Annotated in this window: 51 protein-coding genes (1 of these 51 running past the window's edge); 28 read left to right on the forward strand and 23 right to left on the reverse strand. The window is 72.4% G+C overall.

Features of this window, described 5'->3' with window-relative positions; translation table 11 throughout:
* Positions 1–50: 50 nt before the first annotated feature.
* Positions 51–1,220 (reverse strand): methyltransferase domain-containing protein, encoded by a 1,170-nt coding sequence (locus ACIBQ8_RS45585; RefSeq protein WP_397195233.1) that lies wholly within the window; start codon positions 1,218–1,220, stop codon positions 51–53.
* 129 nt (positions 1,221–1,349) lie between these two features.
* A complete protein-coding gene (locus tag ACIBQ8_RS45590) occupies positions 1,350–1,847 on the reverse strand; it encodes a MarR family winged helix-turn-helix transcriptional regulator (RefSeq protein WP_397170656.1) in 498 nt (165 codons plus the stop codon).
* A gap of 104 nt (positions 1,848–1,951) precedes the next feature.
* Between ACIBQ8_RS45590 and ACIBQ8_RS45595 the strand changes: the two genes are divergently transcribed.
* The 3 genes from ACIBQ8_RS45595 (at position 1,952) to groL (ending at position 4,981) form a co-directional block, all read left to right on the forward strand.
* Entirely contained in the window at positions 1,952–2,806 is an 855-nt protein-coding gene (locus tag ACIBQ8_RS45595; RefSeq protein WP_397195234.1) for an NAD-dependent epimerase/dehydratase family protein, read from the forward strand.
* Between the two features lie 171 nt (positions 2,807–2,977).
* Positions 2,978–3,292: a co-chaperone GroES gene (groES, locus tag ACIBQ8_RS45600; RefSeq protein ID WP_226899011.1), complete on the forward strand. Its 315-nt coding sequence runs from the start codon at positions 2,978–2,980 to the stop codon at positions 3,290–3,292.
* 69 nt (positions 3,293–3,361) lie between these two features.
* Positions 3,362–4,981, forward strand: a complete 1,620-nt coding sequence (gene groL / locus ACIBQ8_RS45605; RefSeq protein WP_352318685.1) for a chaperonin GroEL — start codon at positions 3,362–3,364, stop codon at positions 4,979–4,981.
* A gap of 228 nt (positions 4,982–5,209) precedes the next feature.
* On the opposite strand, the gene ACIBQ8_RS45610 is transcribed toward groL, so the two are convergent.
* A complete protein-coding gene (locus ACIBQ8_RS45610) occupies positions 5,210–5,689 on the reverse strand; it encodes an AAA family ATPase (RefSeq protein WP_397195235.1) in 480 nt (159 codons plus the stop codon).
* Positions 5,690–6,296: 607 nt separating this feature from the next.
* Here ACIBQ8_RS45610 and ACIBQ8_RS45615 point away from each other — a divergent pair.
* Positions 6,297–6,932, forward strand: coding sequence for a sigma-70 family RNA polymerase sigma factor (locus ACIBQ8_RS45615; RefSeq protein WP_090930520.1), 636 nt, complete (start codon positions 6,297–6,299; stop codon positions 6,930–6,932).
* Positions 6,929–7,129 carry a hypothetical protein gene (locus ACIBQ8_RS45620; RefSeq protein WP_357982688.1) on the forward strand — a complete coding sequence of 67 codons (201 nt, stop codon included), beginning with the start codon at positions 6,929–6,931 and terminating at the stop codon, positions 7,127–7,129. The genes ACIBQ8_RS45615 and ACIBQ8_RS45620 overlap by 4 nt, the downstream gene beginning before the upstream one ends.
* Here ACIBQ8_RS45620 and ACIBQ8_RS45625 read toward each other — a convergent pair.
* Both ACIBQ8_RS45625 and ACIBQ8_RS45630 read right to left on the reverse strand, forming a co-directional pair.
* Entirely contained in the window at positions 7,090–7,467 is a 378-nt protein-coding gene (locus tag ACIBQ8_RS45625; RefSeq protein WP_090930411.1) for a DUF5319 domain-containing protein, read from the reverse strand. The two genes, ACIBQ8_RS45620 and ACIBQ8_RS45625, sit on opposite strands and share 40 nt — an antisense overlap.
* Positions 7,468–7,506: 39 nt before the next feature.
* Positions 7,507–8,517: a LuxR C-terminal-related transcriptional regulator gene (locus ACIBQ8_RS45630; protein WP_352318691.1), complete on the reverse strand. Its 1,011-nt coding sequence runs from the start codon at positions 8,515–8,517 to the stop codon at positions 7,507–7,509.
* A 435-nt stretch (positions 8,518–8,952) separates the two neighbouring features.
* On the opposite strand from ACIBQ8_RS45630, the gene guaB reads away from it, so the two are divergent.
* From guaB to ACIBQ8_RS45660, 6 genes are all read left to right on the forward strand, one after another.
* Positions 8,953–10,434, forward strand: a complete 1,482-nt coding sequence (gene guaB / locus ACIBQ8_RS45635; protein ID WP_397170651.1) for an IMP dehydrogenase — start codon at positions 8,953–8,955, stop codon at positions 10,432–10,434.
* A gap of 4 nt (positions 10,435–10,438) precedes the next feature.
* Positions 10,439–11,560, forward strand: coding sequence for a GuaB3 family IMP dehydrogenase-related protein (locus ACIBQ8_RS45640; RefSeq protein WP_352362831.1), 1,122 nt, complete (start codon positions 10,439–10,441; stop codon positions 11,558–11,560).
* Positions 11,561–11,766: 206 nt separating this feature from the next.
* Positions 11,767–12,978: an RNA polymerase sigma factor gene (locus tag ACIBQ8_RS45645; protein ID WP_397195236.1), complete on the forward strand. Its 1,212-nt coding sequence runs from the start codon at positions 11,767–11,769 to the stop codon at positions 12,976–12,978.
* Position 12,979: 1 nt separating this feature from the next.
* Complete coding sequence (locus ACIBQ8_RS45650) at positions 12,980–13,666, forward strand: SDR family NAD(P)-dependent oxidoreductase (protein WP_397195237.1); 687 nt, start codon at positions 12,980–12,982, stop codon at positions 13,664–13,666.
* A 37-nt stretch (positions 13,667–13,703) separates the two neighbouring features.
* Positions 13,704–14,480, forward strand: a complete 777-nt coding sequence (locus ACIBQ8_RS45655; protein WP_397195238.1) for a phosphotransferase family protein — start codon at positions 13,704–13,706, stop codon at positions 14,478–14,480.
* Positions 14,477–14,911 (forward strand): GNAT family N-acetyltransferase, encoded by a 435-nt coding sequence (locus ACIBQ8_RS45660; RefSeq protein ID WP_397170644.1) that lies wholly within the window; start codon positions 14,477–14,479, stop codon positions 14,909–14,911. The genes ACIBQ8_RS45655 and ACIBQ8_RS45660 overlap by 4 nt, the downstream gene beginning before the upstream one ends.
* On the opposite strand, the gene ACIBQ8_RS45665 is transcribed toward ACIBQ8_RS45660, so the two are convergent.
* Genes ACIBQ8_RS45665 through ACIBQ8_RS45680 form a run of 4 tightly spaced genes read right to left on the reverse strand, consistent with a single transcriptional unit; the run spans position 14,901 to position 18,640 of the window.
* Positions 14,901–15,725 carry a class II fructose-bisphosphate aldolase gene (locus ACIBQ8_RS45665; protein ID WP_352318705.1) on the reverse strand — a complete coding sequence of 275 codons (825 nt, stop codon included), beginning with the start codon at positions 15,723–15,725 and terminating at the stop codon, positions 14,901–14,903. The genes ACIBQ8_RS45660 and ACIBQ8_RS45665 overlap by 11 nt on opposite strands.
* Positions 15,726–15,735: 10 nt before the next feature.
* Positions 15,736–16,638: a 1-phosphofructokinase family hexose kinase gene (locus ACIBQ8_RS45670; protein ID WP_397170642.1), complete on the reverse strand. Its 903-nt coding sequence runs from the start codon at positions 16,636–16,638 to the stop codon at positions 15,736–15,738.
* On the reverse strand, positions 16,638–17,771 hold the full coding sequence (gene nagA / locus ACIBQ8_RS45675; RefSeq protein ID WP_397195239.1) for an N-acetylglucosamine-6-phosphate deacetylase: 1,134 nt from the start codon (positions 17,769–17,771) through the stop codon (positions 16,638–16,640). Before nagA ends, ACIBQ8_RS45670 begins: the two co-directional genes overlap by 1 nt.
* Positions 17,768–18,640 (reverse strand): SIS domain-containing protein, encoded by an 873-nt coding sequence (locus tag ACIBQ8_RS45680; RefSeq protein ID WP_397195240.1) that lies wholly within the window; start codon positions 18,638–18,640, stop codon positions 17,768–17,770. The genes nagA and ACIBQ8_RS45680 overlap by 4 nt, the downstream gene beginning before the upstream one ends.
* A 128-nt stretch (positions 18,641–18,768) precedes the next feature.
* Here ACIBQ8_RS45680 and ACIBQ8_RS45685 point away from each other — a divergent pair, with 128 nt between their 5' ends.
* Both ACIBQ8_RS45685 and ACIBQ8_RS45690 read left to right on the forward strand, forming a co-directional pair.
* On the forward strand, positions 18,769–19,539 hold the full coding sequence (locus tag ACIBQ8_RS45685; protein ID WP_352318712.1) for a DeoR/GlpR family DNA-binding transcription regulator: 771 nt from the start codon (positions 18,769–18,771) through the stop codon (positions 19,537–19,539).
* A 69-nt stretch (positions 19,540–19,608) separates the two neighbouring features.
* On the forward strand, positions 19,609–21,345 hold the full coding sequence (locus ACIBQ8_RS45690; RefSeq protein ID WP_397170733.1) for a glycerol-3-phosphate dehydrogenase/oxidase: 1,737 nt from the start codon (positions 19,609–19,611) through the stop codon (positions 21,343–21,345).
* Between the two features lie 37 nt (positions 21,346–21,382).
* Here ACIBQ8_RS45690 and ACIBQ8_RS45695 read toward each other — a convergent pair whose 3' ends face one another.
* Together ACIBQ8_RS45695 and ACIBQ8_RS45700 are read right to left on the reverse strand one after the other, a co-directional pair.
* Positions 21,383–23,461 (reverse strand): beta-propeller domain-containing protein, encoded by a 2,079-nt coding sequence (locus ACIBQ8_RS45695; protein ID WP_397195241.1) that lies wholly within the window; start codon positions 23,459–23,461, stop codon positions 21,383–21,385.
* 32 nt (positions 23,462–23,493) lie between these two features.
* The gene (locus tag ACIBQ8_RS45700; protein WP_397195242.1) at positions 23,494–25,728 is read right to left on the reverse strand and encodes a protein kinase; all 2,235 of its coding nucleotides are present in this window, start codon (positions 25,726–25,728) and stop codon (positions 23,494–23,496) included.
* Positions 25,729–25,852: 124 nt separating this feature from the next.
* On the opposite strand from ACIBQ8_RS45700, the gene ACIBQ8_RS45705 reads away from it, so the two are divergent.
* Genes ACIBQ8_RS45705 through ACIBQ8_RS45725 form a run of 5 tightly spaced genes read left to right on the forward strand, consistent with a single transcriptional unit; the run spans position 25,853 to position 31,368 of the window.
* Positions 25,853–27,358, forward strand: coding sequence for a succinic semialdehyde dehydrogenase (locus tag ACIBQ8_RS45705; RefSeq protein ID WP_397170636.1), 1,506 nt, complete (start codon positions 25,853–25,855; stop codon positions 27,356–27,358).
* Positions 27,355–29,013, forward strand: a complete 1,659-nt coding sequence (locus ACIBQ8_RS45710; RefSeq protein ID WP_397170634.1) for an FAD-dependent oxidoreductase — start codon at positions 27,355–27,357, stop codon at positions 29,011–29,013. Before ACIBQ8_RS45705 ends, ACIBQ8_RS45710 begins: the two co-directional genes overlap by 4 nt.
* A gap of 2 nt (positions 29,014–29,015) precedes the next feature.
* Positions 29,016–29,621 carry a TetR/AcrR family transcriptional regulator gene (locus ACIBQ8_RS45715; RefSeq protein ID WP_397170632.1) on the forward strand — a complete coding sequence of 202 codons (606 nt, stop codon included), beginning with the start codon at positions 29,016–29,018 and terminating at the stop codon, positions 29,619–29,621.
* 5 nt (positions 29,622–29,626) lie between these two features.
* The gene (locus tag ACIBQ8_RS45720; protein ID WP_397195243.1) at positions 29,627–30,367 is read left to right on the forward strand and encodes an MBL fold metallo-hydrolase; all 741 of its coding nucleotides are present in this window, start codon (positions 29,627–29,629) and stop codon (positions 30,365–30,367) included.
* A gap of 23 nt (positions 30,368–30,390) precedes the next feature.
* Positions 30,391–31,368 carry a PLP-dependent cysteine synthase family protein gene (locus ACIBQ8_RS45725; RefSeq protein WP_397195244.1) on the forward strand — a complete coding sequence of 326 codons (978 nt, stop codon included), beginning with the start codon at positions 30,391–30,393 and terminating at the stop codon, positions 31,366–31,368.
* Here the strand turns inward: ACIBQ8_RS45725 and ACIBQ8_RS45730 are convergent.
* On the reverse strand, positions 31,343–32,056 hold the full coding sequence (locus ACIBQ8_RS45730; RefSeq protein WP_397170628.1) for an alpha/beta fold hydrolase: 714 nt from the start codon (positions 32,054–32,056) through the stop codon (positions 31,343–31,345). The genes ACIBQ8_RS45725 and ACIBQ8_RS45730 overlap by 26 nt on opposite strands.
* Before the next feature lie 50 nt (positions 32,057–32,106).
* On the opposite strand from ACIBQ8_RS45730, the gene ACIBQ8_RS45735 reads away from it, so the two are divergent.
* The 4 genes from ACIBQ8_RS45735 (at position 32,107) to ACIBQ8_RS45750 (ending at position 36,890) form a co-directional block, all read left to right on the forward strand.
* The gene (locus tag ACIBQ8_RS45735) at positions 32,107–33,105 is read left to right on the forward strand and encodes a LacI family DNA-binding transcriptional regulator (RefSeq protein ID WP_397170627.1); all 999 of its coding nucleotides are present in this window, start codon (positions 32,107–32,109) and stop codon (positions 33,103–33,105) included.
* 118 nt (positions 33,106–33,223) lie between these two features.
* Entirely contained in the window at positions 33,224–34,465 is a 1,242-nt protein-coding gene (locus ACIBQ8_RS45740) for an MFS transporter (RefSeq protein ID WP_397195245.1), read from the forward strand.
* A gap of 10 nt (positions 34,466–34,475) precedes the next feature.
* Positions 34,476–35,966 (forward strand): DUF885 family protein, encoded by a 1,491-nt coding sequence (locus ACIBQ8_RS45745; protein ID WP_397195246.1) that lies wholly within the window; start codon positions 34,476–34,478, stop codon positions 35,964–35,966.
* A 39-nt stretch (positions 35,967–36,005) separates the two neighbouring features.
* Positions 36,006–36,890 carry an SDR family NAD(P)-dependent oxidoreductase gene (locus ACIBQ8_RS45750; RefSeq protein ID WP_397195247.1) on the forward strand — a complete coding sequence of 295 codons (885 nt, stop codon included), beginning with the start codon at positions 36,006–36,008 and terminating at the stop codon, positions 36,888–36,890.
* Here ACIBQ8_RS45750 and ACIBQ8_RS45755 read toward each other — a convergent pair.
* On the reverse strand, positions 36,835–37,788 hold the full coding sequence (locus ACIBQ8_RS45755) for a hypothetical protein (RefSeq protein WP_397195248.1): 954 nt from the start codon (positions 37,786–37,788) through the stop codon (positions 36,835–36,837). The two genes, ACIBQ8_RS45750 and ACIBQ8_RS45755, sit on opposite strands and share 56 nt — an antisense overlap.
* A gap of 97 nt (positions 37,789–37,885) precedes the next feature.
* On the opposite strand from ACIBQ8_RS45755, the gene guaA reads away from it, so the two are divergent.
* The 4 genes from guaA (at position 37,886) to ACIBQ8_RS45775 (ending at position 42,981) form a co-directional block, all read left to right on the forward strand.
* The gene (guaA, locus tag ACIBQ8_RS45760) at positions 37,886–39,433 is read left to right on the forward strand and encodes a glutamine-hydrolyzing GMP synthase (RefSeq protein ID WP_397195249.1); all 1,548 of its coding nucleotides are present in this window, start codon (positions 37,886–37,888) and stop codon (positions 39,431–39,433) included.
* Positions 39,434–39,722: 289 nt separating this feature from the next.
* Entirely contained in the window at positions 39,723–40,901 is a 1,179-nt protein-coding gene (locus tag ACIBQ8_RS45765; RefSeq protein WP_397195250.1) for a PP2C family protein-serine/threonine phosphatase, read from the forward strand.
* The gene (locus ACIBQ8_RS45770) at positions 40,898–42,520 is read left to right on the forward strand and encodes a CHASE3 domain-containing protein (protein WP_397170616.1); all 1,623 of its coding nucleotides are present in this window, start codon (positions 40,898–40,900) and stop codon (positions 42,518–42,520) included. The genes ACIBQ8_RS45765 and ACIBQ8_RS45770 overlap by 4 nt, the downstream gene beginning before the upstream one ends.
* Entirely contained in the window at positions 42,517–42,981 is a 465-nt protein-coding gene (locus ACIBQ8_RS45775) for a response regulator (protein ID WP_397170615.1), read from the forward strand. Before ACIBQ8_RS45770 ends, ACIBQ8_RS45775 begins: the two co-directional genes overlap by 4 nt.
* Before the next feature lie 22 nt (positions 42,982–43,003).
* On the opposite strand, the gene ACIBQ8_RS45780 is transcribed toward ACIBQ8_RS45775, so the two are convergent.
* The 10 genes from ACIBQ8_RS45780 to ACIBQ8_RS45825 form a co-directional block, all read right to left on the reverse strand.
* On the reverse strand, positions 43,004–44,476 hold the full coding sequence (locus ACIBQ8_RS45780; RefSeq protein WP_397195251.1) for a hypothetical protein: 1,473 nt from the start codon (positions 44,474–44,476) through the stop codon (positions 43,004–43,006).
* A 28-nt stretch (positions 44,477–44,504) separates the two neighbouring features.
* Positions 44,505–45,179, reverse strand: a complete 675-nt coding sequence (locus ACIBQ8_RS45785) for a polysaccharide deacetylase family protein (RefSeq protein ID WP_397170612.1) — start codon at positions 45,177–45,179, stop codon at positions 44,505–44,507.
* 94 nt (positions 45,180–45,273) lie between these two features.
* Positions 45,274–45,972 (reverse strand): class I SAM-dependent methyltransferase, encoded by a 699-nt coding sequence (locus ACIBQ8_RS45790; RefSeq protein WP_397170610.1) that lies wholly within the window; start codon positions 45,970–45,972, stop codon positions 45,274–45,276.
* Positions 45,959–47,209 (reverse strand): glycosyltransferase, encoded by a 1,251-nt coding sequence (locus tag ACIBQ8_RS45795; protein ID WP_397170609.1) that lies wholly within the window; start codon positions 47,207–47,209, stop codon positions 45,959–45,961. The genes ACIBQ8_RS45790 and ACIBQ8_RS45795 overlap by 14 nt, the downstream gene beginning before the upstream one ends.
* Before the next feature lie 106 nt (positions 47,210–47,315).
* Positions 47,316–49,490: a hypothetical protein gene (locus ACIBQ8_RS45800; protein WP_397195252.1), complete on the reverse strand. Its 2,175-nt coding sequence runs from the start codon at positions 49,488–49,490 to the stop codon at positions 47,316–47,318.
* A 241-nt stretch (positions 49,491–49,731) separates the two neighbouring features.
* Entirely contained in the window at positions 49,732–51,000 is a 1,269-nt protein-coding gene (locus ACIBQ8_RS45805) for an acyl-CoA reductase (RefSeq protein ID WP_397195253.1), read from the reverse strand.
* Positions 51,000–52,028: an acyl-protein synthetase gene (locus ACIBQ8_RS45810; protein ID WP_397195254.1), complete on the reverse strand. Its 1,029-nt coding sequence runs from the start codon at positions 52,026–52,028 to the stop codon at positions 51,000–51,002. The genes ACIBQ8_RS45805 and ACIBQ8_RS45810 overlap by 1 nt, the downstream gene beginning before the upstream one ends.
* The gene (locus ACIBQ8_RS45815) at positions 52,025–53,344 is read right to left on the reverse strand and encodes an AMP-binding protein (protein ID WP_397170602.1); all 1,320 of its coding nucleotides are present in this window, start codon (positions 53,342–53,344) and stop codon (positions 52,025–52,027) included. Before ACIBQ8_RS45815 ends, ACIBQ8_RS45810 begins: the two co-directional genes overlap by 4 nt.
* A complete protein-coding gene (locus ACIBQ8_RS45820; RefSeq protein WP_397170600.1) occupies positions 53,344–54,102 on the reverse strand; it encodes an SDR family NAD(P)-dependent oxidoreductase in 759 nt (252 codons plus the stop codon). Before ACIBQ8_RS45820 ends, ACIBQ8_RS45815 begins: the two co-directional genes overlap by 1 nt.
* Complete coding sequence (locus ACIBQ8_RS45825) at positions 54,077–54,325, reverse strand: acyl carrier protein (protein WP_397170598.1); 249 nt, start codon at positions 54,323–54,325, stop codon at positions 54,077–54,079. The genes ACIBQ8_RS45820 and ACIBQ8_RS45825 overlap by 26 nt, the downstream gene beginning before the upstream one ends.
* A 162-nt stretch (positions 54,326–54,487) precedes the next feature.
* Here ACIBQ8_RS45825 and ACIBQ8_RS45830 point away from each other — a divergent pair, with 162 nt between their 5' ends.
* Complete coding sequence (locus ACIBQ8_RS45830; protein WP_397195255.1) at positions 54,488–55,423, forward strand: hypothetical protein; 936 nt, start codon at positions 54,488–54,490, stop codon at positions 55,421–55,423.
* Positions 55,420–56,464: the 5' portion of a hypothetical protein gene (locus ACIBQ8_RS45835; protein WP_397195256.1), read on the forward strand. The gene runs 632 nt beyond the window's last position; 1,045 of the gene's 1,677 nt are visible here — the first part of the coding sequence; it begins with the start codon at positions 55,420–55,422; its stop codon lies beyond the right edge, outside the window. The genes ACIBQ8_RS45830 and ACIBQ8_RS45835 overlap by 4 nt, the downstream gene beginning before the upstream one ends.

Below are 56,464 nucleotides of genomic sequence, written 5' to 3' on the forward strand. Positions count from 1 at the left end.
CGTCGAAGTGAAAGATCGTATTTAGCGGAAGAATGACCGCTTTGGAGTGTTCAGGCAGGTGGGAGGGGGTTGCAGATGATAACTGAAGGCTTATCGAGAATGCGGGTCAGGATAATGACGACCGAGTTCTCGCCGGAAAGCCGGAGATCTGCGCGCAGGCGTTCGATGTCGATCGCGGACGCGCGTTTCTTGATGGTGACATTTCCGATCCGCCGTTCGCGGAGAGCCGCGCGGAGCTTTTTCAGCGAGAACGGCATGACCTCGTCCACTTCGTACCCGGAGGCCCAGGGGGTGTGGCTGGGCTCGTCGGCGGTGATGTAGGCGATCATGGGGTCGGGCAGGCGTCCGCCGATCAGCTCGGCCACCTCGCCCACGAGGTGGGCCCGGATCGCGGCGCCGTCGGGCTCGTAGACGTAGCGGCCCATCGGGCCGACGGGGGCCTGGACCCCGGTGGCGGTCAGGGTGTGCCCGCCGGGCAGCAGGGTGGCGCGCCGGGCGGGGCCGGCGCCTTCGCGGGGGCCGGTCCAGAGGGTGGCCTCCTTGACCTCGCCCTTGTAGGAGACCCATTCGGCCTCCGCGCCCTCGGGGATGAACTCGTACGGGATGCCGGGCGCGACCTTGAGGCAGGCCCGTCGCGCCCGCGCGACCAGGTCGAGCACGACCGGCCAGGGCGGCGAGTAGGCCATGGGGTCGAACGTGCGGCCCTTGCCGCTGCGCCGGGCCGGGTCGGCGAACAGCGCGTCGTACTCCTCGGGCCGGACCAGCGCCGCGTCGCCCACGCGCACCCGCACCCGTGCGGACAGCCCGAGCGCGTCGGCGTTGGCGCTCGCCACGGCGACGGTCAGCGGGTCGAGGTCGACGGCGTCGACCTCGCAGCCGGCGCGGGCGAGCGCCAGCAGGTCGCCGCCGACTCCGCAGCAGGCGTCGATCACCCGTCCGGCGCCCATGCGCCGGGCGCGGTGGTCGGCGACCTCCCGGCGGGTGGACTGCTCCAGACCATGCGGGGTGAAGTACATGACCGCGGCCTCCGCGCCGAACTTCGCCGCGGCGCGCTCGCGCAGCGCCGCCTGCGTCAGCGCGGCGGAGGTGAGCGCCGCGTCGTAGGTGCGGCGCAGCCTGGTCGCCGCCGCGACCGGATCGGTCCCGGCCAGCTCCGCGGCCTCGGCGAGCGCCCGCTGCCCGCGCGGGGTCAGCAGCTCGCCGAAGGCGTCGAGATCCATGTACGCACTCCGCTCACAACTCGGGATCACTTGCGGCTCGGGGCCATTCGTGGCTCGGAACGCCCGGAATCGGGGCCGCTCGCGACTCGGACCGCTCGTGACTGGGCGCCGCTCCTGGTCCGGGGTCGCTCACAGGGAGGTGTCGCCCAGGGAGACCAGCAGGCTGCGCAGCAGCCCGGCCAGGGCGTCCCGCTCGTCCTCGGACAGGCCGGCGAGCAGCCGCTCCTCGTTGGCGGCGTGCAGGACGAGCATCTCGTCGGCGACCCTCCTGCCCTCGTCGGTGAGGGCGACCAGCGTCATGCGCCGGTTGTGCGGCGCCGGCCAGCGGTGGACCAGGCCGCGCCGGACCAGGTGGTCCATCCGGTTGGTCAGCGCGCCGGGGCTGACCATGGCCGAGGTGGACAGGTCCTTCATGCACATGGTCGCCTCGGCGCCGCTGCGCAGCAGCGTGGCCAGCATGTCGAACTCCCACGCCTCCAGCCCGTGCTCGGCGAAGAAGTCCTTCACGCCGCGCTCAAGCAGGCGCGAGGCGCGCGAGACCCGGCCGATCACGCCCATCGGGGACACGTCGACGTCGGGCCGTGTCCGCGCCCACTGTCCGAGAATCACGTCCACCGCGTCATCCACGTGGCTCACCCTACCAAAGCTTCGATGTTGAAATGTTCGGCATCGTGCGGTACTGTCCACGACGTCGAAATGTTCAACGTAGAAATTTTCGAGGTAGGATCATCATGAAGGTGCTGGTGCTGGGCGCGACGGGGTACATCGGCGGCGCGGTGGTCGAGCGGCTGGCCGAGCAGGGGCACGAGGTGGCCGTCCTGGTGCGGCCCACCGCCGACGGGTCCCGGCGCGTGCCGGGCGTGGCGGACGAGCGTCACGGAGACCTGGCCGACGTCGCGGGGCTGGCCGCCGCGATCACCCCGGACATCGACGCGATCGTGGTCGCCGCGCAGCTCGGCGGCGACAAGGAGGCCGACCTCGCCGCGATCGGCGTGCTCGCCGCGTCGGGCCGGAAGGTGGTCTTCACCAGCGGCGTGTGGGTGCTGGGCGCCACCGCCGACGGGCACGAGGGCAGCCCGGCCGACCCGATTCCGCTCGTGGCGTACCGGCACGAGATCGAGCAGCTGGTCATCGACGGCGGCGGCTCGGTGATCCGGCCCGGCGTCGTCCACGGGCGCGGCGGCGGCATCCCCGCCATGATGCGCGCGCAGGCCGCCGAGCGCGGCGCCGGGGTCTACGTCACCAACGGCGGCGAGCCGCACACCTGGACGTTCGTGCACGTCGACGACCTGGCCGAGCTTGTCGTGGCCGTCCTGGAGAGGGGCGGCGCCCGCGTCTACCACGGCATCAGCGAGGAGGCCGTGCCGGTCGCCGAGGTGGCCGAGGCGGCGGCCCGGTCCGCGGGCGTCAAGCCGCAGGCCGAGCCCTGGCCGCTGGCCGAGGCGGCCCAGGTGCTGGGGGCGGGCTTCGCCGAGGCCCTGGCGCTCGGCCAGCGCATCAGCGCGACACGCACGCGCGCCGAACTCGGCTGGAACCCCTCCCGGCCCGGCGTCGTCGCCGATCTGACCGAGGGTTCCTACGTCTGATCGCTCTGAGCAGACGCGTTCGTGTTGACTGTCAAGGCCCTCTTGCATATGTTTCCTGTTGGCACTCTCACCTTGAGAGTGCCAACGTGCGACGAGGCAGGTCTGACACCCGCGACGGCAGGCCCCGCTGGTCGCCTCTTCTAGATCATTCAAATCTGAAGGGGAGGTCCGATCGTGACGACCGCCACCAAGGTTCCCGTTAAGCCGCTCGGCGACCGCATCGTGGTTCAGCCGCTTGAGGCAGAGCAGACCACCGCTTCCGGTCTGGTCATCCCGGACACCGCCAAGGAGAAGCCGCAGGAGGGCAAGGTCCTCGCGGTGGGCCCCGGCAACTGGGATGAGGACGGCGACAAGCGTATTCCGCTCGACGTCTCCGAGGGCGACGTCGTCCTCTACAGCAAGTACGGCGGCACCGAGGTCAAGTACGGCGGCGAGGAGTACCTCGTGCTCTCCGCCCGCGACGTTCTCGCGATCATCGAGAAGTAAGCCGGTTGTGTCGAGCCCCGGGCGCTCTTGAGGGCCCGGGGCTTTCGACGCCAGGAGAGGACTTTCAGCATGGCGAAGATCCTGCAGTTCGACGAGGACGCCCGTCGCGCGCTTGAGCGCGGTGTCAACGCCCTCGCGGACGCCGTGAAGGTAACCCTCGGCCCGCGTGGCCGCAACGTCGTCATCGACAAGAAGTTCGGTGCGCCGACGATCACGAACGACGGTGTCACCATCGCTCGTGAGATCGAGCTGGAGGAGCGCTACGAGAACCTCGGCGCCCAGCTCGCCAAGGAAGTTGCCACCAAGACCAACGACATCGCGGGCGACGGCACCACCACCGCCACCGTGCTGGCCCAGGCCATGGTCCGCGAGGGCCTGCGCAACGTGGCCGCCGGCGCCTCGCCGCTGTCGCTCAAGCGTGGCATCGACAAGGCCGCCAAGGAGATCAGCGACCGGCTGCTGGCCAGCGCGCGCGAGGTGGGCGACAAGAAGGAGATCGCCAACGTCGCCACCATCTCCGCCCAGGACGCCAAGATCGGCGAGCTGATCGCCGAGGCGTTCGACAAGGTGGGCAAGGACGGTGTCCTCACCGTCGAAGAGTCCAACGCCATGGGCATGGAGCTCGAGTTCACCGAGGGCATGCAGTTCGACAAGGGCTACCTGTCGGCCTACATGGTGACCGACCCCGAGCGCATGGAGTCCGTCCTGGAGGACGCGTACATCCTGCTCACCCAGGGCAAGATCTCCTCCATCGCCGACTTCCTGCCGCTGCTGGAGAAGGTCGCCCAGACCAAGAAGCCGCTGCTCGTGGTCGCCGAGGACGTCGAGGGCGAGGCCCTGGCCGTCCTGGTCACCAACAAGATCCGCGGCACCTTCACCTCCGTGGCCGTCAAGGCCCCGGGCTTCGGTGACCGCCGCAAGGCGATGCTCCAGGACATGGCCATCCTCACCGGCGGCCAGGTCGTCAGCGAAGAGGTCGGCCTCAAGCTGGAGCACGTCGGCCTCGAGGTGCTCGGCACGGCCCGCCGCGTCGTCGTCACCAAGGACGCCACGACCATCGTCGACGGCGCCGGCGACCAGCAGGCGATCGAGGACCGCGTCAAGGAGATCAAGATTGCCATCGAGCAGTCCGACTCCGACTGGGACCGCGAGAAGCTGCAGGAGCGCCTGGCCAAGCTCGCCGGCGGTGTGTGCGTGCTGCGCGTCGGCGCCGCCACCGAGGTGGAGCTGAAGGAGAAGAAGCACCGCCTTGAGGACGCGATCTCCGCGACCCGCGCCGCGATCGAGGAGGGCATCGTCTCCGGCGGTGGCTCGGCCCTCATCCACGTGGGCAAGGAGCTCGACGACCTCGGCCTGACCGGCGACGAGGCCACCGGTGTCGGCGTCGTGCGCCGCGCGCTGGTCGAGCCGGCCCGCTGGATCGCCGAGAACGCCGGCCTGGAGGGCTACGTGGTGACCCACAAGGTCGCCGAGCTGCCCGCCGGCCAGGGCCTCAACGCCGCCACCGGCGAGTACGTCGACCTGATCGCCCAGGGTGTCATCGACCCCGTCAAGGTGACCCGGTCCGCGGTGCAGAACGCGGCTTCGATCGCGGGCATGCTCCTGACGACCGAGGCGCTCGTGGTGGACAAGCCCGAGGAGGAGGCTCCGGCCGCCGGCCAGGGCCACGGCCACGGTCACGGCCACTGACCGGCTGTTTCCCCCGCGCCCGTACGGCCCGCCCGGTTCCACCGGCGCGGGCCGTCGGTTTTCCACGGCCCGTCCCGGTTCCCTGGGGGCGGGCCGTTGGCTTTCAAGACCCGTTCCTGGCTTCGCGGGCGTGGGCCGTCGGCCTTCCACGGCCGTCCACGGCCCGCCCGGGTTCTCTCCGGTGGGGGCCGTCGGCTTCTTGCGGTCCGTCCCGGCTGCGAGCCTCGGTTACGGCGTTGTTCGTGCGAGGTTCTCAAGCTGCTGGACGACGTGGTCGATCGGGGCGGACGCGTCGATCTCGAGTGTTGAGGTGGCTCTGAGAAGCGGTTCCACGTCGGCCAGGTCGCGCAGGACGGCTTCGCGTTCCTCGGGGCGCTTGCCGAAGGGGTTGTTGGTGCGTGTCGCGATGCGAGCCAGCATGATCTCAGCGGGCGCGCTGAGCAGGACGACGTGGTCGAATCGCGGGTAGAACCGGCCCTGATTGGACTTGCAGCCGGCCACGAAGAGGGCGCCCTCGCCATGGTCGGCGAGCAGGTCGCTGACGGCCGGCTTGCGCCACACCCAGTCGGTGGATCCGTCGGGCAAGGTCACCCAGTGGCTCCACTGGTCGGTATCGGTGTCGACGGCGCGATGGCCCCGGGCCGCCAGCATCTCCAACGCCGTGGACTTACCGGTTCCCGACATCCCCGTGACCAGGATCTTCGCCATCGGACGAGGCTACCGGACCGTCCCGGCCTCGGCCGGTTTCGTGTCACCCACGTTGGCGATCCGGTGGCGCCGACTCGGACCACGGAAACCCGCTCGGCTCGCTGTGCCGACCGCCGCCGGTAAGTGATCACTGTGTTGTGACGCCCCCTCGACCACGTTCCTTCGGGGGGCTTCCCACGGCCTTTCTTCCGGGGGCGGGGCTTCCCACGGTCCGTTCGGGGCCGACCGGTGCGGGTCCTCGGCTGTCGTGGTCTACTCCCAGCCCTTGCCGGTGTCGGCGGTTGGCTCTCCAGGGGCGGGCCCCCGACGGAGGCGGGCGGGGGGCTGGGGGGTTACGGGTGGCCTGGAAATGTGCCTGGGGCTGGCGGGGCGCAAGGGGGCGCGGGCGGGGAAAAATGGGGGAAGAGGTCGATTATTGGAGTAAACCGGCAGTGGCGGTTAAGCGTCGGGGTCTGGCAATTGTCGTGCATTTTGGCTTATGGAGTGAAATATTATGTCAGCTCATCCGGCTTAGTGTGGTCATCTGATTACTGCTAGTTATCGTCGCTTCAATGTGACCAATCCGTAGCCGTTCGCCAGGGGGACAGGCCCGATCAGTGCGGGCATCATGCCTATCGTGAGCGAGGGAAGCGTCGCCGACGCCAAAATTGGGGTAAGGCTCGCGTCGAGACTTCCGGCACGGACGGATGACTCCGACCTTAGGGAACTGACGAGCCTCGCCGTGCAGGGAGATCGCAGTGCGATCGAATCCCTGCTCGGGGAGTTGCGTCCCATGGTGGTGCGGTATTGCCGCGCCAGGCTGGGCAGGGTTTCAGGGCAATATCACATTGCCGATGACGTAGCCCAGGAGGTGTGCATCGCGGTGTTGTCCGCGCTGCCGCGATACCGGGACATGGGGCGGCCTTTCGCGTCCTTCGTGTTCGGGATCGCCTCGCACAAGGTGGCCGACGCGCTGCGCAGTTCGGTGCGCTCGGCCGTGCCCACCCAGGATCTGCCCGACGGGCCCGACGACGGTCCCGGGCCCGAGGAGACGGTGGTCCGCTACATCGAGGTCGAGCACGCGCGCAGGCTGCTGGCCAGGCTGCCCGACAACCAGCGGGAGTTGCTGCTGTTGCGGGTGGTGTCGGGGCTGTCCGCCGAGGAGACCGGTAATGTACTCGGTATGTCACCAGGTGCGGTCCGCGTAGCCCAGCATCGGGCGCTGGCCAGGTTGCGGCAGATGGCCGAGCTGGAGTCGGCTTGACGCCGGAGGACGAGCTCCATGCGCTTCTCGAGGCCGACGACCTGCTCCAGACCGACGAGCTGCTCGACGCGGTCGCGCGGGGCCGGGCGCGGGACTCGTCCGACCCTGCGGTGCGGTTGCTGGGCGCGCTACTGGACGATGTCTCGGAGGAAGTCGATCAGCGGCGCTCCTCCGTGTCGATGACGCCGTCGACATAGCCTCGGGCGTACTCCCAGCTGACGTAGTCGGCCGGGTCGGGGTGGAAGGCCGGCTCGTGCACCTGGGGCTGGCCTTTCTCGATCATCTGGCGAAGGTTGCCGCGCAGCAGCTCCCAGTCGAAGAAGTGCTGCTCGCCGCACTCGGGGCAGTCGAGCACGAGGCCCAGCACCCCCTGCGGTTCGAGCAGGGAGCGAAAGACCTCGACGTCTGCCAGGTCGGTGATGGCCTCGTCGCGCTCGGCCGCGGTGAGTGGCTCGGCGTCGTCGAGAGCGCCCATCGCCGAGGACGGGTCGTTCGGGTCGTCCGCGAACGGGTCGCGGGGGACGTCTTCCAGCACCTTCCCACCATATGACCGAAGCGGCCCCGGCGGAGAGTATTAGCTGAGCCATCCCCGTCTGGCGGCCTCAACGCCGGCGTGGAACCGCGACTGCGCGCCCAGCTCGGCCATGGCGTCGGCGAACCTCGCGCGCACCGTACGGACCGAGACGCCGAGCTGGCGGGCGATGGAGTCGTCGCACACGCCCTGCGCGGCCAGGCGGAGCACCTGGACCATCCCGTCGCCCCTGCGCCCCCAGGGCAGCGGCACGGCCCGGCCCCAGAGCTCCTGGAACAGCGAGCGCAGCATGCCGACGACGATCGGCGTGCGCACCAGGTAGAAGTTGTAGGCGTGGTCGGGCAGGTTGCCGCCCCACAGGGCGGGCAGGCCGGCGACCTCGGGCCCGGCCGTCATGAACCAGCTCGGCACCCGGTCGAGCGTGCGCACCTTGCCGCCGGTGTCGAGGAGCCGGGTGAGCTGCTCGCGTACGCCCGGCAGGCTCAGCGTGGAGACCGGAATGATCGCCTGAACGGTAAGAAGTTGCCGTTTTTGCGCATCAATCCATGGGTCCGCAAATTTACGAACAAAATCTGCCATTGTGCGCTCGTCCGGGATTGCGGTCAACAACTCCATGGGCGGGGATTGCACGGCTATGCCGACGACGCTCTCGTAGAGGACGTCCGCGCCGTTCACCATCTCCACCGGGAATGTCCCGCTCTGATAATCGCGGCCGGCGTCGTAGTCGTGGATCAGGCCGCGGATGGAGCCGAGCGCGGAGTCGATCCTGCGGCTCTCCTCGGCCAGCCGGTCGAGGCGCTCGGCGATCACCCGGCCGAGCGCCGCCGCCGGGTGCCTGGCCAGGTACTCGCCGGACTGCTCGTCGACCACCCCCAGCCTGACCAGGTCGTCGAGCTGGCGGCCGACCTTCTCGACGGGGCCGTCCATGGCCTGGGCGAGGTCGGTGCGCGTGGCCCTGTGCAGGCGTAGCAGCGCCGTGTAAAGGGCGGTCTGCGCCGGGTCGAGGCCCAGCGTCTCGAAGGGCTCTGCAACGCGCCTGGGCTGGTTACGCATTATGGGCGGCTCCGTCGGGGGGACACGGGCGTGCCGCGAGGATAACCCCGTACCGCCTGCGTGTCCGGGGCTTGCCGCGGAATCGTCGGCGGAACGTGCAACTTCGTGCAATTGCACGTTTTCACATTGCGTCGTGCCGTTGAGTGACGCAGGCTTTACCTAGCGTCGGCACCCTGAAGCGGGGCCTTGCGGCAGCCGCCATCAGGACGCGGAGGGGGGTTCGGTGGCGTGAACGCGCCGCCAGGCCTGGGTGCCGGTGGCCGGGGGATGGGACGGATCACCGACCGTCCCATCCCCCTGCACTTTGCGCGTTCCGGACGGCGAGGCCGGGCGCACGACGGGGCGTGGGGCCGTCGTGCTCCCGGCTTCGTTGCGTTTTGGAGGCAGGCCCTAGACTTAGGTCAATCAGCGCAGAGGTCAGGAGGGGGCCGAGGCATGTCCAAGTTCACCGAGATGGGTTTGACCTTCGACGACGTGCTGCTGGTGCCCGGCTACTCCGATCTCCAACCAGGTGAGGCCGACACCAGATCCCGTCTGTCACGGGACATCACGCTGTCCATCCCGCTCATCTCCGCGGCCATGGACACCGTCACCGAGGCCCGCATGGCGGTCGCCATGGCGCGCCAGGGAGGCATCGGCATCCTGCACCGCAACCTGTCGGTCGAGGAGCAGGCCCAGCAGGTCGACCTGGTCAAGCGGTCCGAGGCCGGCATGGTGACCAACCCGGTGACCTGCAGCCCCGACGACACGCTGGCCGACGTCGAGCGGCTGTGCGCGACCTACCGGATCTCCGGCGTGCCGGTGACGGACGTGGCGGGCACCCTGGTCGGCATCGTGACCAACCGCGACATGCGCTTCGAGACCGACCAGAGTCGTCCGGTGCGCGAGGTCATGACCAAGATGCCGCTGGTCACCGCGCCGGTGGGGGTCTCGCGCGACGACGCGTTCGCGCTGCTGCGGCAGAACAAGATCGAGAAGCTGCCCCTCGTCGACCCCGACGGCAGGCTGCGCGGCCTGATCACGGTCAAGGACTTCACCAAGAGCGAGCAGTACCCGCTGTCCACCAAGGACGCCGACGGCCGCCTGCTGGTCGGCGCGGCCGTGGGCGTCGGCGGCGACGCCGAGCTGCGGGCCAAGGCGCTGATCGAGGCCGGGGTCGACGTCGTCGTCGTCGACGTGGCCCACGGTCACTCCAAGGGCCTGGCCGACATGATCGCCAAGCTCAAGGCCAACAGCAAGGTCCAGGTCATCGGCGGCAACATCGCGACCAGGGCGGGCGCCCAGATGCTGGTCGACGCGGGCGCCGACGCGGTCAAGGTCGGCGTCGGCCCCGGCTCCATCTGCACCACCCGCGTGGTGGCCGGCGTGGGCGCGCCGCAGGTCACGGCCATCCACGAGGCGTCCAAGGCGTGCGCCCCCGCCGGGGTGCCGGTGATCGGCGACGGCGGCCTCCAGTACTCCGGCGACATCGTCAAGGCCATCGCGGCCGGCGCCGACGCGGTCATGCTGGGCTCGCTGCTGGCCGGCTGCGAGGAGTCGCCGGGCGAGCTGATCTTCATCAACGGCAAGCAGTTCAAGTCGTACCGGGGCATGGGGTCGCTCGGCGCGGTGCGCAACCGCGAGCGCGGCGGCACCTCCTTCAGCAAGGACCGCTACGCGCAGGCCGACGTCGGCGGCGAGGACAAGTACATCCCCGAGGGCATCGAGGGGCAGGTGCCCTACCGCGGGCCGGTCGCGGCCGTCGCCCACCAGCTCATCGGCGGGCTGCGCCAGGGCATGTGGTACGCCGGGTGCCGCACGATCGAGCAGATGCACACCGACTGCGAGCTCATGCCGATCACGGCAGCGGGCCTCAAGGAGAGCCACCCCCACGACATCCAGATGACCGTGGAAGCTCCGAACTATCACAGAAGGTAAGTTCATGACTCAGCAGGTGGAGATCGGCCGGGGCAAGACCGGGCGGAGGGCGTACGCGCTCGACGAGATCGGGCTCGTGCCCTCGCGACGCACCCGTGACCCGGAAGAGGTGTCGATCGCCTGGCAGATCGACGCCTACCGGTTCGAGCTGCCCGTCGTCGTCGCCCCCATGGACAGCGTGGTCTCGCCCGCCACCGCGATCGAGATCGGCCGGCTCGGCGGCCTGGCCCCCCTCGATCTCGAAGGGCTCTGGACGCGCTACGAAGACCCGTCCCCGCTGCTGGAGGAGTGCGCCGCCCTCGACGCCGCGGCCGCGACCCGGCGGCTCCAGGAGATCTACGACGCGCCGATCAAGGAGGAGCTGATCGGGCGCCGGATCGAGGAGATCCGGGCGTCCGGGGTGACGACGGCCGTCCGGCTGTCGCCGCAGCGCACGGTCCAGTACCACAAGGCCGTGATCGACGCCGGCGTGGACATCTTCGTCATCCGCGGCACCACCGTCTCGGCCGAGCACGTCTCGGGCCGCGCCGAGCCGCTCAACCTCAAGCAGTTCATCTACGAGCTCGACGTGCCGGTCATCGTCGGCGGCTGCGCCACCTACACCGCGGCGCTGCACCTGATGCGCACGGGCGCGGCGGGCGTGCTGGTCGGCTTCGGCGGCGGCGCCTCGCACACCACCCGCAACGTGCTGGGCGTGGCCGTGCCGATGGCCACCGCGATCTCCGACGTGGCCGCGGCGCGCCGCGACTACATGGACGAGTCCGGCGGCCGGTACGTGCACGTGATCGCCGACGGCGGCATGGGCACCTCGGGCGACATCGCCAAGGCCATCGCGTGCGGGGCCGACGCCGTCATGGTGGGCTCGCCGCTGGCCAGGGCGTCCGAGGCCCCCGGCCACGGCTTCCACTGGGGCTCCGAGGCCCACCACCCCGACCTGCCGCGCGGCCGCCGCGTGGAGTTCGGCACGGTCGGGACGCTGGAGCAGATCCTGCACGGCCCCTCCAGCGTGGCCGACGGCTCGATGAACCTGATGGGCGCGCTCAAGCGCACGATGGCCTCCACCGGCTACTCCGACATCAAGGAGTTCCAGCGGGTCGAGGTCGTGGTCGCGCCGATCCAGCGCTGACCGGCGGCTGACCGACGTCTGCGACGGCTCCCGGGGGTTGCGGCCCTCGGGAGCCGAGTGCTTTCCGGGGGTCCCGGCCGGCCCGCTGTGTCGATCAAGGCGGTGTCGAATCAATGCGGTGTCGAATCTCGGTCGTGTCGAATCCGGGGGCCGCCGTTCGTGTAGGACGCGCAAGGTGACGCACGTGCCGGCGAGGTGATTGCAGGATGTCCGACCAGGTCGAACGGGCCTTCCGGGAGGAGTACGGCCGGGCGGTGGCGGTGCTCGTCCGCGCGTTCGGTGACATCGACGTCGCCGAGGAGGCCGTGCAGGAGGCGTTCGCGATCGCGCTGCGGCAGTGGCCGCAGGCCGGCCCGCCGCCCAGCCCGGCCGGCTGGATCATCACGACCGCCAGGAACCGGGCCGTCGACCGGTTGCGCAGGGAGTCGGGCCGCCACGACAAGTACGTGCAGGCGGCGCTGCTGCACGCCGCGGACGAGCCAGTCGCGGAGGGGCCCGTACGGGACGAGCGGCTGCGCCTGATCTTCACCTGCTGCCATCCGGCGCTCGCCCCGCACGCGCGGGTGGCGCTCACGCTGCGGCTGCTCGGCGGGCTGACCACGGCCGAGATCGCGCACGCGTTCCTGGTGCCGGAGGCCACCATGGCCCAGCGGCTGGTCAGGGCAAAGGGCAGGATCCGGCAGGCGGGGATCCCGTACCGGGTGCCGGCGGCGGCGGACCTGCCGGACCGGCTGCGCGCGGTGCTGGCGGTGATCTACCTGATCTTCAACGAGGGGTACACGGCCAGTTCGGGCGAGCGGCTGGTGCGCGAGGACCTGTGCGCGGAGGCCGTCCGGCTCGGCCGCCTGCTCGCCGAGCTGATGCCGGACGAGCCCGAGGTGTGGGGCCTGCTGGCGCTGATGCTGCTGGTCCAGTCGCGCCGGGCGGCGCGCACCGCGGGCGGCGGCGAGCTGGTGCCGCTGCCCGAGCAGGACCGCGCCCTGTGGGACCGCGCGCTGGTCGAGGAGGGGCAGGCGATCGTCCGGCGCTGCCTGCGGTGGGGGCGGCCGGGGCCCTACCAGGTGCAGGCCGCGATCAACGCCGTGCACGGCGACGCGGCGAGCGCGGGGGAGACCGACTGGCTGCAGATCGTCCAGCTCTACGACCTGCTGCTGACCTTCACGCCGGGCCCGGTCGTGGCGCTGCACCGCGCGGTGGCAGTAGCCGAGGCGGAGGGCGCCGAGGCGGGGCTGACGCTGGTGGAGGGCCTGGAGGTGACAGGCTATTACCTGTTCCACGCCGTACGGGCCGACCTGCTGCGACGGCTGGGACGCGACGAGGAGGCGGCGCGGGCGTACGGCGAGGCCATCGCCCGCGCGGGCAACGAGGTCGAGCGGGAGTTCCTGCGCCGCAGGCGCGCGACGTTGAGGGGGACGTGAGATGGACCGGGTGTGCGTGGTCACGGGGGCCAACCGGGGGATCGGGCTGGAGGTGGCCAGGCAGCTCGCGGCGGCGGGCGACACGGTGGTGCTGACCGCCAGGGACGAGCGCAAGGCCGCCGAGGCGGCGGCCGGGATCGGCGGCGAGGTGCTGGCGCGGCGGCTCGACGTCGCCGACGAGCGGTCGGCGGCCGATCTGGCACGCGACCTGGAGAAGACCCACGGGCGGATCGACGTGCTGGTCAACAACGCCGCCATCCACTACGACACCTGGCAGCGGGCCAGCGAGGCGGACCTGGGCGTGGTGTCGCAGGCGCTGGAGACCAACCTGCTGGGCGCCTGGCGGGTCACGCTGGCACTGCTGCCGCTGTTGCGCGGCAGCGGCCACGGCCGGATCGTCAACGTCTCCAGCGAGATCGGCTCGCTGGCCTCGATGGGCGGCGGCACGCCCGCGTACACGGTGTCGAAGACGGCGCTGAACGCGCTGACCAGGATGCTCGCGGCCGAACTGCGCGGGGACGGCATCCTGGTCAACGCCGTCTGCCCGGGGTGGGTGGCGACCGACATGGGCGGCCCGGGAGGGCGGCCGGTCGCCGAGGGCGCGCGGAGCGTGTTGTGGGCGGCGGACCTGCCCGACGACGGGCCGACCGGCGGCTTCTTCCGCGACGGCCGATCCATTCCGTGGTGACGGGCTCGTAGGGCAGGCGGGCGTATCCTGCCGAAGCATGGCCGATCTCGCGCACACCCACGTCCTCGACTTCGACGGCGACGTCGTCACCAAGCGCTACGTCGACGGCAAGGAGGGCGCGGCCGAGCGCGAGTGGCGGGCGCTCACCCTGCTGGCCGAGCACGCCCCTGGCCTGTCCCCACGGCCGATCGCCTTCGAGGACGGCGTCGTCCGCATGTCCAGGATCGACGGCGTGCCCCTGCGCGGCCTGGCCGCAGGGGAGGCGCCGCTGACCGCCATGGCCGAGGCGCTCACGGAGCTGTACGAGGCCGTCCCGCCCGGCGTGCTGGCGGACGTCCCGGTACGCCCGTGGCAGGCCGAGGCGGTCGCCGGCCAGGTCAGGGAATGGCTGGACGCCTGGCGGCCCCGCGGGCCGGAGGCCGACCGCGCGGTCAAGGAGGGCCTGCGCTGGCTGGCGGGCTGGCGTCCGGGGGAGTCGGGCGTACGGCCGGCGTTCGGGGCGGGCGACGGCAACCTGGCCAACTTCCTGTGGGACGGCGCCCGCGTGCGCATCGTCGACTTCGAGGACTCCGGGCGCAGCGACCTGGCCTACGAGCTGGCCGAGCTGTCCGAACACGTCTCGATGTGGGTGGACGGCGAGGTGGAGATCGCCGACCGGTTCGAGCTGAGCGGGCCGCAGGCGCGCCGGCTGCGCGACTGCCGCAGGCTCCAGAGCCTGGTCTGGCTGTTCCTGCTCTCGCACGACAGCCCGCGCAATCCGCCCGGCACCTTCGATCGCCAGGTCGACAGGGTGCTGCGATCATTGGGGGCATGAGACTGGCGCAGGAGGCCGACCGGGCCGCCGTCGAGCAACTCGTCCATGACGCCTACCAGCCATGGGCCGAGATCATCGGCACCCGGCCGCTGCCCATGGAGGCCGACTACGCTGCCCTCATCGACGCGGGCAGAGTGCACGTCACCGACGGCCTCGAAGGGCTGGTCGTGCTCATCCCCGAGGAGGGCACGCTGCTGGTGGACAACGTGGCGGTGCGGCCCGACCTGCACGGCAGGGGCATCGGCCGGGGCCTGCTGGCCTACGCCGAGCGGGAGGCCGCCCGGCTCGGCCTGCCCGCCCTGCGCCTCTACACCAACGTCAAGATGGCCTCGAACATCGCGCTGTACACCTCGCTCGGCTACGCCGAGATCGGCCGGGCCGACCTCGACGGCCGCTCGGCCGTGGTGATGCGCAAGGAGCTCAGCCGGTGAGCACGCCCAGCAGGTGACTCACCTCGCGGGCCACGGCGTCACGGCCGGCGTTGAGGTATTTGCGGGAGTCGACCACCCGCTCGTCGTGGGCCAGGTAGTCGCGTACGGCCCGGGTGAACGCCTTGTTCAGGTGGGTGGCGATGTTGATCTTCTTCATGCCGCTGGCCACCGCCTCGCGCAGCACGTCGTCGGGCACGCCGGACGAGCCGTGCAGCACCAGCGGCACCGGCACCGCCGCCCGCAGCTCGGCGATGAGCTCCAGGTCGAGCACGGCGTCCTTGGTGGTCATGGCGTGCGAGGTGCCGACGGCCACGGCGAGCGCGTCGACGCCGGTCCTGGCGACGTAGTCGACCGCCTCGTGGGGCTTGGTGCGGGCGCCGGGCGCGTGCACGCCGTCCTTGCCGCCGACCTCGCCGAGCTCGGCCTCCACCCAGACGCCGCGCTCGTGGCACCAGGCCGCCACCTCGGCCGTGGCCGCGACGTTCTCCTCGTCGGGCAGGGCGGAGGCGTCGTACATCACCGAGCCGAGGCCCAGCGCCACCGCCTCCTCCACCAGCGCGCGGTCGGTGGCGTGGTCGAGGTGGACCGCGACCGGCACCTCCGCGCGGCGCGCGACGGCCAGCGCGGCCAGCGCGACGGGTTCGAGCGCGCCGTGGTAGCGCACGCAGTTCTCGCTGATCTGCAGCACGACCGGCAGGCCGAGCGCCTCGGCGCCGGCCACGATCGCGGTGGCGTGCTCCAACTGGATCACGTTGAACGCGCCCACCCCTGCGGGGGACTGCCGGACGATGTCGCCGATTCCGGCGAGGGCCATGACGAGCTCCTTACGTGATGATGATCTGGGGGTGTATGTCGGCGTAGACCTCGCCGTCGAAGTCGCCGGCGACCGGCGCGGCCACGGCGGCCGCGCCCAGCGCCGCGGCCCGCCGCAGCCGGTCGGGCCACGGGGAGCCCTCGACCAGGCCCAGCGCCAGCCCCGCGACCAGCGAGTCGCCGGCCCCGGTCGGGTTTCCCCGCACGGTGTAGGGCATCCGGGCCCGGAAGGTGCCCTCGCCCGTCACGGCGAGCAGCCCGTCGGCGCCCATGGAGACGACCACGGCCCCGGCCCCGCGTTCGCGCAGCGCCTGGGCGCCCTCCTCGGGGGTGCCGCCGGGCACCGCCCTGGCCAGCTCCTCGGCGTTGGGCTTGACGACGGCCGGACGGCCCTCGGGCGCGTGCCGCAGCGGGTCGCCGTCGGCGTCGACGATGGCCGGCACGCCCGCGCGGGCGGCGACGGCGGCCAGCGTCGCGTAGAAGTCGGCGGGGACGCCGCGCGGCAGGCTGCCGGAGACCACCACCGCGTCGGCGCCGGCCAGCAGCGAGGTGTACCGCTCCACGAACGCGGCCAGCTCGGCCGCGCTCACCTCGGGGCCCGGCTCGTTGAACAGCGTGGCCCCGCCCGGCTCGGAGACCACCAGCGTGGTGCGGGACTCGGCGGCGATGCCGGTCAGCGCGGCGGGCAGCCCGGCGGCTTTCAGGTCGTGCTCGATCGCGCGACCCGTGGGCCCGCCCGCCAGCCCCGTGACCAGGACCTCCTGGCCGAGGGCGGCCAGCACGCGGGCCACGTTGACGCCCTTGCCGCCGGCGCGCCGGTGGACGGCGCCGACCCGGTTGACGCCGTCCCAGGCGACGGACGGGACCTCGTAGGTCACGTCGAGCGCGGCGTTGAGCGTCACGGTGATGATCATCAGGGCTCCGTGATCCAGTCGCCGTTCTTCATCACGCCGTCGACCTCCAGCTCGCCGGAGAGCACGACCAGGTCGGCCGCCTTGCCGACGGCGATCGAGCCGATCTCCTCGGCCAGGCCGAGCACCCTGGCGGGGGTCAGCGAGGCCACCTGGACCGCGTCGGGCAGCGACATGCCGAGCTCGCGCACGCCGCGGCGGAAGGCGGCGTCCATGGTGAGGGTGGAGCCCGCGATCGAGCCGCCCTCGACCAGCCTGGCCACGCCGTCGGTCACGCGCACCCGCATGGGGCCGAGCACGTAGTCGCCGTCGCCGAGCCCTGTGGCCGCCATCGCGTCGGTGATCAGCACCGTCCGGCCGGGACCGGCCACCTCGTAGGCCAGGCGCAGCATCGCCGCGTGCACGTGGACGCCGTCGTTGACCAGCTCGACCGTGACGCGCTCGTCCTCCAGCAGGGCGGCGACCGGGCCGGGCGCGCGGTGGCCGAGCTGCGGCATCGCGTTGTAGAGGTGAGTGGCGACGGTGGCGCCCGCCTCGATGGCGGCGATCGCCTGGTCGTAGTCGGCGTCGCTGTGGCCGAGCGCCGCGATCAGGCCCTCGCCGACGGCCGTGCGGATCGTGTCGAGGCCGCCGGGCAGCTCGGCGGCGAGGGTGACCATGCGCGCGTGCCCGCGCGCGGCCTTGACCAGCGCCGACAGCTCCTGCGGCGACGGCTCGCGCAGCAGGGCGGGGTCGTGCGCGCCGCAGCGGGCCTTGGCGATGTACGGCCCCTCGAAGTGGATGCCCGCCAGCAGCCCCTCCTCGCACAGCTCGGCCAGCGAGGAGGCGGCCCTGGACAGCTCGTCGAGCGCGTCGGTGACCAGGCTGGCCATCATCGTGGTGGTGCCGTGCCGCCGGTGCAGGGCCACGGCGTCGCGGGCCTTGTCCTGGTCACCGGTCGGGAACGACCCGCCCGCGCCGCCGTGGTTGTGGATGTCGACGAACCCGGGGACGACGTGCCGCCCCCCGAGGCTCAGGCCGGGGCTGGGGGCCGATCCGTGGCCGACATGCGTGATGCGGCCGTCTTCGATGGTCAGCCACCCTTCGTGCACCCCTTCGGGGGTCACGATCCGGGCGTCGGCGAGAGTAAGGCTCATGAAGAAAGGATCACAGATCGCGTGAGGTGCATGGGCTCGTCGGGGTTCAGCCCACGGGCGAAGGCCCGCGCGACCGCCACCCGCTGGGCGCGCACCAGCTCGGCCATGGGGTCGAGGCCGCTCTCGAAGAACGTGCCGCCGGTCGCCTCGACCTGCTCGCGCAGGCCCTCGGGGGCGGTGCCGAGCATCCACGTGACGCGGCCGGGGCCGGCGATGCTGATCGGGCCGTGCCGGTACTCCATCGCCGGGTACGCCTCCGTCCACGACCGGGACGCCTCGCGCATCTTGAGCGCGGCCTCCTGGGCCAGGCCGACCGACCAGCCGCTGCCGAGGAAGCTGAACTGCTCGGCCTCGACCAGCTCGGCGGGCAGCGGCTCGGCCAGGGCCCGCTCGGCGTCGGCGATCGCGGGGGTCAGGTCCTCGTCCAGGCTGGCGCGGAGCATGGCGAGCTGGGTGGTGGCGAAGCGGGTCTGCACGACGGAGGTCTCGTCGGCGTAGTCGAGCACGATGACCTCGTCGGCGGCCGTCATGACCGGCGTGTTCGGGTCGGCGGTGATGGCCGTCGTGCGGGCGTTCGTCCTGGACAGCAGTTCCAGCACCTCGGTCGTGGTGCCGGACCGGGTCAGGGCGAGCACCCGGTCGTAGGAGCGGCCGATCGGCGCCTCGGAGGCGGCGAACGCGTCGGTCTCGCCCATCCCGAGCTGCTCGCGCAGCGTGGCGTAGACCATCGCGATGAACCACGACGTGCCGCAGCCGACGACGGCCACCCGCTCGCCGGGCTCGGGCAGCGCGCTTGAGGGCACGGCGGCCACGGCGCGGCGCCAGCAGGACGGCTGGGACTCGATCTCGGCTTCGGTATGGGTGGTCACCGTGTTCCTCCCCGTTGGTGTTTGTTTCTGCCTTTTTTATACAGTAAAAGAGCAGATTTGTGCAGTGGTCGCTCCTGCCTGCCCGCCTGTGCCACGCTTGATCCCGTACGGATCTCATTGGAGGCTTCGTGTCCCGCTACGACCGCTGGAACGCCATCCTGGAGCTGCTCGCGCAGGAGGGCAGGCTGTCGGTGGAGGAGGCCGCCCAGGCGCTCGACGTCTCCACCGCCACGATCCGGCGTGACTTCGACCAGCTCGCCCAGCAGCAGATGCTCATGCGCACGCGCGGCGGAGCCGTCGCCCAGAGCGTCAGCTACGACCTGCCGCTGCGCTACAAGACGGCCAGGCACGCCGACGAGAAGCACCGCATAGCGGCCGCGGCGGCCGACCTGGTGAGCCCGGGCGCCGTGGTCGGGCTCAACGGCGGCACCACCACCTCCGAGCTGGCCCGCACCCTCGCCACGCTGTCCACGCTGGAGAGCGGGTTCACGATCGTCACCAACGCCCTGAACATCGCCGCCGAGCTGACCGTGCGGCAGCACGTCAAGATCGTGGTCACCGGCGGGGTGGCCAGGCAGCAGTCGTACGAGCTGATCGGGCCGCTGGCCTCGGGCGTGCTCGAACAGGTCACCCTCGACGTGGCCTTCCTCGGCGTCGACGCGATCGACGTCGAGCTGGGCGCCTCGGCCCACCACGAGGGCGAGGCCAGCGTGAACAACCTGCTGATCAGCCGGGCCGCCCAGGTCGTGGTGGTGGCCGACTCCTCCAAGGTGGGCCGGCGGGCCTTCTCCCGCATCTGCCCGATCGAGCAGATCGACACGCTGGTCACCGACGAGCGGCTCTCCGACGAGCTCACCGGCCGGCTCACCGACGCGGGGGTCAAGGTCGTCCGCGCCTGAGCCGTCCTTGCGTTACATGGAACCGGGCGTACGGGTAGGTACTGACCGCAGTCGACGCAAGGGGAGATGATGACGGCCGGTAGGAGCGTGGCCCGGCTCGGGCCCACCGAGCGCGCGGCGGCGCTGGCGGAGATGTCCGCCCAGGAGTTCGACGTGGTCGTGGTCGGCGGCGGCGTGGTGGGGGCGGGCACCGCGCTCGACGCCGCCACCCGTGGCCTCGACGTGGCCCTGCTGGAGGCCCGCGACTTCGCCTCCGGCACCTCGTCGCGCTCGTCCAAGCTCATCCACGGCGGCCTGCGCTACCTGGAGCAGCTCAACTTCGACCTGGTGCGCGAGGCGCTGCAGGAGCGGGCGCTGCTGCTCCAGCGCCTGGCGCCGCACCTCGTCCGGCCGGTGCCGTTCCTGTTCCCGATGACCCATTTCGGGTGGGAGCGCGGCTACGTGGGAGCCGGCGTGGCGCTCTACGACACGCTCGGCTTCGCCTCCGGGCTCACCCGCGGGGTGCCGGGCCACCGGCATCTGTCCAGGTCGCGGGCGTTGCGGCTGGCCCCGGCGCTGAAGAAGAGCGCACTCACCGGCGCCGTCCAGTACTGGGACGCCCAGGTCGACGACGCCCGCTACGTGATGACCATGCTGCGCACCGCCGCCACGTACGGCGCCCGGATCGCGCCGCGCGCCCAGGTGGTCGGCTTCCTGCGGGAGGGCGAGCGGGTCACCGGCGTGCGGGCACGCGACCTGGAGACCGGCGCCGATTTCGACGTACGCGCCCAGCAGGTCGTCAACGCCACGGGCGTGTGGACCGACGACATCCAGGAGCTGGTCGGCGGGCGCGGCCAGATCCACGTACGGGCCTCCAAGGGCATCCACCTGCTGGTGCCGCGCGACCGCATCCACTCCCGCACCGGCATCATCCTGCGCACGGAGAAGTCGGTGCTGTTCGTGATCCCGTGGGGCCGCCACTGGATCATCGGCACCACCGACACCGAGTGGACGCTCGACAAGGGCCATCCGGCGGCCTCCCGCGCCGACATCGACTACCTGCTCGACCACGTCAACGCCGTGTTGTCGGTGCCGCTGACCCGCGACGACGTCGAGGGCGTCTACGCCGGGCTGCGCCCGCTGCTGTCGGGGGAGTCCGACGAGACGTCGCAGTTGTCGCGCGAGCACGTCGTGGCGCATCCGGTGCCGGGGCTGGTGATGGTCGCCGGCGGCAAGTACACGACGTACCGGGTCATGGCCCGCGACGCGGTGGACGCGGTGGCGCACGGGCTTGACCAGCGGGTGCCGCGCTCGTGCACCGACCGCATCCCGCTGGCCGGGGCCGAGGGCTACCAGGCGCTGTGGAACTCCCGCTACCGCCTGGCCCACACCTCGGGCCTGCACGTCGCCCGGATCGAGCACCTGCTCCAGCGCTACGGCTCGCTCATCGACGAGGTGCTCCAGCTGATCGAGCAGGATCCGTCGCTGGGCCGGCCGCTGGCCGGGGCGGACGACTACCTGCGGGCCGAGATCGTCTACGCCGCCACCCACGAGGGCGCCAGGCACCTCAACGACGTGCTGACCAGGCGCACGCACATCTCCATCGAGACCTTCCACCGCGGCCTGGCCGTGGCGCAGGAGGCCGCCGAACTGCTGGCCGGGCCGCTCGGCTGGGACGCCGAGCAGGTGAAACGCGAGGTGGAGTACTACACCAAGCGGGTCGAGGCCGAGCGGCGCTCCCAGGAGCAGGACTCCGACCAGGAGGCCGACGCCATCCGGCTGGGCGCCCCCGAGATCGTGCCCGTGGTCGCGCCGGAGCGCGGGTGACCGGTCCGGCGGACCGGTCACCCGCCCTGACGGGGGGTCAGCGCAGCGGGATCCACGCCTGACGGGCCAGCGTCGTGGCGTCGTTGACCTGGAGGCCGTCCCAGGACAGCGTCCAGACGGCGTCGCCGATGACGATCGAGCGCTGGATGCCGGGCTGGTAGGCGTAGTCCTTGTCCCGGTGGGTGGGGTGCGTGATCATGCCGAGCTTCTTGACGGCCGAGTCGTCGATCTTCAGCACGAGCGCGCCCGACTCCTTCTGGGTCATCAGCGGGAGCACCGACAGGCCGGTCTTCGGCCAGTACAGGAACGCGTGCGGGTCCCACTCGGCCTCGGAGCCCGACTCCTTCTGGAAGAGCTGCGACAGCCTGCGCGGGGCGGCCGGGTCGCTGACGTCGAACAGCGAGACCTGCGTGCCGAGCGTCCTGCCCTTGTCGCTGGCCTCCTGGCCGATGCCGATCAGCCGGCCGTCCGCGCCGGGGTGCAGGTAGGCCGAGTAGCCGGTGATCTTCAGCTCGCCGGTCACCTTGGGGGCGGCCGGGTCGCGCAGGTCGAGCGTGTAGAGCGGGTCCACCTGCTTGAACGTCACGACGTAGCCCACCGGGCCGATGAACCGGACCGAGTAGATGCGCTCGCCCTTCCCGAGGCCGCCGACCTCGCCGGCCTTGGCCATGGTGGCGGCGTCGAGCACGTACACGCTGCTGGCGCTGTTGCGGCCGTCGGTGGAGGTGAGGGTGGTGGCGACGCGGAGGTGGCCCTCGTACTCCGACAGCGAGTACTGGTTCAGCAGGCGGCCGGGGACCTTGCCGGAGGCCACGTACGAGGGGGCGCCGGCGGCGCTGATGTCGAACCGGTGGACCTCGGTCTCCTCGGGCGGCGCCGTGGGGGTGGGCTCGGGGGTGGGCTCAGTGGTGGCGGGCGTGGCCGGGGCGCTGCTGGTCACGGCGGGGTCGCTCGGGGCGGACGTGGCTGGGGCGCTGCTCGTCACGGCGGGGTCGCTGGTCACCGTGGGGTCAGTCGTCACGGGCGGGTCGCTCGGGGTGGGCTCGACGGCCGGGGCCGCCCCGTCGGTGGCCGTCGGCACGGGCTCGACCGGCATCGGCTCGGTGACCACCGGGAACCACCAGCGGGGGTTGCTGGCGACGTACAGGCTCGTGCCGCTGCCGTAGACGGTGTCGCCGTCGGCGGCCAGGCTGATGGGCTCGGTGCCGGTCGCGGCGACGTCCTGGGTCAGGTCGATGGTGTGGACGGTGAGCAGCGAGGTGCCGGTGTAGTCGGCGGGGTGGCTGACCCGCTCGCACTTGACCGTGTCCTTCCTGACCGCGCCGGACCCGCCGGTGATCTCGACCGTGGGCAGCCAGGCGGACAGCGGCGCCCGCCGTACGACGTCCTGGTTGGCCTTCTTGCGGTCGGCCTCGGAGGCGTCCGGGCTCTTGGGCTCGGGGAAGGTGATGTCGGGCTGGCTGCGGGTGACGAGCCGGACCGTGGAGCCGATCATCCTGGCGTCCACGTACGAGCCCTGCGCCCGGATCGTGCTGAGCACCTTCGGCTGCCCGGCCAGGTCGACCACGACGTAGCGGGTCTCGCCGGGCGGCGCGAAGGACTTCACCATGATGTCGCCGCCGCGGAACAGCACGAGCGCGCGGTCGCCGGACAGCAGCAGGTCGGCGGGGGTGAAGGTCGGCTCGTCCTTCTTGGTGAGCTTGACCGAGGCGGTGACCTTCCTGGTCGCGGTGTCGATGACCCGCAGGGTGCCGTCCACGACCGTGACGATCCGGTTGCCGTCGGTCTTGACCAGGTCGGGCTCGTCCACGCCCGCTTCGTGCACGTTCGTGGTGGAGTGTTCTGGGGTGTCGGAGGTGGTCTTCGCCCTCGCGGTGGCGGCGGTGTCCTCCATGTACATGATCTGCGGGCCGCCGAACCCCCACGGGCCGACGTTCTCCGCGGCGTGCTCCCGCAGGCCCGACAGCATGTCGTCGCAACTGTCGTAGGCGACCAGGCGGACGGCGTCGAGCGTGACCTTCGGCACGGGCGCCTGGCCCGTGGCCGCCGACGTGCAGGCCGTCGTGACCGCGGCGAGGGCCGCGGCGGTCACGGCCGTACGGAACAGCGTCTTCATGACCTCCATGACGGCTGCGCGGGCCGGATGGTTCAGGAGCCCTTGGCCGGGTTGGCGGTGAAGACCGGGCTGAAGTCGACGTCGCCCGGCACGTCGAGGATCTTGCGGAGCAGGGTGCCCTTGAGGTCGACGACCTGGATCTCGTCCTTGGTGTTGTTGTCCTGCTCCCAGCAGTAGAGGTGGGTGTCGTCGTACCAGCCGAGCACCTTGTCGCAGTCGGAGGTGAACTTGTGCGTGCGGTCGCCCGACTTGACGTCCCACACGCAGGTGTCGCCGTCGCTGCCGTTCGGGCAGGCGGACAGGAACGACTCGCCCGAGGGGGAGAAGACGTCCTGGGTGCCGGCGGGCAGCGTGCCGATCGAGCGCAGGTCGCGGGTGGCCTTGCCGTCGGCGTCGAAGAAGCGCAGGCTGCGGTTCTTCTCCGGGCCGAAGACGTTGATCACGCCCGTGCCCTCGCCGTCCCAGCCGAAGGCGGTCTTGCGGACGGCGGAGTCGTCCACCATGACGGTCTTCGCCTTCTTCGTGGCGACGTCCACGATGACGAAGCCGGGGTAGGTCCAGGTGCTGCCGCTCTTGCGCTCGATGTTGAGCAGGATCCTGGAGCCGTCCTCGGACCAGGCGCGGATGCTGGCGATCAGCGGGCCGCGGACGGTCTTGATCGTGGTGCGCTCGCCCGTCTGGCGGTCGCTGACGATGATGTAGTCGTAGTTGTCGTCGGTGTACTTGCGGCCGCGGGTGGCCAGGTAGCGGCCGCCGGGGGAGACGTTCGACTCCCAGTTGCCGGCGTACTTGCGGAACGGGCCGCGCAGCGAGTCCCTGGCGTGGTCGACCCAGTCGTCCTTCTTCTTGTCGTAGATCTCGTAGGAGGTCAGGACGATGGCGTCGGAGGTGTTCTCGTAGAGGCCGATCGCGGCGCCGGGCAGCGCCTTGCGCGGCCCCTCCTCGGGGACGGAGACCGGCGCGACCGAAGCCGTGACCGACGGCGTGGCGGGCGGCACGCTGCGCCCGGACGGCTGGGCGGAGGCGGGCGTCGTGACGCCGCCGTCGGCGGCCAGGGTCGTCCTGTTGTTGGCGATGAGCACGACGAGCCCGGCCAGCACGAGTAAGGCGACGCCCAGCGTGGCCCCGATGATCAGCGGCGCCCTGCTCTTCCCGGCCGGCCGCCGGGGGTGGACGCCGGGGTGGGTGGGCTGCGCGTACGGGCCGGGCGGGTGCCACTGCTGCTGCGGGTACGGCTGCGGGCCCCCCGGGCCCCCCGGCGCCCCCGGTACCGGCCCGGTCATCGGTCCGGTCATCGGCCCCTGCGGATGCCCCTGCGGCGGTCCCTGTGGCTGCCCCTGTGGCTGCCCCTGTGGCGGCCCGTGCGGCGCTCCCGGCGGTCCCTGCGGGTGCTGCTGCGGCGGCGCGGTCATCGGCCCCGCCGCCGACCCCGCCGCCGGCCCGGTCACGGGCGGCCCGGCGGGGACGGCCTCCGCGGCGGCCGCGGCGAGGATGGGCGAGTTCGCCGGCATCGGGTGCTGGAGCAGCCGCATGATCACCTGCTCGGCCGTCGGCCGCTGCGCCGGGTCCTTGGCCAGGCACGCGGCCACGACGTCACGCAGCGCGCCGTCGAGCACGCCCAGGTCGGGCTGCTGGTTGAGGACCCGGTTGATCACCGCGGGCATGGTGTCGCTGCCGAACGGCGCCCGCCCCGACGCCGCGTAGACCATCGCGCTGGCCCACGAGAACATGTCGGCCGCCGGCCCGACGGTGTGGCCCATGATCTGCTCGGGCGGCATGTACGACGGCGTGCCCACGACCATGCTGCTGATCGTCGAGGTCGCGTTGAGCGCCCGCGCGATGCCGAAGTCGATCACCCGCGGGCCGTCCGCGCCCAGGATGACGTTGGCGGGCTTGAAGTCGCGGTGGACGATGCCGGCCTGGTGGATGGCGGCCAGCGCGGTCGCCGTGCCGATGGCCAGCCGGTGCAGCGTGGACCCGGTGCGCGGCCCCTCCTCCTGCACCACCCGCTGCAACGAGGGCCCTTCGATGAACTCGCTGACGATGAACGGCCGGTCCAGCTCGACGCCGGTGCCGAGGACGGCCGCGGTGCAGAACGGCGCCACCTGCTGGGCCACCTGGACCTCGCGCAGGAACCGCTCGACGCTCACGTCGTCGCCGGACAGGTCGGGGCGCAGCCACTTGACGGCGACGTGCCCACCGGAATGATCTTTCGCGAGGTAGACGACGCCCTGGCCGCCCTCGCCAAGCCTGCCGAGGAGATCCATGCCGGCCAGACTCGCCGGATCTCCCGGGCGTAGCGGAGCGAACGATGGCATAAGAGGATTCTGACCCCACCCCGCGAATCCGCAAAAACTACCCGCCGGTAGCCAAGCGGAATATCCTTCGGGCATGCACGTCACGTCCAGCGGCAAGACCCGGGAGATCACCGCTCCCTTCACCGGCGAGCCGCTCGCCGAGCTGCCCATTTCCACGGCCGACGACGTACGGCTGGCCTACGAGCGAGCCAGGGCCGCCCAGGCCGAGTGGGCGGCCAGGCCCGCCGCGGCGCGGGCCAGGCCGTTCCTGCTGCTGCACGACGCCATCCTCGACCGCAGGGACGAGATCCTCGACATCGTCCAGAACGAGACCGGCAAGGCCCGCAAGCACGCCTTCGAGGAGGTGCTCGACGTCGCCGGGTGCAGCCTCTACTACGCCCGGCGGGCCTCCGGCCTGCTCGCGCCGCGCACCCGCAAGGGCATCTTCCCCGGCGCCACCCGGGTGACCGAGCTGCGCCAGCCCAAGGGCGTGGTCGCGCTGATCTCCCCGTGGAACTACCCGCTCTCGCTCGGCGTCACCGACGCCGTGCCCGCGCTGCTGGCCGGGAACGCGCTGGTGCACAAGCCGGACACCCAGACCGCCATGTCCACGTTGTGGACCATCGACCTGCTGGCCGAGCTGGGCATGCCGCGCGAGATCTGGCAGGTCGTGCTGGGCGAGCCCGCCGAGATCGGCGACGCGCTGCTCGACGACGCCGACTATGTCGCGTTCACGGGTTCGACCAGGGGCGGCAGGAAGATCGCCGAGGAGGCGGCCAAGCGGCTCATCGGCTGCTCGCTGGAGCTCGGCGGCAAGAACCCGATGGTGGTGCTCGACGACGCCGACGTGCCGCTCGCCGTCCAGGGGGCGATCCGGGCCTGCTTCACCAACGCCGGCCAGCTCTGCCTGTCCATCGAGCGGCTGTACGTGCACGCGTCGGTGTTCGACGACTTCGCCGCGCGCCTGGTCCGGCAGGTCGGCAACCTCAAGCTCGGCGCGGGCCACGACTGGTCGGTCCAGATGGGCTCGCTCACCTCGCAGCGCCAGCTCGACGCGGTCAGCGCCCACGTGGACGACGCCGTGGCCAAGGGCGCGACCGTGCTGACGGGCGGCCGGGCCAGGCCCGACCTCGGCCCGCTGTTCTACGAGCCGACCGTGCTCACCGGCGTCCGCGACGACATGGACCTGTGCCGCAACGAGACGTTCGGCCCGGTGGTCGCCCTCTACCCCTTCGAGTCGGAGGAGGAGGCGATCGAGCTGGCCAACGACACCATCTACGGCCTGAACGCCTCCATCTGGACCACCGACCCGGCCCGCGGCCGCGCCCTGGCCGCCCGCGTCAAGGCCGGCACGGTCAACATCAACGAGGGGTACGGCTCGGCCTACGCCTCCTACGACGCGCCCATGGGCGGCATGAAGGCGTCGGGCCTCGGCCGCCGGCACGGCGCGGAGGGCCTGCTGCGCTACACCGAGTCCAAGACCGTGGCCTCGCAGGCGTCCTGGCTGGGCTTCGAGCCGCCCTTCGACCTGACGTACGAGACGTGGGCCGACGTCCTGGCCGGCACCCTCAAGGCGATGCGGAAGCTGCGGATCAAGTGACGTTCGACGTTCTGGTCATCGGGTCGGGGTTCGGCGGCAGCGTCTCGGCGCTGCGGCTGAGCGAGAAGGGCTACAAGGTCGGCGTGCTGGAGGCGGGCCGTCGATTCGACGACGCCGCGCTGCCGGCCACCTCGTGGAAGCTGCGCGACTTCCTGTGGGCGCCCTGGCTCGGCATGAAGGGCATCCAGCGCATCCACGTGCTGCGCGGCGAGCGCGGCACCGGCGTGATGGTGCTGGCCGGAGCCGGGGTGGGCGGCGGGTCGCTGGTCTACGCCAACACCCTCTACGAGCCGCTCGACCCGTTCTTCCGCGACCCGCAGTGGGCCGGCATCACCGACTGGAAGGCGGAGCTGGCCCCGCACTACGACCAGGCCAGACGCATGCTCGGCGCGGTCACCAACCCCACCGTCACCCGCGCCGACGACGTCATGCGCCGGGTCGCCGAGAAGATGGGCGTGGGCGACACCTTCCACCTGGCCCCGGTCGGCGTCTACTTCGGCGAGGACGGCGTCGACCCGTACTTCGGCGGCGCGGGCCCGCGGCGGCGCGGCTGCATCGAGTGCGGGCAGTGCATGACCGGCTGCCGCCACGGCGCCAAGAACACGCTGGTCAAGAACTACCTGCACCTGGCCGAGCGGGCGGGCGCGCGGGTCTACGCCGAGTGCACGGTCACCTCGGTGCGCCCGCTGCCCGCCGGCGGCTACCGGGTCGTCGCCCGCCGGACGGGGTCGGCGCTGCGCCGCCGTTCGTTCACGGCCAAGCAGGTGATCTTCGCGGCCGGCACGTACGGCACCCAGCGCCTGCTGCACAAGCTGCGCGCCACCGGCGACCTGCCCCGCCTGTCGCCCAGGCTCGGCACGCTGACCAGGACGAACTCCGAGGCCCTGCTCGGCTTCGAGCGCACGTCGGCGGGCGGCGAGAAGCTCAACAAGGGCGTGGCCATCACCTCCTCCATCCACCCCGACGCCGAGACCCACATCGAGCCCGTGCGGTACGGCGACGGCTCCAACGCCATGGGCCTGCTGCGCACCCTGCTCGTGGACGGCGGCCAGCCGAGGTGGCCGGCGCTGTTCCGGGAGATCGCCGCGCGGCCTCTGGAGGCGCTGCGCCTGCTCGACCTGCGCCGCTGGTCGGAGCGGACCGTCATCGCGCTGGTGATGCAGGCCAAGGACAACTCGATCACCGTCCGGCGCACCCGCTGGGGTCTGCGGTCGGCCCGCGGCCACGGCGAGCCCAACCCGACCTGGATCCCGGCCGGGCACGAGGCCGTCCGGCACGCGGCGGCCGAGATCGGCGGGGTGCCCGGCGGCACCTGGCTCGACCTGTTCGACATCCCGACGACGGCCCACTTCCTCGGCGGCTGCGTGATCGGCGACTCGCCCGAGACCGGCGTGATCGACGCCTACCACCGCGTCTACGGCCACGAGGGGCTGCACGTCGTGGACGGCTCGGCGGTGTCGGCCAACCTCGGGGTCAACCCGTCGCTCACCATCACCGCGCAGGCCGAGCGGGCCATGTCCCTGTGGCCCAACGCCGGCGACCCCGATCCCCGGCCCGCCGCGGGCTCGCCGTACGTCCGGCTGCCCCCGGTGGAGCCCCGCCGGCCCGCCGTGCCGGAACGGGCTCCGGGCGCGCTCCGTCTGTATACACTGTAAACGTGAGTGAACCAGGGACGGCCGCGCGCATCGAGGCCGTGGCCCGGCGCATCCTGCTGGAGGAGGGCGCCGACGCCGTCAGCATGCGGCGGGTCGGCGAGGCCGTGGGCGTCACCGCCATGGCCATCTACCGGCACTTCCCCAACCGGGAGGCCCTGCTGCGCGCCGTCGCCGACGCCGCCGCCCGCGAGCTGGCCGAGGCGTGGACCCGCAGGCCCGGCACGGGCGACGTGGAGGAGCGCATGATGGCGGCGCTCGACGACTTCCTCGACTTCGCGCTCGGCAGCCCCCACCTGTACACCTTCCTGACCTCCGACGCCTGGGCGCGGGCCCGCCGCTTCCCCGACGACTTCCGCGACGGCCAGGGCCCGCCGTTCAGCGTGGTGGTGGCGCTGGCCGAGGAGGGCATGCGCACGGGCGTGCTGCGCGAGGACGACCCGCTGGAGACCGCGCTCGCGGTCACGGCGAGCACCCAGGGCCTGGTCCAGCAGTACCTGAGCGGCCGGATGAGCATGGCCGAGCCCGACTTCCGCGCCCTGTGCCACCGCACGGTGACCCGGGTGCTCAACGGCGTCCGGAATAAACCTTCTGTACCTCCGTGTCCTTGACGGACATGAAGATTCGTTACGTCGGTGGCCCGACCGCCGTCATCGAGCTGGGCGGCGTCCGGCTGCTGGTCGATCCCACCTTCGACGCGCCGGGCGACCACCCGGTCGGCGCCAGGGTGCTCAAGAAGACGGCCGGCCCCGCCTTCGGCCCCGACGAGGTGGGCCCGGTGGACGCCGTGCTGCTCTCGCACGACCAGCACCCCGACAACCTCGACGACGCGGGCCGCGCGTTCCTCGCCACGGCCCCGCTGGCGCTGTCCACCGCCTCGGCGGCCGAGCGCCTGGGCGAGCCGGTGCGCGCCCTGCCCAACTGGAGCGAGACCGAGGTCGGCCCGCTGCGGGTGACCGGCGTGCCCGCCCAGCACGGCCCCGACGGGACCGAGCACCTGACGGGCGAGGTCACCGGCTTCGTGCTCGGCGGCGAGGGCCTGCCCACCGTCTACGTGAGCGGCGACAACGCCTCGCTGGACGTCGTACGGGCCGTGGCCGCCAGGTTCCCGCGGATCGACGTGGCGCTGCTGTTCGCGGGCGGCGCGCGCACCCCGCTCGTGGACGGCTTCCTGACGCTGACCAGCGAGGACGCCGTCACCGCCGCCGACGTCCTGGGCGCGCGGCACGTCGTCCCGCTGCACTTCGAGCACTGGGCGCACTTCACGCAGGGCAGGGACACGCTGGAGAAGGCGTTCGCGGGGCTCGGCGAGCGGTTCGTGCTGCTCGCTCCCGGCGAACAGGTGGAGCTTTCCTGAGCTCGTCCTGACAGGGTGGTCCGGTGAGCTGGAGCACGCGCGCGCTCGACGTCCTGGCCGCCGGGCCGCCGACCAGGCTGATCGACCTCCCCGTCCGGGTGCCCGGCGTGCGCCTGCTGCTGAAGGACGAGTCCGGTCACCCCACGGGCAGTCTGCGGCACCGGCACGCCAGGGCGCTGTTCCGGCGGGCCGTGCTCGACGGCTCGATCACCGAGGGCACCACCGTGGTCGAGGCCGCCGGCGGCAACGCGGCGGTCGCGCAGGCGTGGTTCGCCCGGCGGCTCGGCCTGCCCTACGTCGTGGTCGTGCCGGGCGCGCGCGACCCGGCGCGGGCCCGCGCGGTCGAGGCGCTGGGCGGCGAGTGCAGGTTCGTCACGCCGCCCCTGGCCATCTACGACGCGGCCAGGGAGGCGGCCGGGCAGGTCGGGGGCCACTACCTCGACCAGTTCGGCCGGGCCGCGCCGCACGACCTGGCCGAAGAGCTGTTCGCCCAGGTCCGTCCCGACTGGGTGGTGACCGGCGCCGCCACCGGCGCGACCTCGGCCACGCTCGGCGCCGCGGCCGGGGAGCACGGGTGCCGGGTGGCGGTCGCCGATCCCGACAACTCCGCCTACTTCCCGGGCTGGACCCTCGACGCGCCCGACTACGCCACCGGCATGCCGTCGCGCATCGAGGGCGTCGGCCGTCCGCGCGTGGAGCCGGGGTTCCGGCCCGACCTGGTCGATCTGGTGGTGCCGGTGCCCGACGCGGCGAGCGTGGCGGCGGCCAGGCACATCAGGCAGGTCACCGGGCTGCCGGTGGGCGGCTCGTCCGGCACCGCGCTGTGGGCCGCGCTCGAACTGGCCGGGCGCATGCGGGCCAGGGGCGAGAGCGGCACGATCGTCTCGCTGCTGGGCGACGCGGCCGAGCGGCACCTGGCCACCTACCACGACGACGCCTGGGCCGCCGGCAAGGGCCTCGACGTCGCCGGCCGCCTCACCGAGCTGCGGCAGCGGGTCTGATCCAGCCTTCCAGCCCCGCCAGGAAGTCCTCGAACAGGTGGCGGTGGATCGTGTGCTCGGCCCCCGTGACCACGCGCACCTCGAACCCCTTGCCCCGCAGCTCCTCCTGGAACGCCGGCGGCACCAGGAAACTCGGGTCGGCCACCTGCACCAGCGACGGCACGACCGGCGCGGGCGTGAAGTCCATGCCCGACGCCCCGGCGAGCGACAGCGCCGACCCGCGGTCCCAGCGCGCGAGCATCTCGACCTCGACCGCCACCTCCTCGGCCGAGAAGCCGGGGTGCAGGGCGGCGATCAGCTCGCCGGTCTCGTCGGTGAAGTCCGCCATCGACTCCAGGGCGCCGCTTTCCGGCGTCGGCAGGCGGAAGGCCGGATCGGAGTAGATCGCCCGTCCGGGCATGAGCCGTTCGACGGCGAGGCCGAGCGTGAGGCCGCCGAGGGAGTGCCCGATGGCCAGCTCGGGGCGCGCGGGCACCGACTCCGCCAGCGACGAGGCGAACAGCTCGGGCGGATAGGCGTCGGCGCGGGGGCTCCGGCCGTGGCCGGGGAGATCGACGGCGATGACCCGGTAGCCGCGCGCGGCCAGCTCGGGGCCCACCCGCCACCAGCATCGCGAGTCGGCCATGATGCCGTGGACGAGGACGGCCACGCGGTCGCCCGAACCCCATTCACGAGTGTGCAGCTTCATGCGGCAGCCTCCCCTGCTTATACGTATAAGCAGTTGATACCATCCACCCCGTGAACACGACAAGGGGGGAGCGCCCGCCGACCAGTGTCGACGTGGCCAGGGCCGCGGGAGTCTCCCAGGCCACGGTCTCCTACGTGCTCACCGACAACCCCCGCGCCCGGGTGAGCGAGGAGACCCGCAGGCGGGTCCGCGACGCCGCCGCCCGCCTGGGCTACGTGCCCGACGCCGCCGCCCGCGCGCTGCGCACGGGCCACAGCGGCATCGTGCTCATGCCGCTGTCCCGGGCCAGGGTGGGCCGGCTGGCGCAGCAGGTGTTCGACGAGCTGGAGGAGGGGCTCAGGGCCCGCGGCCACACCCTGGTCCAGTACGGCGAACGCACCCTCAAGGGCGTGGCGGCGGCCAGGAGCTGGCTCGCCCTGCGGCCCTCGGTCGTCCTCGTCGAGGCCGCGCGGCTGACCAGGCCCGCCGTGGAGCTGCTGCACGCCTCGGGCGTCCGGGCCGTCATCGGCCTGTCCGACCAGCCCTCGCCCCTGGTGCCGGCCGTGGTGTTCGACCACCGGGCCCTCGGCGCCGTGGCCGCCCGCCACCTGGTCGAACGGGGAAGCCGGAGAGTGGCGGCCGTCGTGCCACGGGAAGAGGGCATCGACGCCATGGGGCTGGCCCGGCTGGCGGGGGTGCGGGAGGTCGTCCCCGGGGCCGCGCGCATCGACCTGGCCTTCTCCGAGGAGGAGGCGGGGCGGGTCGTCCGCGCGGGCGACCTGCCCGACGGCGTCTTCGCCTACAACGACGAGTACGCGATGCTGCTGATCAGCGCGTTGCAGGACGCCGGTCTGCGGGTCCCCGGCGACGTCGCCGTGGTCGGCGCCGACGACCTGCCGATCTGCACGCTCATGCGGCCCCGCCTGACCAGCGTGCACTTCGACGCCACCGCGAGCCCGGCCGACCTGGCGGGCGAGATCGACGGGATCGTCCGCGGCGTGCGACCGTCCGCGGCCGGCGAGGTCCTCGCCCGGTTCGAGCCCCGGCTGGTGGCCCGGTCCAGCGCCTGAGGCCGCCGTCGGGCGCGTAACGAGTCGGACGCGCGTCTTGTCAGCCCTTCCCGGGCGACCTACAGTCCAGAGCAATCGTCGGTGATACGTATCATCAACGCTCCGGAAAGGTCCCCCCATGGCTGAGGCTCTGAGCGGCGCGCTCGCGGACACCCGGCGCCCCGGGCCGCTCTACCTGACGCTTCCGCTGGCCAACGTGGCCGTCATGTTCCTGTGGATGAGCGTGGGCGCGTTCGTCCTGCCGGTGCACGTGCAGCGCATCACCGGCGTCAACGACGTGGCCGCGCTGGGCCTGGCCAACTCGATCGGCCCGCTCATGGCCACCCTCGCCAACCCCGTCTTCGGCCAGATCTCCGATCGCACCCGATCGCGCTTCGGCCGCCGTTCGCCGTGGATACTCGGCTGCGTGCTGCTCGGCGTGCTCGCCCTGTTCGCGCAGGCCGGCGCGGGCAGCGTGCTCATGCTCGGCATCAGCTGGGCGGGCGTGCAGACCATCATGAACGGCTACCAGGCCGCCATGACCGCGATCCTGCCCGACCGGGTGCCGCCGAGCCGGTACGGCACCTACTCCGGCCTGTTCGGGCTCGGCACGCCGCTGGCCACGATCGCGACGGCCGTCATGTTCATCGTGTTCCCGCAGCTGGCCGCCGGCGGGGCGTACTACGTGGCGATGGCGCTGCTGCTGGTCGCGGCGGTGCTGGTCGTGGTCGTGACGCCGGACACGTCCTCGGCGGGGATGGCGCGCGAGCCGTTCCGGCTGGGGGCGTTCCTGGCCGGGTTCGCGCGGCCGCTGAAGACCCCGGACTTCACGTGGGCCTTCGTGTCGCGCTTCGGCGTCATGCTCGGATATTTCGTCATCTTCACCTTCAACCTCTTCCTCCTTGAGGACTTCATCAAGATCCCCAAGGGCGAGGCGGTCGCCACGATGGGCCTGCTGATGCTCGTCGGCCAGGCCGCCACGCTGCTCGCGGTGCTGGTGATCGGCCCGATCTCCGACCGTCTCGGCCGCTTCCGGCTGTTCGCGCTGGTCGCCGGGCTGTCCTCGGCGGCGTTCCTGGGCATCCCGCTGGCGATGCCGACGTTCGAGGGCATGATCGTCTACAACGTCGCGCACGGCATCGCGTTCGGCGTCTACCTGGCCGTGGACATGGCCCTGGTGACCAAGGTGCTGCCGGACCCCGGCGACGCGGGCAAGGACATGGGCGTCATCAACATCGCCAACGCCGGGCCGCAGATCCTGGCGCCCGCCCTCGCCGCCGTCGTGGTGGGGACGGGCGGCTACCCCGCGCTGTTCGTCGTGGGCATCGTGATCTCGCTGGTCGGGGCCGTAGGGGTCCTCAAGATCAGGGGGGTGCGCTAGCGTCGGCGGCATGACGGAACTTGACCCCAGACTGCGCGCGATCACCGACCTGATGGTGTCCGAGGCGCGCGAAGGGGGCGGCAGGCACGAGTACGACGGCCGGATCCAGGACCTGTCGCCCGAGGGCGTACGGGACGGCCTGGCGCGCCTCGGCAAGGGCGACGCGCCCGGCGACCCGCACGACGCCGAGCATCTGCAGATCTTCGAGGAGGCCATGCGCACCCAGTTCGGAGAGCTGGAGCTGCACCGCAAGAACCCTCTCATCCACCTGGCCAACCTCGACCTGGCCTGCTACGACCGCGACTACGCCCCCGAGGCCGAGCGCGCCGCCGCCAGGGCCGCCCACCTCGCGCAGTGGCCGGCCGCCGTGGACGCCGCGGTCGCCTCGCTCGACCAGGTCGCGGCCCCGGTCGCCACGTCCCTGCTGGGCGCGGTCAAGGGCCTGGCCGCGGGCATCACCGACCAGGCCGCGATCGAGGCCCACGGCAGGCTCGTGGCCCACGTGGCCCGCGCCGCCGCCGAGGGCGACCCCGACGCCGCGCTCGGCGGCGCCGCCCTGGTCAAGCTCATGAGCAGCGCCGAGGGCCTGCCGGTCGACCTGGGCAGGCTGGCCGAGCGCGCCGACGCCGAACGCGACCGGCTCATGGGCCTGCTGGCCGAGTCCTGCGCCAAGCTCGGACGCTCCGAGCCTCCCCTCGACGTCGTCCGCGAGCTGGTCAAGGACCACCCCGACGCCGACGGCGTGATCGAGGCGGCCAGGATCGGCACCGAACGGGCCATCGCCTTCACCCGCGAGAAGGACCTCGTGCCCTACCACGACGGCGAGTGCCTGGTCGGGCTGGCGCCGGAGTCGCGCCGCTGGGCCATGGCCATGATGGCGTGGAACTCGCCGGGCGAGCCCGAGGGGCCGTCCTGGTACCACATCACCCCGCCGGACGCGTCCTGGAGCGAGCAGGACCAGGAGGAGTGGCTGGAGGTCTTCAGCGCCACCACGCTGCCCGCCATCAACGTGCACGAGGTGGCCCCCGGCCACTTCTCGCACGGCCGCGCGCTCCGCCGGGCCCCCTCCGACGTGCGGCGGCTGCTGCAGTCGATGGCCTTCGTCGAGGGCTGGGCCCACTACGCCGAGGAGCTGTGCGTCGAGGAGGGCTACGCGCCCGACGACCCGCGGTTCGAGATCGGCGTCTGGGTGGAGGCCCTGATCCGGGTCACCCGGCTGGCCTGCGCGATCGGCGTGCACACCGGGCAGATGACGGTCGAGGAGGGCGCTCGGCGCTTCGAGTCCGACACCCACCTGGCCGGTCCCGCCGCGCTGTCGGAGGCCCGCCGCGCCTCCTTCGACCCGACGTACGGCCGCTACACCTGGGGCAAGCTGCTCATCCTCGACCTGCGCGAGCAGGCGCGCACGCGATGGGGGGCGGGTTTCACGCTCCAGCGCTTCCACAAGGCGCTGTTCGACCTGGGCTCGCCGCCCCTGGGCCTGATCGGCGCGATCCTGTAGCGTCGGGGTAGCCGAGCGAGCGCTAGGGAGGTGCAGGCCGTGCGTGAACTGTCCGGCAGGGTCGCGGTGGTGACGGGCGCGGCCAGCGGCATCGGCAGGGGCCTGGCCGTCCGGTTCGCCGCCGAGGGCATGGCGTTGATGCTGGCCGACGTCGATCCCGGCGGGCTGGCCGAGACGGCCGCGCTCGCGCGGAAGGCGTCCGCCGGGCCTGGCGAGGTGCTCACGCAGGTCACCGACGTCTCCGACGCGGCGGCCGTGGAGCACCTGGCCGACCGGAGCTTCGGCGAGCTGGGCGCGGTGCACGTGCTGTGCAACAACGCCGGCGTCCACCAGGGCGGCCGCCTGTGGACCAGGACCGCCGAGGACTTCGCCTGGCTGCTCGGCGTGAACCTGTGGGGCGTGCTGCACGGCGTGCGCGCGTTCGTGCCGCGCATGATGCGGCAGGACACCGAGGGGCACGTCGTCAACACCGTGTCCGTGGCCGGGCTGCTCGCCGCGCCGGGCGCGGGCGGTTACGCGCTCACCAAGTACGCCGCGCTGGCCGCCTCGCAGTCACTGGCCCAGGACCTCGCCGCCGTGGGCTCCAAGCTCCGCGTGACCGCGCTGTGCCCCGGCGCGGTCAGGACGCGGATCGACGACTCGGCCAGGTCCCGCCCGGCCGGCCTGGTCACCACCCCGACGGACGACGAGACGGCCGCCCGCGAGGCCGTCGGGGCGGCCATGGCGCGCGGCGTCGAGCCCGCCGAGGTCGCCGCCCTGGTCGTACGGGCCATCCACGAGGAACGCTTCCTCGTGCTGACCCACCCCGAGTTCGCCGACCGGCTGCGCAGGCAGACCGAGCTGCTGCTGGCCGGCGAGCTGCCCGGCGCTACCAGCGGCGCTCGTGGACCAGCACGCTCACCACGCTCCCGCGCCGCGGATTGACCAGCAGCCGGACGAAGTCGCCCGGCAGCACGTCCTGGTAGACGCGCTCCTTGGCCCGGTACGCCGGCGCCCGCTCCGAGATGCCGTCGTGCACCGCCAGGTAGCAGGTGCGCGAGGAGGACAGGTCGTCGCCGTGCTCGGTCACGATCCAGCGCTTGACCACCCGCCCCTCGACCTCCTGCCGCTTGGGCGCGCCGCCGTCGCGCGGAGCCGGCTCGACCAGGACGCCGCGCCACCCGTCGCCGGTGAAGACCCACTCCTGCCGCGGGTCCACCGGAGCCGGCTCGGGCCCGGCCACCTCGCGGCCGAGCGGCGTCAGCACGAACCCGCGCCCGCCCAGCAGCAGCGCGGCCCCGGCCACGAACGCCCCCGCCGTGGCGATCCAGCCGGGCCACGACACGCCCGCCTGCGAGATGGTGACGTACCAGGGCCCGGCGAGCCCGGCGGCCAGCAGCAGCGGCACGAGCATGCTCCCCCAGCGCCGCCGTGCCAGCCCGAGGTCGATGGCGCTCTGCCGGACCAGGGGCACGAACGCGGCGTCGAGGTCGCCGCTGTCCGGCATCAGGGCGACGACCGGCGCCTGCGGCGCGCCGCCCATCCGCGCGGCCACCCGGTCGAGCACCCATCGCTCGTACGGCCACACCTGCCCCTCGCCCGTCGCGGAGAGCGTGAGCCGGTCGTCCCGGATCGTCAGGAACCCGCGCCTGGCCAGCTCGAAGACCGTGGCGTGGAAGACCTCACCGGCCCGCAGCCCGCGTAAGAGCTCGACGACGGCGGGCGGCGCCGCGGGAGCAGGGGCCGCCGGGGGCGCGGCGGCCCGGCGCGTCGTCAACCCGAACGCGGCGGCCAGCGCGGCGAACCACAGGGCCCACGCCGAGGCCGGCCAGACAAGATCCACCGTTCTGTGTTAGCACGAGTGACGGTGTGAGGCCAGGCGTAATACCCGAGGCCGATACAATGAAGGCACCGCATTTCGCCTTTGGGGGGTTCTCACGGTGTCTGAATTCGACACAGTGCTCGTGGTCGACTTCGGCGCACAGTACGCGCAGCTCATCGCCAGGCGGGTGCGCGAGTGCCACGTCTACTCCGAGATCGTGCCGTCGACGATGTCGGTCGAGGAGATGATGGCCAAGAAGCCGAAGGCCATCATCCTGTCCGGCGGCCCGTCGTCGGTCTACGCCGAGGGCGCGCCGCCCGTGCCGCACGGCCTGTTCTCGACCGGCGTGCCCACGTTCGGCATCTGCTACGGCTTCCAGGCCATGGCCCAGGCGCTGGGCGGCGAGGTCGCCCGCACGGGCGTCGCCGAGTACGGCGGCACCGCGCTGAAGGTGCTCGACGAGGGCGTCATCTTCCAGGGGCTGCCCGCCGCGCAGACCGTCTGGATGTCCCACGGCGACAGCGTGGCCGCGGCCCCCGAGGGCTTCGCGGTCACCGCCTCCACGAGCGAGACGCCGGTCGCCGCCTTCGAGCACCCCGAGCGCGGCCTGTACGGCGTGCAGTTCCATCCCGAGGTGCTCCACTCCGAGCACGGTCAGGCCGTGCTCAAGCACTTCCTCGACGCGGCCGGCTGCCGTCCGGCGTGGACGATGCTCAACATCGTCGAGGACTCCGTCGAGTCCGTGCGCCGGCAGGTCGGCGACGGCCGCGCCATCTGCGCGCTGTCGGGCGGCGTCGACTCGGCGGTGGCCGCGGCGATCGTCCAGCGGGCCATCGGCGACCGGCTGACCTGCGTCTTCGTCGACCACGGGCTGCTGCGCAAGGGTGAGGCCGAGCAGGTCGAGCGCGACTTCGTGGCCGTCACGGGCGTCAAGCTGCGCGTCGTCGACGCCGCCGACCGCTTCCTGAAGGCGCTGGAGGGCGTCACCGACCCGGAGGAGAAGCGGAAGATCATCGGCCGCGAGTTCATCCGCGTCTTCGAGGACGAGCAGCGCGCCATCATGGCCGACGGCCCGGTCGACTTCCTGGTCCAGGGCACCCTCTACCCCGACGTCGTCGAGTCCGGCGGCGGCACGGGCACCGCCAACATCAAGTCCCACCACAACGTCGGCGGCCTGCCGGAAGACCTCCAGTTCAAGCTGGTCGAGCCGCTGCGCGCGCTGTTCAAGGACGAGGTCCGCAGGGCCGGCGAAGAGCTGGGCCTGCCGCCCGCCATGGTCTGGCGGCAGCCGTTCCCCGGTCCCGGGCTCGGCATCCGCATCGTCGGCGAGGTCACCCGCGACCGTCTGGCGCTGCTGCGCGAGGCCGACGCCATCGCCCGCGAAGAGCTCTCCCGGGCCGGCCTCGACCGGCAGATCTGGCAGTGCCCGGTGGTGCTGCTGGCCGACGTGCGCTCGGTGGGCGTGCAGGGCGACGGCCGCACCTACGGCCACCCGGTCGTGCTCCGGCCGGTGACGTCCGAGGACGCGATGACGGCCGACTGGGCGCGGGTGCCCTACGACGTCCTGTCGCGCATCTCCACCCGCATCACCAACGAGGTGCGCGAGGTCAACCGGGTCGTGGTCGACGTCACGAGCAAGCCCCCGGGCACCATCGAGTGGGAATAGCGCCGTGTGCGGACGGCCCGGACCGGCTGACGGTTCCGGGCCGTTCGCATGTCCGGCCATGAGCGGTTAATGCAGGTCAGGGCGTTGGTTATGGTGGAAGGAGGTCGATTCGCCAGACCCACTGGACCCCGGCCCGTTACGATTGCTCGGCTTGTGGACGCATACCGGAAAGTTTCTTGGGAAAAGTGCGTGAGTTTGGGCCACTTCTTGGCCGTAGTGGGCAGTGGGGCACCTGAGGCGTCGATTCGTTAGAGCTCGGTGCCGGTGGACGAAGGGTGCAATTGCCAACATGGCCCATGCGAGTGAGGATGTCCGGCAGCCGTTGGTGTTGCTCGTGGAGGACGATCCGCAGGATGCGCTGATCGTCCAGGAGCTGCTGGAGGACAGCGGCCTTGCCGTCCGGCTGGAGTGGGCGCGTTCGGTGGACGAGGCCCGCAGGGCGCTGGCCCGCCTGCGCCCCCAGTGCGTGCTGCTCGACCTCGGCCTGCCCGACGCCTACGAGTTCTCCGCCCTGTCGTCGGTGCTGGAGGAGGCCGGGGACGCCGCGGTCGTCGTGCTGACCGGCCTGGCCGAGGAGAGCGCCGGCCTCGCCGCGGTGACCGCCGGAGCCCAGGACTACCTGGTCAAGGGCCGGGTCGAGGCCGAATGGCTGGGCCGCACGCTGCGCTACGCCATGCAGCGCAAGCAGGCCGAGCAGGCGGCCGTGGCGCTGCACACCGAACGCATGCGCGCCAAGGAGAACGCCCGCCTGGAGCGCGGCCTGCTGCCGACGCCGCTGCTGCAGGAGATGCCCCTGGAGGTCGCCTCCCGCTACCGGGCCAGCCGCGGCTCGGCCACGCTCGGCGGCGACTTCTTCGACGTCGTCGAGACCGACGACAAGGTCGTGCACGCGGTGATCGGCGACGTCTGCGGCCACGGGCCCGACGAGGCGGCGCTCGGCGTCTGCCTGCGCATCGCCTGGCGGACGCTGGTGCTCAACGGCATGACCGGCGTCCCGCTGCTGCGCCAGCTCGAACGGATCCTGCGGGCCGAGCGGGCGGGTTCTGAGGTCTTCGTCACGATGTCCACGGTCGTCCTGGAGCCCGACCGGCACACGATGCGGGTGTGGCGCGCCGGGCATCCCGGCCTGCTGGTGCACACGGCCGACTCGGTGCTGCTCGCCGACCCGCGGCAGGGGCCCGCGCTCGGCCTGCCCATCGAGCCCGACTGGGAGGAGGACCTCCTGGAACTGCCCGAGGGCGGCGGCGTGACGCTCTACACCGACGGCCTCTTCGAGCGCCGGCTGCCGGGCGACACGCCCCGGTGGCTGGGCGAGGAGGGCCTGCTGGAGCTGTCGTCCCGGTGGACGGGCCTGGGCAGCGAGGAACTGCTCGACGCGATCCTGGCCGACGTCGAGGCGGCCTCCGTCCACGACGCGGCGGCGGACGACGTGGCCGTCGTGCACCTGCGCTGGAAAGACGAATCGTGAGCGAACAGGCGTCCGTGCTGGAGAGGCAGGCCGTGCAGAAGGTTTCCCGTACGCGTGGCGGCGAGCAGGGCTGGCGGCGGCTGACCGTCCACGGCTGGTTCGTGCTGATGATCGCGGCCGTGTCGGTCCTGGTGGTCACCTGCGTGGTGGTCGCCACCGTGATGCTCGACCGCACCGCGCGGCTGTCCGACCAGGTCATCCTGCGCATCTCGCCGGCCAGGATCGAGGCCGCCCAGTTGCGCAGCACCCTGATCGACCAGGAGACCGGCGTACGCGGGTTCCTGCTGACCGGCAACGAGGACTTCCTCCAGCCGTACACGGCGGGCGTGGCGGACGAGCGGCGCAGCCGCGAGCGCATCGCCACGCTCATCGGCGACCGTCCGGAGCTGGTCGGCGAGCTGAACGCGGTCAGGGACGCGGCGGCCACCTGGCGACGCGACTACGCCGAGCCGCTCACCGCCGACAAGCGGGCCGACGGGGTCATCTCGGCGAGCCGCATCGAGAGCGGCAAGCAAGCCTTCGACCAGATCAGGGCGCTGCTCGACCGGCAGGACGAGCGGCTGGCCAAGGCCCGGCAGCTCGCCCAGGAGGAGCTGCGGCAGGTCGAGCAGGTGCGCAACCTGGCCTTCGTCATCATGCTGGTCCTGTTCCTGGTGGCCGGCGTCGCGATGGCGGTGCTGCTGCGGCGGGCGATCGGGCGTCCGCTCGACGAGCTGCGCGAGGCCGCCCGCGACATCGCCGCCGGCGACTTCGACCGGGCGATCCCCGCCAGCGGGCCGGCCGACATCCGCGAGGTCGCCCGCGACGTGGAGTCGATGCGGACGAAGATCGTCTTCGCCCTCGACGAGTTCCGCAAGCAGCACGTCCTGCTGCGCGAGCAGGCGGCCGGCCTCGACGCCCAGGCCGAGGAGCTGCGGCGGTCGAACGCCGAGCTGGAGCAGTTCGCCTACGTCGCCTCCCACGACCTCCAGGAGCCGCTGCGCAAGATCGCCACGTTCTGCCAGCTCCTCCAGAAGCGCTACGGCGATGTGCTCGACGAGCGCGGCGTCCAGTACATCCACTTCGCCGTGGACGGCGCCACCCGCATGCAGGTCCTGATCAACGACCTGCTCACCTTCTCCCGCGTCGGCCGCCTGTACGACGACCGCAAGCCGGTCGAGCTGGAGGAGTCGCTCGACAAGGCCCTGGTGGACCTGTCGGCGGTGATCGAGGAGACCGGCGCCGAGATCGAGCGGCCCGACCCGCTGCCCAGCGTGATCGGCGACCCCACCATGCTCGGCATGCTCTGGCAGAACCTCGTCGGCAACGCGCTGAAGTTCCGCGCCCCCGACCGCGCCCCGCGCATCCGGATCGCCTGCGAGCAGCGGGAGAACGAGTGGCTGTTCTCGGTCACCGACAACGGCATCGGCGTGGAGGCCGAGTTCGCCGATAAGATCTTCATCATCTTCCAGCGCCTGCACAGCCGCGAGGCCTACAGCGGCACCGGCATCGGCCTGGCGATGTGCAAGAAGATCGTGGAGAACCACGGCGGTACGATCTGGCTCGACACCGGCCACACCGAGGGAGCCCGGATCAGCTTCACCCTGCCCGCCGTCACCGACGAAGGAGCGACCGCATGACCGTCCAGCCCATCGAAGTGCTCCTGGTCGAGGACGATCCCGGTGACGAGCTCATCACCCGCGAGGCGTTCGAGGACAACAAGATCCGCAACAACCTCCACGTCGTGCGCGACGGCCTGGAGGCGCTCGACTTCATCTACCAGCGCGGGGCGCACGTGGGCGCGCCGCGGCCCGACCTCGTCCTGCTCGACCTCAACCTGCCCAAGTACGACGGGCGGCAGGTGCTGGAGCAGATCAAGGGCGATCCGGAGCTGCGGGCGATCCCGGTCGTCGTCCTGACCACCTCCTCGGCCGAGGAGGACATCCTGCGCAGCTACAAGCTGTTCGCCAACGCGTACGTGACCAAGCCAGTCGACCTTGAGCAGTTCATGGCCGTCATCCGGCAGATCGACGAGTTCTTCGTCACCGTGGTGCGGCTTCCCGGCCGTACCCGGCTGCCCGACGGCCAGGGCCTGGCCTAGTCGCCTGGCCTGGTCGCCTGGCCTAGTCGTCAGGGCCGGTCGTCTCGGCGGCGGGCGGGGCCGGCCGGCGCAGCGCCCGCCACGCCGGCCGGGCCGCGGCGATCAGCAGCCGCCCGGCGCTCGCCAGGAGCAGCGGCGCCAGCAGCAGCCCGACGAAGATCGGCGCGGCCATGTACCGGAAGTCCTGGGCCGAGATGTTGGCCAGCACGGCGAGCTGCTGCCCGGCCACGACCGCCGCCACCCCGACCACAAAGCGGTTGCGCAGGGCCAGCGCCCCCAGCGCCACCGCCGCGTACGACAGGTAGGCCCACGAGGCCCCCCGCCACAACACCCAGTCCCACTGCGGGAGCAGCGCCCCCGTCAGCCACGGCTCGGCCACCTGGTTCAGCTCGGCCGACAGCGGCCGGAGCGAGAACACCCCGCGGCCGGCGAAGTCCGGCACCTTGCCGGGCCCCACGTACGTGTCGGCGCTGGGCCGCCGCGAGAACCGGTACGTCATCCCGCCCACCACGTACGGGTCCTGGACCGGGCTCCACGCGATCGCCCCCCGGCACAGGCGGGTGCCGACGATCATCCCGGGATCGCTCGTCAGCAGCCGTTCCCACAGGCCGAGCAGCTCGCCCGCATGCGCGTCGGCGGCCGGCCAGCTGAAGTCGCGGCGCCAGATCAGCAGGTTGACCGTGGCGCAGGTGCCTCCCTCCCACCACCTGCTGAGCGGCGCGACCGAGGTCATCAGCGCCTTGTCCTGCTCGGTGAACAGCTCAGGACGCTCCCTGAACGCCACGGCGACGTCGGCGAAGGCCGTGTGGTAGACGTACGTGCTGGACGGCGGCGTGATGCCGAACCGCGGGAACAGCAGGTTCGTCAGCAGCAGCGGCACGGCGGCCGCCACCGTGCCGACGAGCGCGAGCCGTACCCGCCGCGTGGCGACGACCACCAGCAGGACGGCGACGGCGATGCCCACCACCAGGAAGCCGTTCGCGCGGAACAGCCCGAGCAGCGTCATGAGCACGCCGAGCCCGGCCAGGGAGACCCGCCGGCGCGCGGCCATGCGCGCGCAGACCCCCGCGATCATGATCGCGCAGATCGTGAACGGCACGTCCTTCCACAGCGTGACCGTGAACGCCCCCACCGTCGGCGTCACCGGCGCCAGCACCGCCACCAGCGTCGTGGCCCACCGCGGCGCCCCCAGCGACACGAGCGACCGCGCCAGGTACGTCAGCGCCCCCGCCATCGCCGTGGTCTGCGCGAACGTGACCGCCCCGAGGTCACCCGTCCTGGTGAAGCTCAGCCACAACAGCGCGTCGTAGGCCACCGAATGGTCGCTCACCCACGGCCCGACGACGGTGTGGCTGAGATAGAGCACCGAGTCGCGGCTGAACAGCCCGGGGTAGAAGGCCGCCCACCAGCAGGCGAGCACCGCCTGAATGATCAGGAAGGTGACAAGGGCGACCCACGGCCTGGGACGTGCCGCGGCGGGGCTGACGCTCTCCATGGTTCCAGCACTCGGGAGGGAGACGTGCTCAGAAGTAGCTCACTCCGGAGTCGGGCCCCTTGCCGCGCAACAGCGTCGGGACGGTGACCAGGGTGTAGCCCTGCTTCTTGAGCTCCTTGACGATCTCGGGCATCGCCTTGACGGTCTGCGGGACCGTGTCGTGCATGAGGATGACGCCGTCGCGCTTGGCCAGCTTGAGCACGGTCGCCTTGATCTTCTTGGCGTCGCGCAGCTTCCAGTCGAGGGTGGTGCCCGTCCACAGGATCTCGGCCAGGTCCTGCTGGTCGGCCATGCGCAGCACGCGTTCGTCGGTGTGCCCGTAGGGCGGGCGGTACATCGTCGGGCGGCGGCCCGTGGCGTCTTCGATGAGCGCCTGGGTGGTGCGCAGCTCCTCGATGATGTCGTCGTCGCGCAGGGTCGGCAGCGAGGGGTGGGAGTAGGTGTGGTCGCCGATCGCGTGCCCCTCCGCGGCCTGCTGCCGGGCCAGCGCCGGACGCCGCTCGACCTGCTTGCCGACGAGGAAGAAGGTGGCCTTGGCCCCCTCCTTCCGAAGCACCTTGAGCAGCGTCGCCGTGTGCTCGCTCGGGCCGTCGTCGAAGGTCAGCGCCAGGCACTTGAGCCGGGCGCAGTCGATCTTCGGGGCGGCGGCCGCGGGCGTGGCGGTCAGGGCCAGGGTGGCCGCGAGGAGGGCGTGAATCACCACACGCGACAGCCTAGAACCATCCGGGCCCGGCCGCGTCACCGGACATCGACTTGAGACCTGCCCCCGGCCTTCCCCTCCTGTGGCTCGGAACCCGTCACCTGCCCAGCCTGGCCCGCAGGAACAGCGTCACGCCCTTCAGCGACCTGACCGGCAGGTAGCGCTCGGCGCGCACCACCATCGACAGGCCCGCGTTCACCACCGCGGGCGTCGGCTGCAGGTCGCTGCCCCTCGACCGCCGCCGGTGCCGGGCCACCAGCGGGCGCAGCAGCACGTTCCAGCTCCACAGCCGGTCCACCTTCAGCCCGGCCTTCTCCACCACGACGGTCAGCGTGTCCCGGCCGTAGCGGCGTACGTGGCCCACGGCGTCGTCGTGCGCCGACCACAGCGCCATGTCGCACGGGACGGCGATCAGGGCGTGCCCGCCGGGCGCCAGCACCCGGGCGATCTCCTCGGTGACGAGATGGTCCTCGTGGATGTGTTCGAGCACGTCGAACGCGGTCACCAGGTCCATGCTCGACGACTCGAACGGCAGCGCCCGCGCGTCGGCGTGCACGGCCTTGAGCCCGCGTTCCCTGGCGACCTCGACCGCCGTCTCGCAGTAGTCCGTCGCGGTGGCGTCCCAGCCGGCCTCGACCAGCACCCGGGTGTTCCCGCCGCCGGCCGCGCCGACGTCGAGCGCCCGCCCTGGACGGCCCAGCTCGCGCAGTTCCCTGCGCAGGATCGCCCGGCGCTCCCGGTACCACCAATGGGTGTCCTCAAGGTCGAGCAGCCGGCGGATCTCAGTGGTTTCCATGTGGTTGGTTCCTTGTGCGGGAGAAGACCCAGCGGTCCAGAGCGGTGAAGCGGATCAGGGTGAGCAGACCGTACGTGGCGACCACCGCGCTCATCTCCATCAGCCGCCCGGCCCCCGGCGACACGCTGCGCAGGCCGAGCACGGCGGAGGTGGTCAGGAGGTAGTTCGCCAGGAAGAGCAGCGCCGCCCGGAAGTGCATCGCGGTACGCCGTCCGCCCAGGCGGTTGAACGTCCAGCGCCGGTTCGCCTCGGTGTTGACGAACCCGGTGAGCACCAGCGCGCCCAGGTTGGCCGGCGCGGGCGCCCAGACGCCGCGCAACGGCAGGTAGATGAGCGCGTACAGCAGGACGGAGAACACGCCGATCGCGGCGAACGAGGCGAACTTCGCCAGCGTCACCGCCCTCGGCCGGGCGACCACCGCGTCGGGATGCGTGGGCGTGAGCTCCGAACGCGCCACCTCGACGTCGGCCCGGCCCATGGACATCGACCAGGCGACCCTGGCCAGGCCCTTCAGGTCGTCGATCGCCGTCCTGACCACGCGGACGCGCGAGTCGGTGTCCTCGATCCAGTCGACCGGCACCTCGTGCACGCGCAGGCCGTTGTGCTCGGCCAGCAGCAGCAGCTCGGTGTCGAAGAACCAGGCGTCGTCCTCGATCTTGTCCATGAGCGGCCGGACCACGTCGGTCCTGGCCGCCTTGAACCCGCACTGGGCGTCGCTGAACCGGACCCCGAACCCGTACCGCAGCAGCGCGTTGTAGCTGCGCGACACCACCTCGCGGCGGATCGAGCGCAGGGTACGGGCGCTGTGCGCGAGCCGGGTGCCGATGGCGATCTCCGAATGTCCGCTCGCCACCGCCGCGACCAGCGGGAACAGCGCGCCGAGGTCGGTGGACAGATCGACGTCCATGTACGCGACGATGTCGGCCGGGCTCTCCCGCCAGGCCGCCTTGAGCGCGGCTCCGCGGCCCCGGATGTCCAGGCGGCGGGCGTGCACCCGGTCGTGCTCGGCGGCCAGCCGGGTGGCGATCGGCCAGGTGTCGTCGGTGCTGCCGTTGTCCACGACCGTGATGCGCCACGGCAGCGGGAAGCCGTCCTCCAGGAACCCGGTCAGCGTGCGCACGCAGCCCGGCAGCGCCCGCTCCTCGTTGAGCACCGGGATGACGATGTCGACGGTCGCCAGGCCGGCCGAGGTGTCCAGGACGTTGGGGCTCGGGTCCATGGCGGCACGCGTGTCCATAGAGTTCCCTGATCGCTTGCGGCGGTAGGTTCACGGAAATGGTGCTGGGGGCGTCCAGCGGGGCGCGTGCCGTTTCTTCGCACCATTCCATGAACGGGGGCAAGCTTTACCCGGTCGTGAGCTCGTACACGGAGGCGTCGGCGTTGCGGAAGCGCAGTTCGGCGTATGTCTCCAACGCCGGATCATTGCTGGTGAACAGCCATTTGACGCCGTATTTCCGGCGGAGCCTGCCGACGTTCGCGGCCGACGGCTCGCGGAAGGCCGTGTCGTTGTCGGCCAGCCTGGTCTGGTCGGCGAACGGCACCTGGAGGTAGGGGGTCACGAACATCTCGGCGCGCGACAGCGTGCTCTCGGCGTACGCCCAGCCCTCGACCAGCACCCGCCGCTCGGTGAACCCCGAGACCCAGAAGTGCCTGCTGTCGCACGTACGGCGGGGCGCCGGGTTGCGGCAGTGGAGGTCGGTGGCCACCACGTCGCCGGGCGCGGAATGGTCGCGCAGCCACCGTCCGGCCTCCAGCGCCCCCGCCGGGATCAGCCGCTCGCGCTCCCACGGCTCGGGCGCGACGTGCACGACCGCCTCCCGCAGCGAGGTGGGCACGGCGTACCCCGCCAGCAGCGCCACCACCGCCAGCGAGAACCCCCTGCGCCGGAACGCCAGCACCACCACGGCCACCCCCGCGAGCACCAGGTACGGGACCAGCACCCGCACCAGCACCGCGCCCGGCGGCGTCAGCCGCGAGGCCGCGACGGCCACCGCCGCCCCCGCCCCGGCCAGGCCCGCGACCACCGCCCACGGCACCCGCCGCCGCTCCACGGCCGCCACCGCCCCGCACACCGCGGCCACCGACAGGTACGGCCGCACCCCCTCCAGGAAGTAGAGCTGCGCGTCGGACGGATGGCCGAGCACCATGATCGCGCCGATGCCCGCCAGCCCGACGCCGACCGGCAGCAGCACCGCCGGGTCCAGCAGCCGGGACCTCAACGCCGCCACGCCGCCCCACACGCAGAGCAGGCAGAACAGGTGGATGCCGGCGAACACCAGCACCGGCCCCCACGGCTCGGCGGCCAGCGCGGGCGGCTGCACGTCGGCCACCACCCCCCACAACGTGCGCATCGTGGCGAACGGCGCCACCACCGTGCCCTGCGCCCCTCGCCCGAACACCACGAACTGCGCGATCAGCAGGCAGCCGAACGTGATCGCCGCCGGCACCACCCACTCCCGCCGCAGCCGCCGCTCCACCGGCAACCGCACGACCAGCACGAACACCAGCCCGGCCAGCAGCAACGGCAGGAACGTCGCCTTGGCCCCCGTCAGCGCCAGCAGCAGCACGGCCACCGCCGCCCACCCCCTCGGCCGCATGGCGGTGAGCACCAGCACCACGGGCGCGAACAGCAACGCGCCGAACGTCTGCGTCGGGCTGGCCCACGCGGTGAACATCGACCGCGAGGTGAACACCACGCCGTCCTGCAAGACGGGGGCGAACAGGAAGTACGTGACGCCGACCGCCGCGAGCCCCGCCCCCCAGCGCCCGCCGAGCCGCCGCCCGAGCACCGCCACGAGCACGACCATCGCGAACGTCATCGGCAACGTGGACAGCCGGTAGACCAGCGTCACCGGCTCGATCCCGGTGACCCAGCTCGTGGCCGCCATCTCGGCGTAGACGAACCAGTGGTAGGACAGCCGCTCGCCCAGCACCGACGGCAGCGTGGGCGGCACGTGGTTCCTGACCTCGCCGAGCAGGGCCAGGTGGTAGGGCATGTCGACGTACGCGTCGGTGATCGGCACGCGGTAGAGCGACCGGGCGCAGAAGGCCAGCAGGTAACCGGCGACCCCCGCCAGCGACCAGGCGCACCACCAGGGCATCCGTTCGCGCTCGGCCCGGCCCCGCCAGTGACGCCGCAACCGCGGCACCACGAGGAACGCCGCGACGGCGGTGACCGGCCAGCCCAGGACGAGCAGCGGCAGGCCGGCCGCGCGGGCGGGGATGTAGACCAGGACCTCGACCGCGTACCCGAGGGCCAGCCCGGCGGCCACGTCCTCGGCGAACGACCGGCCGCCGCCGGTGAGCGCCCGCCAGAGCAACGTCCCCGGCAGCGCCACCCCGAGCAGGACGTACGCGCCGAAGGCCGCCAGATCGCCCGCCGGAACCCCGCACCAGAGCAACACCCAGGCCGCCCCGCCCAGCACCGTCCCGGCCGGCAGCCACCCCGCGAGCAGCCGCCGCGCCCACCCCGGCGCCCGCCGCCCCCTGACCGGGGCGTCCACCACCACAGCCGTCATCCCCAAGCCACCCCCTCATGCCCCTGAGCCGCGGCCGGGGACCGCGGCCCGGCCCTCCCGTCCCCGCCGACCCGCACCGGCGCGACGACCGCCAAGGGGCGCGCCAGGCGCCGGAGCGACCGTCGTGGGCCTGTCGTCCGGGGCGGCGGACCGGTGGCCGCCCGGCGGTGCGATGGCCCGCGGAGGAACGGACGTCATCGGTGCCCCGGCCCCGTGCGCGGCCGGTTCGTCCGACGAGGGCTCATCTGACCACGGTCACCAGTCGCGTGAACTCGCCCGGCAGGTCGACGCCGTCCCACACCCGGTGGAAGCTCAACGCGCTGCCCACCGGCACCATGCGATCGACCCCGCGCCCGGCGAGCTCCCGGGCCAGCCCCTCCAGCTCGCCCAGCGAGAAGCCGAAGTGGGTCAGCGTCTGGTCCTTGCGCTCGACCATCGGGACCAGCTCCGCCAGCGTCGCCACCCGCGCGTGCGCGAACGTGCCCGCGCCCAGCCACCGCCGCGGCATGGCGGCCGCCGCCGCCAGCGTCACGTTGGCCAGCGCGTTGCCCCGGAACTCGATCAGGTCCACCAGCCCGTCGGCGGCCAGCCCGTAGACCGAGACCCGCTTCTCCACCGCCATCGCCGCGTCGACGTCCCAGCCGCGCCCGGCCAGCACCCGCGACACCTGCTCGGTGAAGTCGCCCCGCGCCGCCTCGCCGTCGCCCTCGGCCCCCACCCAGAACACGGTGCGGGGCGAGGAGCAGGCGGCCTGGTCGAACCAGTAGCTGTCGTTGACGAACCCCTCGGCCGCCGCCACCCTGGCCGCGCGCGGCGCGCACAGCCAGGCCGCCGCGTTCACCACCGCGAACGACGAGCGGTCGGGGAAGGTCAGGTCGCGGGCGTGCGGCGCGAGCGGGTGGCGGCGCACCTCGCGTACGGTGTCGTCGCCGCCCCAGATGACCCGCAGGTCGCAGGCCGCCGACAGGGCGGCGGTGACCGCCTCGGCCCGCCGGTCGTAGGAGACGATGCGCTGCGTGGCCGTCACCACCGGATCGGCGTCGGCCAGCGTCTCCCCGAGCGTGTCGAGGACGACCGCGGCGACCGCCCCCGCGCGCGGCGACAGGCGGACGACGTTGCGGTTGCCCATCAGGGCCGACAGGGCCCAGGAGTAGACGAAGACGGTGTCGACGTTGGCCGGCGGGAGATGGAAGACCAGGCCGCGCGGCACGCGTACGTGCGGGGTGCGCAGCTCTTCGAGGGTGCGGGCCAGCTCGCTGGGCCGCAGGAAGAACCCCAGCGAGCCCAGCTCGGGATGGCGGCGGGCCAGCGCGGGCCGCAGCAGCCGCTTGCCGAACGCCGCCAGGAACCCGCGCACCCGCTCGTCGCCCACCTCAAGGGGCGCGCCCTGCCGCACCTGCGCGACCAGCTCCTCGACGGGGACGGGCGAGCCGCCGGGAGGAAAACGCACCACGACCCCGCCCGCCTCGCCCACGCGCGGGATCCGGGTGGTGATCGATCGATCGGTCATCAGCCGCCCTGCCCGAAGGTGTCGCTGCAACCGCGCGCCTCGGCCCGCGGCAGCCTGCCCAGCACGGTGAACCGCTTGCCCGGCCAGTGGCCGTCGTCGACGCCGTGGACCATGCCGAGGTCTTCGGTCAGCAGCGCGTGGCCGGGATAGGAGGTGGGCAGGGTGCTGACCACCTCGATCAGCCCCGGCTCGCCGGGCGGGACCTCCCGCCAGGTGCCGGGGTCGCGGATGACGACGTCGGCGAAGTCGGGGCAGTAGAGCCCGTCGCCGCCCGGGCCCTCCAGGAAGACCGTGCCGATCTGCTCGACCATGCCGTAGAAGTTGTGGACCCTGGTCAGCCCGCACTCGGACGCCAGCCGCCGGCGGAAGGCGTCGTTGTCGACCGCCTGCTCGGCCAGCCGCTTCCAGCCGCCCGAGTGGATCAGCACGCCCTGGGACAGGTCGGCCCCCAGGCCGAGCAGGTAGAGCCAGACCATGAAGGTGAACCCGAAGACCAGGAACGGCTCGCCGCCGTGGCGGGCCAGGAACGCCTCGACGGCCGCCGCGTCGACCTCGCCCTGCTCGTCGAGGACGAAGGTGTGGTCTCTGCCGAAGTTCATCATCCCGAGCACCCCGGCCCCCCGGGCGCTCAGGGCCGGGCCGCGGACGACCGAGCGGGCGTCGACGATCAGCATCGGCAGCCGCCGCTCGCCCAGCACCGCCCGCAGGGTCGCGGCCAGCATGCGCGGCTGCGCGGCCGCCGCCTCCCGGTCGAGGTAGACCCGGCTCGGCCGCTGCCCGGTGGTGCCGCTGGAGGTCAGGACCCGGAACACCGCCTCGGCCGGGACGCTGCGCAGCTCGTGGGTCTTGAACAGCCGCACCGGCAGCCACGGCAGGTCGGCCACCCGCTCGTAGGGCGGATGGGCGCCGATCGCGTCGAGGATGCGCCGGTAGGGCGGGCACGCCCGCCGGTGCCGCTCGGTCAGCGCCGCCAGTTCCCCGGCCAGCACCTCCTCCCGCGCGGCGGCGTCGAGCGTGAACACGCTCACCGCCCGGCCTCCGCGGCCGACTCCAGCGTCCGGTAGTCGATCTTGCCGGTGGGCAGCAGCGGCAGCCGTTCGACGGCGCGCACGTCGAAGCCGCTCCAGTGGAGCCGCAGCTCGGCGCCCAGCCGGCGGGCCAGGTTGCGGCACCCGGCCGCGTCGAGCCCTTCGGCCCACACCGTGACCCGGTCGTCGCCGCTGGTCGCCGCGACCGGCACGGTGTCGCGCAGCAGCTGCTCGACGTCGTCGAGGTTGACCCGGACGCCGAAGATCTTGGCGATGCGCCTGAGCCGGCCGGTGACGTAGAGGAAGCCCTCGTCGTCGAGCCGGCCGAGGTCGCCGGTGCGCAGCACCCCGCCCAGGTCGTCGGGCCTGGCCAGGTCGGCGGCGGTCTCGGCGTAGCCCATCATCACGTTGGGCCCGTGGTAGACGACCTCGCCGCCGTCGATCGTCAGCCGCCCGCCGGGGACGGCCTGCCCGGCCGAGCCCGGCTTGTCGGCGAGCCGGTCGGGCGGCAGGACGGCGATGCGGGCCGTGGCCTCCGTCTGGCCGTACATGACGAAGAAGCGGTCGGCCTGGGCGGCGAACAGGGACACCAGCTCGGGGCTGAGCCGGCCGCCGGCCTGGGTGAGCGTGCGGATCGTGGGATGCTCGGCGCGGTCGAAGCGGAGCCTGCGCAGCATCTCGTACTGGTAGGGGACGGCCGCGAGCGAGGTGCACTTGTGCTCGTCGAGGTGCGTCCAGAAGGACCGTTCGAGCAGCCCGGCCTCGGTCAGGACGACCGTCGCCCCCGCGTGCAGGTGGCTGTTGAGCACCGACAGGCCGTAGCTGTAGTGCAGCGGCAGGCTGGTGGGCGCGATCTCGCCGGGCATGATCGACAGCGCCGAGGCGATGGCGGCGGCGTTGGCCGCGACCGCCTCCCTGGACAGCCGCACCAGCTTGGGGTTGCCCGTCGAGCCCGAGGTGGCCAGGAGCACGGCCAGGTCGGGATGCGGGTCGGGGGCCTGGCCGCGGGCGCCCGGCGGCCCGTCGGGCGCGTGGGTGAACCCGACCAGCGCCGCGGGCCGGAACCGGCTCACCAGGTCGGCCAGGGCCGCGGCCGACAGGTCGGGGTCGAGCAGCGCGATCGGCCTGCCGGTCTGCCAGGCGGCGAGATAGCGCAGCACGGACGCCAGGTTGTTGCGCATGCCGCAGAACAGCGGCCCCGGCCGCAGCCGGGACAGGGCCTCGGCCACGCGGGCGACGCGCCGGGCCAGCTCGTCGCCGGCCAGCCCCTCCTGGTCGCCGGCGACGACGAGCCCGGCCTGCCCGGATGGGAACATCACGGCACCAGCCCGCCGTCGACCCCGAGCACCTGGCCGGTGATGTACGACGCGCCGGGCGAGAGCAGGAACGCCACCGCCTGGGCGACGTCGTCGGGCCGGCCGATGCGCCGCAGCGGGGTCGCCGAGATCGCCGTCTCGCGGTCGTCGGGCCGCAGCGTCTTCAGCATGTCGGTCTCGACGTAGCCGGGGGCCACGGCGTTGACCCGGATGCCCGCCGGGCCCATCTCCCTGGCGGCGGCCAGGGTCAGGCCGATGACGGACGCCTTGGTCGCGGAGTAGGCCGCCTGGTTGGCGCCGCCCGCCCGGCCCATGAGCGAGGAGACCAGCACGACGGCGGGGCCCTGCCCGCGCAGCAGCAGCCGGAACGCCAGTTGCAGCGTGTGGGCCGGGGCCAGGGCGTTGGTGCGGTAGAGCTCGTCGAGGGTCTCGGCGGGGGTCATGGCCAGCGGGCCGGAGGCGTAGACGCCGGCGTTGACCACCAGGGCGTCGAGCCGCCCGTGGCGCCGGGTGATCTCGCGCATGTGGCCGGCCACCGCGGCGCGGTCGGCCACGTCGCCGTGGACGGACCACGTCCGGCCGCCGGTCGCCGCGGCCACCTCGGAGGCGGCCTTCTCGGCGCGCTCGGCGTCGCGGCCGTGCAGGACGACGGTGTGGCCGGTGGCGGCCAGGGTGGTGGCGATGGCGCGGCCGATGCCCCTCGTCGACCCCGTGACCAGGGCGACGCGGGCCTCAGACGGCGGCTGCGCCGATTCCATGCTTCTCCAGCAGCTCGCCCGCCTTGGCGAACGAGCTCATGTCGATCATGTCGTCGGTGTCGATCATGATGGAGAACTCGTCCTCCATCGCCGCGATCAACGCCATGTGGGCCAGGGAGTCCCACTGGGGGATGCCGCGGTATTCGAGGCGGTCGACGGGTGCGTCGGCCGGCAGGTTGAGCGCCGTGCGGAAGACGGCCCGCAGGCGGTCGAGATGACTCATGATGTCTCACTCTCTGTCCTCAAGCCACGACGCAGTGTAGCGGGGATTGCGGTGGCAGGAGAAACCAAACCCCCGACGTGAGTAATGGAAGCGTATAACGGCGCGTGGCCGTCGTTCGGGGCTGGGAATGTCCCAAGGGGCGCGCCAACCGCTACAGGGGGAATGATGGACGAATCCAATCACTGGTACGGGCACTCGCGCATTCTGGGCAGATACTGCGAGCTGCCGGACGAGACGCCGAAGCGAATCCAGGGCTTCCTGCAACACGGATGGAACTATCTCCACGGATTTCCCCCGAACGACCATTGGTGCAGTCCCGGATATCCCCGTTTCATCTGGTCTGACGTGCTTCGTCGTCGAGGCTGGTCGATGGGCAGACGCGGCCACTACCTCATCGGCGCGCCCTGGATCTACCTGCTTCACCTGGAGCCTGAGCTCGGCGTGGTCTCCGAACGCAAGGGCACGATCTGGTATCCCTTTCATGGCTGGGAGAAGTCATCCGTGACCGGGGATCATGCCCTCCTCGCCGACGAAATCCGAAATGTCGAGACCGAACCGGTAACTGTCTGTCTTTACTGGCTGGAATATGCGAATCCGGACATTCGGCGGGCGTATGAATCGAGGGGATTCAAGGTCATCTGTCACGGCGAGCGCGGTTCCCGGTGGGAGAGCAAGGGGCGCGACTTCCTGCGCCGGCAGCTGGTCCAGTTGCGGCGCCATCGCAGGGTGGCCTCCAACCGGCTCGGCAGCGCGCTGTTCTACGGCGCCTCCGTCGGCTGCGAGGTCGCCGTCTACGGAGATCCGATGCAGTACGAGGACGAGCGCCCCGAGTACGGCGGCACGGCGCGCCGCATGCGGCTCTGGCCCGAGCTGCACGGCACGCACGTCGATCCCGAGCTGGCCGCCGAGGTGGCGCGGCAGGAGCTGGGATTCGAATATCAGGCGACACCGGAGGAGCTACGGCGAATGTTCGGATGGAAGCGGGTGCCCGGGGGAGCGACGGCAGGGGGAGGCGCGGCGGGAGCCGGACGTCCCGCGCCCTGGGCGAGGGCGACCGCCGCCGGGCGGCAGGGCACGCTCCACGGGGTGACGTCATGAGCGAGCGCGTGAGCGAGGCGCCCGCGAACGTGCGCCTGATCGGCGGCGAGATGCTGCTGTGGTCGGACCTGTCCAACGTGGCCGGCGTCACCGACTGGCGCGGCGCGGCCCTGGAGCTGGTCGGCCGCATGATCCCGGCGAGCGGCCGGGTGCTGCTGGTCGGGCCGCACCCGCAGGTGCTGGTCGACGACGTGGTGGACCGGGCCGGCGAGACGGCCGTGCTGCTGCGGTCCTACCCCGACGCCTGCGCCCTCGGCGAACGGCACCCGCGGCTCGCCGTCCACTGCGGGCGGCTGGACCTGTTCGACGCGGACGAGCCGTACGAGCTGGTGCTGGCGCTCGACGGGCTGCTGCGCACGCACTCGGCCGAGGCGCCGGCGGCGGCCTGGATCGAGTCGCTGCACGCGCTGTCGGCCCTCGTCGCGCCCGGCGGGCGGCTGGTGCTGGGCGTGCGCAACGACCTGGGCGTCGACCGGTTCATCGAGGCCAGGCCCGCCGACCGGGAGGGCGGCGACGACCAGTGGGCCCCGCACGGGTTCGACCCGAGCCACCCGAGCGGGCCGGGCGCGCTCGACGGCGCCCTGGAGGGGGCGGGGCTGAGCGTCGAGCGCTGCTACGCGGCCTATCCGGGGCGGCAGGCCCCGCGCGCGTTGCTGGCGCGCGAGGCGCTCGCCTTCGACCTGCCGGAGGCGATCACGTTCCCGCTGAGCGCCAAGGGCGGCGACCGCATGCTGGTGGCCGACCCGCTGCGGCTCACCCGGCTGGTGTTCCGCCACCGGCTGGGGGAGGAGCTGGCCCCGCTGTGGCTCGCCGTCGCCACCCGCCCGCCGTCGCCCCCGCACGTGCCGGCAGGCGCTGGAGGCACGAAAGGCGCAGAGGCCGCGGAGGTCGCGGAAGGGGCGGAGGGCGCGGTCGAGCTGCCGCTCGGCCTGATCGAGGAGGGGGCCGTCGTCCACGAGCTGACCAGGGGCGGCATGCGGCGGCTGCCCGACGGCCCCGAGCGTCCGGTCCCGGCCGGGCGGGTGGTCGAGGAGATCCTGG

The sequence above is a fragment of the Nonomuraea sp. NPDC049646 genome (assembly GCF_044465525.1).
GTDB lineage: Bacteria > Actinomycetota > Actinomycetes > Streptosporangiales > Streptosporangiaceae > Nonomuraea.

Coding starts and splice junctions, on each gene's coding strand:
- ACIBQ8_RS45650 (WP_397195237.1), top strand. CDS start 12,980: ATGGACCGGGTGTGCGTGGTCACGGGGGCCAACCGGGGGATCGGGCTG.
- ACIBQ8_RS45690 (WP_397170733.1), top strand. CDS start 19,609: ATGACGGCCGGTAGGAGCGTGGCCCGGCTCGGGCCCACCGAGCGCGCG.
- ACIBQ8_RS45830 (WP_397195255.1), top strand. CDS start 54,488: ATGATGGACGAATCCAATCACTGGTACGGGCACTCGCGCATTCTGGGC.
- ACIBQ8_RS45700 (WP_397195242.1), bottom strand. CDS start 25,728: ATGGATCTCCTCGGCAGGCTTGGCGAGGGCGGCCAGGGCGTCGTCTAC.
- ACIBQ8_RS45820 (WP_397170600.1), bottom strand. CDS start 54,102: ATGGAATCGGCGCAGCCGCCGTCTGAGGCCCGCGTCGCCCTGGTCACG.
- ACIBQ8_RS45595 (WP_397195234.1), top strand. CDS start 1,952: ATGAAGGTGCTGGTGCTGGGCGCGACGGGGTACATCGGCGGCGCGGTG.
- ACIBQ8_RS45660 (WP_397170644.1), top strand. CDS start 14,477: ATGAGACTGGCGCAGGAGGCCGACCGGGCCGCCGTCGAGCAACTCGTC.
- groL (WP_352318685.1), top strand. CDS start 3,362: ATGGCGAAGATCCTGCAGTTCGACGAGGACGCCCGTCGCGCGCTTGAG.
- ACIBQ8_RS45695 (WP_397195241.1), bottom strand. CDS start 23,461: ATGAAGACGCTGTTCCGTACGGCCGTGACCGCCGCGGCCCTCGCCGCG.
- ACIBQ8_RS45610 (WP_397195235.1), bottom strand. CDS start 5,689: ATGGCGAAGATCCTGGTCACGGGGATGTCGGGAACCGGTAAGTCCACG.
- ACIBQ8_RS45780 (WP_397195251.1), bottom strand. CDS start 44,476: ATGGAGAGCGTCAGCCCCGCCGCGGCACGTCCCAGGCCGTGGGTCGCC.
- ACIBQ8_RS45740 (WP_397195245.1), top strand. CDS start 33,224: ATGGCTGAGGCTCTGAGCGGCGCGCTCGCGGACACCCGGCGCCCCGGG.
- ACIBQ8_RS45730 (WP_397170628.1), bottom strand. CDS start 32,056: ATGAAGCTGCACACTCGTGAATGGGGTTCGGGCGACCGCGTGGCCGTC.
- ACIBQ8_RS45655 (WP_397195238.1), top strand. CDS start 13,704: ATGGCCGATCTCGCGCACACCCACGTCCTCGACTTCGACGGCGACGTC.
- ACIBQ8_RS45630 (WP_352318691.1), bottom strand. CDS start 8,517: ATGCGTAACCAGCCCAGGCGCGTTGCAGAGCCCTTCGAGACGCTGGGC.
- ACIBQ8_RS45815 (WP_397170602.1), bottom strand. CDS start 53,344: ATGTTCCCATCCGGGCAGGCCGGGCTCGTCGTCGCCGGCGACCAGGAG.
- ACIBQ8_RS45640 (WP_352362831.1), top strand. CDS start 10,439: ATGACTCAGCAGGTGGAGATCGGCCGGGGCAAGACCGGGCGGAGGGCG.
- ACIBQ8_RS45800 (WP_397195252.1), bottom strand. CDS start 49,490: ATGACGGCTGTGGTGGTGGACGCCCCGGTCAGGGGGCGGCGGGCGCCG.
- ACIBQ8_RS45585 (WP_397195233.1), bottom strand. CDS start 1,220: ATGGATCTCGACGCCTTCGGCGAGCTGCTGACCCCGCGCGGGCAGCGG.
- ACIBQ8_RS45765 (WP_397195250.1), top strand. CDS start 39,723: ATGGCCCATGCGAGTGAGGATGTCCGGCAGCCGTTGGTGTTGCTCGTG.
- ACIBQ8_RS45615 (WP_090930520.1), top strand. CDS start 6,297: ATGCCTATCGTGAGCGAGGGAAGCGTCGCCGACGCCAAAATTGGGGTA.
- ACIBQ8_RS45705 (WP_397170636.1), top strand. CDS start 25,853: ATGCACGTCACGTCCAGCGGCAAGACCCGGGAGATCACCGCTCCCTTC.
- ACIBQ8_RS45775 (WP_397170615.1), top strand. CDS start 42,517: ATGACCGTCCAGCCCATCGAAGTGCTCCTGGTCGAGGACGATCCCGGT.
- ACIBQ8_RS45665 (WP_352318705.1), bottom strand. CDS start 15,725: ATGGCCCTCGCCGGAATCGGCGACATCGTCCGGCAGTCCCCCGCAGGG.
- ACIBQ8_RS45720 (WP_397195243.1), top strand. CDS start 29,627: ATGAAGATTCGTTACGTCGGTGGCCCGACCGCCGTCATCGAGCTGGGC.
- ACIBQ8_RS45670 (WP_397170642.1), bottom strand. CDS start 16,638: ATGATCATCACCGTGACGCTCAACGCCGCGCTCGACGTGACCTACGAG.
- ACIBQ8_RS45805 (WP_397195253.1), bottom strand. CDS start 51,000: ATGACCGATCGATCGATCACCACCCGGATCCCGCGCGTGGGCGAGGCG.
- ACIBQ8_RS45825 (WP_397170598.1), bottom strand. CDS start 54,325: ATGAGTCATCTCGACCGCCTGCGGGCCGTCTTCCGCACGGCGCTCAAC.
- ACIBQ8_RS45790 (WP_397170610.1), bottom strand. CDS start 45,972: ATGGAAACCACTGAGATCCGCCGGCTGCTCGACCTTGAGGACACCCAT.
- ACIBQ8_RS45795 (WP_397170609.1), bottom strand. CDS start 47,209: ATGGACACGCGTGCCGCCATGGACCCGAGCCCCAACGTCCTGGACACC.
- ACIBQ8_RS45745 (WP_397195246.1), top strand. CDS start 34,476: ATGACGGAACTTGACCCCAGACTGCGCGCGATCACCGACCTGATGGTG.
- guaB (WP_397170651.1), top strand. CDS start 8,953: ATGTCCAAGTTCACCGAGATGGGTTTGACCTTCGACGACGTGCTGCTG.
- ACIBQ8_RS45645 (WP_397195236.1), top strand. CDS start 11,767: ATGTCCGACCAGGTCGAACGGGCCTTCCGGGAGGAGTACGGCCGGGCG.
- nagA (WP_397195239.1), bottom strand. CDS start 17,771: ATGAGCCTTACTCTCGCCGACGCCCGGATCGTGACCCCCGAAGGGGTG.